Origin of the sequence: Streptomyces sp. NBC_00464 (assembly GCF_036013915.1) — a bacterium.
In the GTDB taxonomy this organism is placed as follows: Bacteria; Actinomycetota; Actinomycetes; order Streptomycetales; family Streptomycetaceae; genus Streptomyces.
Window position 1 is genome coordinate 6,226,285 of sequence record NZ_CP107899.1, and the last position, 54,826, is coordinate 6,281,110.

Consider the following 54,826-nt stretch of genomic DNA (forward strand, 5'->3'; position numbering starts at 1 on the left):
CGTCGTTCCTCGACATGGGGCGCGGCCCGGAGGCCGAGCTCGACGCGGTCATCGCCGAGTACCAGGAGGCGTTCACCTGGTGGCGTCGCAACGACATCGTGTCGATCGCGGCTGTCCAGGGACATGCCATCGGCGCCGGCTTCCAGCTCGCTCTCGCCTGCGATCTGCGGATCGTCGCCGAGGACGTGCAGTTCGCCATGCGCGAGACCAGCCTCGGGCTGGTCCCCGACCTCACCGGTACGCACCCCCTGGTGCACCTGGTGGGGTACGCACGCGCGCTCGAAATCTGCGCCACCGGCCGCTTCGTGCACGCCGACGAGGCCGAGCGCACCGGCCTGGCCAACCTCGTGGTGCCTGCCGCGGAGCTCGAAGGAGCCGCCCGCGATCTCGCCGGCGCCCTGATCGCCGCCCCGCGCGATGCCGTCATCGAGACCAAGGCCCTGCTGAGCGGCGCCGTCTCCCGTACGTACGAGGAACAGCGCGCCGCCGAGCGCGCCGCGCAGGGCCGTCGGCTGCGTGACCTCTCGGGCGCGTCCGACTGACAGTCCCCGGCACCGGGTCCCGGGGACGTCGCCCCGGGACCCGATGCCACGTCAGCCGGAGGGGGAGTCCCGCGGCCCCGGTCCCTCCGTCACCGCCGTGACCAGCACCGCGACCGGCGGATGCCCGTCCACCGCCTCCGTCACCGCCGCCCGCACCGCGCGGGCCACGTCCAGCGCCCGGTGGCCGCCGTCCGTCGCCAGCTCGACCCGTACGTGGTCCGCGCCCGAGTGCACGGATGCGCCCAGCACCCGCGTCAGCGTCGCGACCCCCGTCACTCCAGCGGCCGCACGGCCTGCCGCGTCCTCCGGCTCAGCCGGGCGCACCTCGACGGGCGGCGGCTGGGCCTGTTCCGGTTCGTCGTCGAGCAACTCCGTCACCTGGACATCCACCTCGTCGACCGCCAGCCCGAGCCGCCGCGCGGCAGCCGTCAGCAGTGCCGAGCGCAGCGCCGCGGCGGCGGCCGGAAGCGGCTGGTGCGCCGTCGCCGCCACGGTGGCCTCGATCCGCAGCGGCCCCGGCGGCAGCGCGCTCGGGGGCGGCGGCACCTGCGGGGCGGGAGCCGCCCCGGCATCGGCCACGGCGATCCGCAGCTCCAGCAGCACCGGTCCCGGACCGACCACCGCCCGGCGCAGCACGCCGGCCGCGGCCCGTTCCGAGATCCAGGCCCCGTCCGCCGGACCGCCCAGCGGGAGCAGCCGGCCCGGACCGAGCCGTTGCCGGACCGCGGCCGTCCATCCTTTGGCCCCGTGAGAGCCGTCAGCCGTCGTCATTGCTCCACCCTGCCGCATCCACGGCGCGAGACGGGGCAAGCGCACTTAATCTGGGCAAGGAAGTCCAATCTGCCCCGAAGGGAAGAACGGCGATGACCGACACCCCACAGCGGAACCGGCCCGAGGGCCTCGACAAGGACTCGGCCGGCAGCGACAGCAGGAGCAGCCAGCTGACCAAGCGCGGCGGGGGAGACCCCGCCACCCGCGGCCGTACGACGATCGCCGACGGAGTCGTCGAGAAGATCGCCGGAATGGCGGCCCGTGACGTGGTCGGCGTGCATGCGATGGGCAGCGGACTGTCGCGGACGTTCGGCGCGGTGCGTGACCGGGTCCCCGGCGGTTCCAAGTCCGTCACCCGCGGCGTGAAGGCCGAGGTCGGCGAGTCGCAGACGGCCCTCGACCTGGAGATCGTCGTCGACTACGGCGTGTCGATCTCCGATGTCGCCCGTGATGTACGGGAGAACGTTGTCGCGGCAGTCGAGCGGATGACGGGTCTCGAAGTCATCGAGGTCAACATCGCGGTGAGCGATGTGAAGCTGCCCGACGAGGACGACGACGAGGACCAGTCCGAGCCACGTGTCCAGTAGGACTCCCGCCAAAGGCAGTTGAGGAGCGCAGATGAGCATGGCTGTGGTCGGCATGGTGGCCGGCATGGCGCTCGGTTTCGCCGGGTATTTCGGCGGGTTCGGTGCCTTTCTGCTGGTGGCTGCCCTGGGGGCGATCGGCTTCATCGCCGGTCGCTTCCTCGACGGTGACCTGGAGCCCGGCGACTTCTTCCGGAGTCGCGATCGCGGCGACCGACGGCGGTGACGGCGTTGTCGGGGGCGGGCGGCCGGGTCGCCGCCGCAGAGCGCGGGGAGACCCGGATTGCCGACCGGGTCGTCGCGAAGATTGCCGCACAGGCGGCGAAGGAAGCGGTCGACGAGCCCGCGAAGGACGCCGCCTCGCCGCGGGCGACGGTCACGGTGCACCGTGACACCGCTCGCGTACGGGTGAGTCTGGAGCTCGGATATCCCAGCGACATCGGGCGCCAGTGCGGCGCGGTGCGTCGCAGGGTCGCGGAACGGGTAGAGGCGTTGGCGGGGATGGAAGTGCCCGAAGTGGCCGTACAGGTCGAGCGCCTGCACCCCTCAGGAGCGAGCCTCGCGGCGCAGGGGAGGATCCGATGACCGAGCCCCGGAACCCGGAGAACGGTGCGCAGCCCGTGGTGGAACACGGGGACGTGCTCGAACTGGACCAGTCGGCGTCGTCCGCGGCGTACGACCCGGTCCCGGCCAAGGAACGGAGCGAGGGCGGAGCGGGCCGCTTCTGGTCCGCCCGCCGCATTCCCGCGGGTATCACCGCCCTGGTGGTCCTCGGCGGCGCGGGACTGCTTCTCTACGACGTCGCGGCGGTCCGGGCCGACCACCCGGCGATGCGGTGGCGCCGCTCGCTGGCCGACGAACTGGCCGAGCGGCGGCTGGACGACGTCTGGGTGCTGACGGGCGCCGCGGTCGCGGTGGCGGTCGGACTGTGGCTGATCGTCCTCGCACTCACGCCAGGACTGCGTGATCTGCTGCCGATGCGCCGGGACCGCCCGGGCGTACGGGCCGCCCTCGACCGGACCGCGGCGGCCATGGTCCTGCGCGACCGGGCCGTGGAGGTGTCCGGTGTCCAGTCGGTCCGGGTCAGGATGGGCCGGAAGAAGGTGGGGGTGCGGGCCGTCTCGCACTTCCGTGAACTCGACGACGTACGGGCCGATCTGGACACCGTGCTCTCCACCGGCATCAAGGAACTCGGGCTGGCCAGGCAGCCGAGCCTGTCCGTCCATGTCCGCCGTCCGGCGAAGAAGGGGTGAGCGGCGTGATCGGGACCGTCAACCGGGTACTGCTCGGCCTGGCCGGACTGGTGCTGGTCTGTGTGGGCGGCGGGGTACTGGCCGCGGCGCTCGGGCTCTCCGTGCCGTCCTGGTGGCCCTGGTACGGCAAGCACGACGTACTGCTCAGTGAGGCGGACCGGGACCGCTGGCGCTCCGAGGGATGGTGGTGGCCGGTGGTGATCGCGGTCCTCGCGGTCCTGGTGGTGCTCGCGCTGTGGTGGCTGCTGGCCCAGTTCCGCCGTGCCCGCCTCTCCGAAGTGCTCGTGGACAGCGGCGACGGCGAGGGCGCGCTGCTGCGCGGCCGCGCGCTGGAGGGCGTGCTCGCGCAGGAGGCGGGCGCCCTGGACGGGGTGGCCCGCGCCCAGGTCGCGCTGACCGGCCGGCGCAGCACTCCGCAGGCCCGGATCCGGCTGCTGATGGAGCCGCACGCCGCACCCGACGAGGCGCTGGGCCGGCTCACCGACGAGGCGCTGGCCCATGCCAGGGACTCGGCGGGACTGGCGGAGCTGCCTGCAGAGGTGCGGCTGAGGGCGGTCAAGCACCGGGCGGAGCGGGTGAGCTGACGGGCGGTGCGCAGACGCGGACGGGGCCGGACGGCAGAAGTCGTCCGGCCCCGTCGTCGTTCCGCGACCGTGAGCGGGGTTCAGAAGCCGTGCCGGGACCCGCCGTCGACCGGCACCATGATGCCCGTCAGATACGAGGCGGCCGGCGAGAGCAGGAACGCCGCGGTCCGGCCGAACTCCTCCGGGGTGCCGTAGCGGCGCAGCGGGATGCGCGCCTCGTTGGCCGTGCGCGAGGCCTCCGCGTCGCCGGACAGCGCGTCCAGTTCACGTACCCGGTCCGTGTCGATCCGGGCCGGCAGCACGCCCACCACGCGGATGCCCCGCGGGCCGAGCTCGTCGGCCAGCGACTTGGCGAAGCCCGCCAGACCGGGGCGCAGCCCGTTGGAGATGGTCAGTCCGGCGATCGGCTCGTGGACGGAGCCGGAGAGCACGAAGCCGATGACCCCGCCCTCGCCGAGCGCCGTGGCCGCTGCCCGGGCCAGGCGCACCGCCCCGAGGAAGACGGATTCGAACGCCGACTGCCACTGCGCGTCGGTGTTGTCCGCGAGAAAGCCCGGCGCCGGACCGCCGACGCTGATGAGGATGCCGTCGAGCCGCCCGAACCCCTCCTGCGCGGCCTCCACAAGCCGCCGCGCCACGTCCGGGTCGGCGTTGTCGGCGGCGAGTCCGACAGCGTCCGGGCCCAGCTCGTCGGCGGCATCCCGGACGTTCTTCTCGTCGCGGCCGGTGATGATGACCTTCGCGCCGTCGGCGACCAGTGCGCGCGCAGTGGCGTTGCCCAGCCCCCGGGTCGCTCCGGTGACGATGTACACGCGGTCCTTCAGTCCAAGATCCATGGCCCTATCCTGCCGTTTCGCCCTCTGCCATGTCCTCATGGGCCTGCGCCTCGGCCAGCGCGACCGCTGTCCCCACCAGTCCGATGTGGCTGAAGGCCTGCGGGAAATTGCCCAGCTGCCGCCCGGCCGCGGTGTCGTACTCCTCGGCGAGCAGCCCCACGTCGTTGCGGAGCGCCAGCAGCCGCTCGAAGAGTTCGGTCGCCTCCTGGGTGCGCCCCGTCATGCGCAACGCGTCCGCCAGCCAGAACGAGCAGGCGAGGAAGGCGCCTTCGCCGCCCGGCAGTCCGTCGATCGAGGTGCCGTCGGTGCTGTAGCGCCGTACCAGCCCGTCGCTGCCCAGTTCGTCCCGGACGGCGTCCACCGTCCCGATGACGCGGGGGTCGTCCGGCGGCAGGAACCCGGTCCGGGCGATCAGCAGCGTCGCGGCGTCCAGGTCCCGTGACCCGTACGACTGGGTGAAGGTGTTGCGCACCGGGTCGTACCCCTTCTCGCACACCTCCCGGTGCACGGCGTCCCGCATCGCCCGCCAGCGGTCGGCGTCGCCTGTCAGCGACGGGTCCTCCTCCAGGCTGCGCACGGCACGGTCGGCCGCCACCCAGGCCATCACCTTGGAGTGCACGAAGTGGCGGCGCTGGCCGCGGATCTCCCACAGGCCCTCGTCCGGTTCGCGCCAGGTGGACTCCAGGAAGCCGAGCAGGCTCAGCTGCAGGCTCCAGGCGTGCGGCTTGTCGTCCAGACCGGCGTCCCGGGCCAGCCGGAGCGAGTCGATGACCTCGCCGTACACATCGAGCTGGCGCTGTCTGACCGCGGCGTTGCCGATCCGGACCGGGGCCGAGTGTTCGTAGCCGCGCAGCCACGGCAGCTCCGACTCGGGCAGTCTGCGTTCGCCCGCGAGCCCGTACATGATCTGCAGATCCGCCGGGTCGCCGGCGACCGCGCGCAGCAGCCAGTCCCGCCACGCGGCCGCCTCCTCCAGATATCCGGCCGAGATCAGTGCGCCGAGGGTGAGGGTGGAGTCGCGCAGCCAGCAGAAGCGGTAGTCCCAGTTCCGTACGCCGCCGATCTCCTCCGGCAGCGAGGTGGTGGGGGCGGCCACGATGCCGCCGGTCGGGCCGAAGGTGAGCGCCTTGAGGGTGATCAGCGACCGGATCACGGCTTCTCGGTAGGGGCCCTGGTACTTGCAGCGGGCGGACCATTCCGCCCAGTCGGCCAGGGTGTTCTCCAGCGCCTCGTACGGGTCGACGAGATCGGGCCGGGGCGAGTGCGAGGGGTGCCAGGTCAGGACGAAGGCGACCCGTTCGCCGGCGGAGACGCTGAACGAGGAACACGTGGAGAACTGCTGACCCCAGGTCTTGACCGGCGGTTCGCTGCGCAGCCACGCCGAATCCGGCCCCGCGACCGCCACCCGGTGGCCGTCCGAGCGGCGCATCCACGGCACGACGGAGCCGAAGTCGAAGCGCAGCCGGATCACCGAGGACATGTCGACGGTGCCGCTGACGCCCTCGATGATCCGCATCACATCGGGCTCGTGGTCGCGCTGCGGCATGAAGTCGATGACCTTGACCGTGCCGGTGCGGGTCTCCCAGAAGGTCTCCAGGACGAGGGAGTCGCCCGCGTAGGCGCGCCGGGTGCAGGTGTCCGCGCCCTTGGGCGCGATGGTCCAGTGGCCGTTGTCCTCGTCGCCGAGGAGCGCGGCGAAGCAGGCGCCCGAGTCGAAGCGGGGCAGACAGAGCCAGTCGACAGAACCGTTCCTGCCGACCAGGGCGGCTGTCTGGAGATCGCCGATGAGGGCGTAGTCCTCGATGCGTGGGGTCACGTTGTGGCGTGTTCCCGAACCTGGCCCCCGCTAAGCAGTCGCGGTGTGAGGAGAGGCGGGAGTCACCCCGGCGGACGCCGCTGCGGACGTGCCGTCAGGCCTTCGCCGGCTCGGGCTCCGCCGCATCGGCCTGCGCGGCGGCCTCGGCCGCCGCCGCCACCCGGTCGCGCTTCTCACGGCGGGCCAGCACCACATAGCCGACCGGGACACCGGCGGCGAACAGCCACCACTGCACGGCGTATGCCATGTGCGGGCCGATGGAGCTGTCGTCGGGAGCCTCGATGAGCTCGGGGGTGTCGCCCTTGGGCTCCGGCCCGGTCTGCTCGATGTAGCCGCCGAGCACCGGCCGGGACAGGAGCTTCGCCTGCTGGGCGCTGTTGATCAGCATCACCTGGCGGTCCGGCAGGTCCGAGATGTCCTTGATGCCGCTGGCGCTTGTCGTCTCGTCGGCCTTCAGCCGCCCGGTGACGGTCACCTCGCCCTTGGGTACGGCCGGTACGTCGGGGAAGGCGTGCTGGTCGGCGGCGGACGGGACCCAGCCGCGGTTGATCATGACCGTGCCGCCGCCCTTGAGGTCGAACGGGATCAGCACATGGACGCCGATGGAGCCGTCGGTGGCGGTGCGGCGCCGTACGACGACCTCGTGCTTCTCGTCGTACGTCCCGGTGGCGGTCACCGCGCGCCAGTAGTCGGAGCGCGGAACGACATGCCCCGGGGAGGTGAGCGCGGCGACCGGCTCGGGCCTCGCCTTGAGGTTGTGCGAGATCAGGGCGTTCTGCGCGACCTTGTGCTCATGCCGGTGCAGCTGCCAGAAACCCAGCTCGACCATCGTCGGAATCATGACGAGGGCGATGAGGGCGAGAATCAGCCACTGCCGGGTCAACAGGAAGCGGTACACCCCATGACGGTACAACTGCGTCATGGGGCGCATTGCGGAGGGGGTGGGGGCAGGGACGCGGCGCTGGGGCCTGTCGTCAAACTGCCGTCTGCCGCGCGACGCCATGCACGCACTCTCGCCGCACCGGCCCCAGGCCCCGGTACGTCCAGTACAGGGGCCTGGAGCCGGCACGCCGAGAGCTTGGGGAAGCACCTGACGCCGCGCGGCCGCCCTTCGGGCGACGACGGCAGTCTGACGACAGGCCCCCGCTGCTCAGACTTTGTCGATGATGCCCACCTTCCCCTCCGCGCGGGCGCAGTGGCCGCCGCAGAACCAGTGCCCGTCGACCTCCACGCCCTGGCCGATGACCTGGACCCGGCAGTGCTCACAGATCGGCGCCATGCGGTGAATGGCGCAGGAGAAGCAGTCGAAGACGTGAATCGCGCCCTGCGCGTGCACCTCGAAGGACATCCCGTAGTCGTTTCCGCAAACCTCACAACGTGCCATGCGCCACAGGGTGGGACGCGAGGGCGGCGGCGGGCGAGCGGTGGGCGGGCGAGTCGCCCCCGGTTCACTCCGATGACGGCGTCGGCGCCGGGACCTTCTTTGCCGCGGCCACATCCCGCAGGAGGTGGGTGAAGGCGCTCTCCTCCAGGATCGGGGTGCCGAACGACTTGGCCTTCGCCGTCTTCGACGTCGCCGCGTCCGGGTCGTTGGTCACGAGCAGACTCGTCAGCCGGGAGACGCTGGTCGCCACATGCAGCCCCGCCTCCACCGCCCGGTCCTCCAGTAGTTCACGGTCGATCGAGGTGTCCCCGGAGAACGCCACCCGCATGCCCTGCATGAGAGGTTTGTCCTTCTCGTACCGCCCCGGATTCGGATACGGGCAGGCCGGGCGCTTGCGCGAGGGGCGCCAGCTGTTCTGCGCGCTGTACGAGGACTGGTAGCCGATCCGCGGGGTGACGGGGGAGTCCGACCACTCGGTCAGCGGCCGGCACTCCAGCAGCGGCAGCCGCATCCCGCCCCGGGCCGCCGCGTGCAGGCTCGGGCGGAACGCCTCGGCCAGCACCCGCGCGTCGTCCAGCGCGTGGTGCGCGTGCTGCTGCACCACACCGAAGTGCGCGGCCAGCGATTCCAGCTTGTGGTTGGGCAGCGGCAGCCGCAGCTCCTTGGAGAGCGCGATGGTGCACAGCCGCTGCTGGACGGGGGCGATCACCGATGCTCGCGCGTACTCCCGGGCGAGCATCGACCAGTCGAAGGCGGCGTTGTGCGCGACGAGGACGCGGTCGGCGAGCCGCTCGGAGAGCTGGGCGGCCACCTCCGGGAAGAGCGGGGCGCCTTCGAGCACGTCACTGGTCAGCCCGTGGATCCAGACGGGGCCGGGATCGCGCTGCGGGTTGACGAGGGTGTACCAGTGGTCCTCGACATTGCCCTGTGCGTCCAGGCGGTAGACGGCGGCGGAGATTATCCGGTCGTCCCGTGCGAGTCCGGTGGTCTCCACGTCGACGACCGCGTACCCCTGCGGGTAGGCGGTCGGCCACGGTGCTGCGGTCTGGCGGTCGTCGAGCATGGTCACAGAGAATACGGGCCGCCACCGACAGTCCCCTATTCGGCCGTCACCCCCGGTCCGCCCAGGACCCGTCGGCCGGGCTTCCGCGGCCGGCCAGCAGTCCGTCCACCAGGGCCCGCACGGAGGCGGCGAACAAGCGGTCCGGGTCGGCGGGCCGGGTCAGTGCCCGGGCCAGTGCCGGATCGTCGTCCGCGGTGGAGGCGGACCACAGATCGCCCTCCGCCGGTGACTGGACGGGGGACCGCTCCCGGTTGCGTTCGACGAGCAGGAAGCCGACGGTGTGGAACTGCACCGCCCGTACCGCGTCCGCCGCCCGGGCGCCGCGCAGACCGGCGGAGTGGACCTCGTGGACGAGTGCCTGCTGGGCCGGCAGGAACATCTGTTCCGTCAGCCCCCGTTCGTGGACCATCGCGATCAGATGCGGGCGGGCGCGCAGTTCGCGGCGCAGCCCCCGGGCCACGGAGACGATCCGGGCGGCCGGGCCGCGACCGGCGGGGCGCAGGGTGCCCATCTCCTGGACGGTGCGCTCGACGAGAGCGTCCAGGAGCGACTCGCGGTTGCCGACGTGCCAGTAGATCGATGTGACGGCGGTGCCCAGCTCGGCGGCCAGCTTGCGCATGGTGAGGGCCTGCGGACCGTGCTGCCGTACGAGTCCCGCAGCGGCAGCGAGGACCTCCTCGCGGGTCAGCGACGATCGCGCCACAGCTCCTCCGGTCTCCAGAACTCCGTTACACGCACGGCTATTTACCCTTCGCGGGCACCGGTGTAACTGTGTTACAGAACCCGGCACGGACAACCGAGAAGGGTGGCACCGCATGGCACGTGTACGGTACGGCGCGCGCACCGAGGCCGAGATAGCGGCATCCCGTGAGGCCCGCTCCCGGCTCCCCGACATCTGGTCCACCGGCGTGACCGCGGTCTGGGAGAGCGACGCCGACGCGGTGGCGGCCGTCCTCCCCCCGCCCCTGAAACCCTCCGGGCGCCCGCTGGTGCGGGCGAGCATCAGCAAGGTCGACCTCCCCGGCTACCCCCTGGGTGCGGGCTCCGTCGCCGTCGCCGCCGTCCACGACGGGCACGAGGGCTGGTACCCGCTGGTCATGCCGATGACCCATGAGCGGGCCCTGACCGGCGGCCGTGAGGTGTTCGGCGAGCCGAAGAAGCTGGGCGAGGTGAGCGTGGAGCGCGAGGGACTCGTCGTGCAGGCCTCGCTCGCCCGCCACGGCATCGCCTTCGTCGAGATCCGCGGCGCGGTCGCCGAACCGCTTCCGCTGCCCGCACCGGCCACCAAGCTCGACTTCTACTTCAAGTTCCTGCCCGCCGTGGACGGTGAGGGCTTCGAAGCCGATCCCGTCCTGATCCACTGCACCCGCCACGAGAAGGTCCGCCGGCTGGAGCGGATCACCGGCGACGTGGTGCTGCGCGAGTCCATGTACGACCCGGTCGCCGACCTCCCCGTGCTCCGCGTCGTCGACCTCACCATCGGTGAGAAGACCAGCGACCAGCAGGGCCGGGCCGTCGAGCGGGTGAGCGCCGACGCGCTGCTGCCGTACATCCACCAGCGCTACGACGACCCGCAGCAGATCCACGACGGCCCGCCGCGAGGGAGTGTCCGATGAGGCTTCAGGAGGGACAGGTCGCCGTCGTCACGGGCGCCGCGAGCGGCATCGGCCTCGCGATGGCCCGGCGGTTCGCCGCCGAGGGGCTGAAGGTCGTGCTCGCCGACGTGGAGGAGGGCGCACTCGACGAGGCGGCCGGTGAACTGCGCGCGGAGGGCGCGAAGGTGCTGGCCCGGCCCGTCGACGTCAGCGAGCGCGACTCCGTGCGGGCGCTGGCCGAGGCCGCGTACGACACCTTCGGCGCCGTACATGTGCTGTGCAACAACGCCGGGGTCGGCTCCGGGGCCGAGGGCCGGATGTGGGAGCACGAACCCAACGACTGGAAGTGGGCCTTCGCCGTCAACGTGTGGGGCGTCTTCCACGGCATCCAGGCCTTCCTGCCGCGCATGCTGGCCGAAGGCACCCCCGGCCACGTCGTCAACACCTCGTCCGGTGACGGCGGGATCGCCCCGCTGCCCACCGCGTCCGTGTACGCGGTCACCAAGTCCGCCGTCGTCACGATGACCGAGTCGCTGTACGCCCATCTGAAGGCGGAGGGCGCGTCGGTCGGCGCCTCGGTCCTCTTCCCCGGCCCGCACATGCTGCGCACCGGACTGTGGGAGTCGCACCGCAACAGGCCCGAGCGGTACGCCAAGGAGCGCCCGCGCAGGACCCCGTACCGCAGCCTCGACCAGTGGGAGAAGGCCATGAAGGCGGGCGGCCACGAGGTGGAGTTCACGCCCGTCGAGGACGTCGCCGCGACCGTCGTGGACGGCATCCGCGCCGACCGCTTCTGGATGCTGCCGGACAGCGAGCACAGCGACCGGCAGATCCGCGCCAGGTCGCAGTCGATGCTGGACCGGGCCAACCCGTCGTATCTGGAAAGTTTCGTACTCGACTGAGGAGCCAGGTCCTAGCGATGACTGACGACCCGTATCTGATCATCTCCTCCGACTGCCACGCCGGACTGCCCACCGAGGAGTACCGGCCCTACCTCGACAGCCGCTACCTCCGCGAGTTCGACGAGTTCCTGGACGGCCGCGACCGCCGCCGCGAGGAGATGACCCGCCTCGGCGTACGCAACGAGGCCTTCGCCGACAAGTGGTTCCACGACAACGAGGAAGGGCTGAAGGGCGGCTGGGACGCCACCCAGAGGCTCAAGGAGCTCGACGGCGACGGCGTGGCCGCCGAGGTCGTCTTCCCCGACGCGGACGCCGTCGACAGCCGCACAGCCGCCCCCTTCGGGGTCGGCCTCGGCCTCTCCGGCGACCAGGACCCCGAGCTGGGCATGGCCGGCGCACAGGCCCACAACCGCTGGCTCGCCGACTTCGTCTCGCAGCACCCCGAACGCCACTGCGGCGTCGCGCTGCTGCCCGTCACCGGTGAGGTGGACCGGGTCGTCGCCGAGATCCACCGGGCGAAGGAGTCCGGCCTCGGCGCCCTGATGATCCCCTCCATGTGGGTGGACAAGGCTCCGTACCACGACCGCCGTTACGACCCCGTGTGGGCGGCCGCCGCCGAGGCCGCGATGCCGATCGTCACCCATTCCGGCGCCGCGCCCCGCCACGAGTACGGCGACCACCTCGGCATCTACGTCTCCGAGGTCACCTGGTGGCCGTCCCGCCCGCTCTGGTTCCTCCTCTGGTCGGGCGCCTTCGAGCGCCACCCCGGGCTGAAGTTCGGCGTCGCCGAGTCCGGCTGCTGGTGGCTGCCGAACCTCCTGTGGTTCATGGACCGGCTCTACCTCGGCGCCCACGGCGGCAAGAAGCTCTCCCCGTTCGCCGAACTGAAGCGCCCACCGCACGAGTACCTCGACCGCCAGGTGTTCATCTGCGCCACCAACACCAAGCGCCGCGAGCTCGCCCAGCGGTACGAGATCGGCGTCGGCAACATCCTGTGGGGAAGCGACTTCCCGCATCCCGAGGGCACCTGGCCCAACACCGCGAACTGGCTGCGCAACACCTTCCACGACATCCCCGTCGCCGAGACCCGGGTGATGCTGGGCCTCGCCGCCGCCGAGGTCTTCGGTTTCGACACGGACAAGCTCGCCCCGCTGGCGGCCCGCATCGGCCCCACCCCCGCCGACCTGGGCCAGAGCACCGACCAGGCGGCGGTCGAGGCCTCCTGGGCCCGCTCGCGGGACGTCGGCCGGCACTGGCTGACCGACCACGACTTCCCGGTTCTGGGGGCATCGTGACCGACCGCTACACCGTCATCTCCGCCGACTGCCACGCCGGCGCCGACCTCCTGGACTACAAGCCGTACCTGGAGGCGAAGCACCACGACGACTTCGACGCCTGGGCGGCGACCTACGTCAACCCGTACGAGGACCTGGTCGCCGACACCGCCGACCGCAACTGGAACTCGGACCGCCGCCTCGCCGACCTGGAGGCGGACGGCATCGTCGCGGAGGTCGTCTTCCCCAACACCATCCCGCCCTTCTTCCCCTCCGCCTCCCTGATGGCCCCGGCGCCCTCCCGCCAGGAGTACGAACAGCGCTGGGCCGGGCTGCGCGCCCACAACCGCTGGCTCGCCGACTTCTGCGCGGCCGCCCCCGGCAGGCGGGCGGGCGTCGCCCAGATCCTCCTCAACGACCCGGCCGAAGCGGTGCGCGAGGTCCGGCGCACCAAGGAGGCGGGCCTCACCGGCGGCATCCTGCTGCCCGGCGCCCCGCCGGGCTCCGGCATCCCGGAGCTGTACTCCCAGGTGTACGACCCGCTGTGGGCGGTCTGCGCGGAGCTGGACGTACCCGTCAACCACCACGGCGGCTCCGCCTCCCCGCCGCTCGGCGACGAACCGGCGGCCCGCGCGGTCTTCATGGTCGAGACGACGTGGTTCTCGCACCGAGCGCTGTGGCACCTGATCTTCGGCGGTGCGTTCCGCCGTCACCCCGATCTGAAGCTGGTCCTCACCGAACAGGGCTCCGGCTGGATCCCGGGCATCGTGGAGATGCTCGACTACTACCACGGCCGCCTGGTCGCGGCGGCGACCCGGGCGGCCACCGCCGAGTCCAAGTTCGGCGCGGGGCTGTCGGCTTCGATGGGTGCACGCCCCAGCGAGGTCTGGCGCGACAACTGCTTCGTCGGCGCCAGCTTCATGCGCCCGCACGAGGTGCCGCTGCGCGACCGGATCGGCCTCGACAAGATCATGTGGGGCAGCGACTACCCGCACGACGAGGGCACCGCCCCGTACTCACGGGAGGGCCTGCGGATCGCGTACGCGGGACTGCCGCCGGCCGAGATCGCGGCCATGACCGGCGGAAACGCCGCCCGCGTCTACGGATTCGACCTGCCGGCGCTGGACCGTATCGCCGCCACCGTCGGCCCGACGGTGGCGGAGATCGCCGAGCCTCTGAAGGAGGTCCCGCAGGACGCGACGAGCCCCGCCTTCGCGCCGGGTGGGTCGGTGCGGGTCTGGTGACGCCCTGAGGTGAGACCATCCCCGGATGACGGATACCCCGGCGCACGACGAACCCCATGGCGGCGGTCTGGGCGCGCGGCTCAACTGGCTGCGCGCCGCGGTCCTCGGGGCCAACGACGGTGTGGTCTCCACCGCCGGGCTCGTCGTCGGCGTCGCCGGGGCCACCGGGGACCGCGGCACGCTGCTGACGGCGGGCCTGGCCGGGCTGCTGGCCGGGTCCATGTCGATGGCGGCGGGCGAGTACGTGTCCGTCTCCACCCAGCGCGATTCGGAGAAGGCCGCGCTGGCGACGGAGAAGCGCGAGCTACAGGAGACCCCGGAGGCGGAACTCGCCGAGCTCACCGGTCTGTTGCAGGGCAAGGGCCTGAGTCGCGAGGTGGCCCGCGAGGCCGCCGTCCAGCTCACCGAACGCGACGCGCTGCGCGCCCACGCGGAGGTCGAGCTGGGCATCGACCCGGACGACCTGACGAACCCCTGGCACGCGGCGGGCGCCAGCTTCCTGGCGTTCACGGCAGGGGCGCTGCTGCCCCTGCTGGCGATCGTGCTGCCGCCGTCGTCGGTCCGCCTCCTGGTGACCGTGCTGTCGGTGCTCGCGGCGCTGGCCCTGACGGGCTGGTGGAGCGCCCGGCTGGGCGACGCGGCGGTGGGCCCGGCGGTGCTGCGCAACATGGGCGGGGGAGCGGTGGCGATGGCCGTGACGTATGCGGCGGGGCAGCTGCTGGGGGCGGCCGGGGTCTGAGGCTCTCCTGTGGGAAGGTGCCAAAGACTGCTGACAACATGTCTCGCATACTTGTTGGTAACAACGTCTAGTCGGGGGCCGACCTGCGGCTCTACGGTGCAGGCATGCCGACGAACCTGCCCGATGTAGTGCTCTGGTCCATACCGGCCTTCGTCCTGCTCACCGTCCTGGAAATGGCGCTCCACCACTTCCACCCCGACGAGGAGGCCGCCGGCTACGAGGCGAAGGACGCCACCACCAGCATCACCATGGGGCTGGGCAGCCTGGCCTTCGACCTGCTGTGGAAAGTGCCCATCGTCGCGATCTACACCGCGGTGTACGAGCTGACCCCGCTCAGCATCCCCGTCCTGTGGTGGACCGTCCCCCTGATGCTGCTGGGGCAGGACTTCTTCTACTACTGGTCCCACCGCGGCCACCACGTCATCCGGATCCTCTGGGCCTGCCACGTGGTCCACCACTCCAGCCGGAAGTTCAACCTCTCCACCGCGCTGCGCCAGCCCTGGACCTCGCTGACCGTCTGGCCGTTCTACCTCCCGCTCATCGCCCTCGGCGTCCACCCGGCGGCGCTGGCCTTCTGCTCGTCGGCCAACCTCGTCTACCAGTTCTGGGTGCACACCGAGCGGATCGACAAGCTGCCCCGGCCCTTCGAGTACGTACTGAACACGCCCTCCCACCACCGGGTGCACCACGCGTCCCAGGGCGGATACCTCGACCGGAACTTCGGCGGCATCCTGATCGTGTGGGACCGGTGGTTCGGGTCCTTCACCGCGGAGACGGAGCGGCCCGTGTTCGGGCTCACCAAGAACATCGACACGTTCAACCCGCTGCGGGTCGCCACCCACGAGTACGCGGCCATCGCCCGCGACGTGCGCGCGGCGGGCAGCTGGAGCGAGCGGGCCGGGCGGGTCTTCCGCGGGCCCGGCTGGCAGCCGGCCGGGGCCATGGCGGGCCGCGGCAAGGCGGCCACTGCCGCCCCCGCGCGGGAGCGCACCGGATGAGCGCCGCCCCGCTCCCCGACGACCGGCGGGAGCGTTGGGTACGTCCCCTGCTCATCGCCTTCGTCGTCGCGTGCGTCGCCGACCTCGCCGGGGTCCTCGCCGACAGCGACGTCCTCCACCTCGTCGCCAAGCCGCTGCTGATGCCGCTGCTCGCCGCGTACGCCTTCGCCCGGCGCGGGCCCCGGCTGCTGATCGCCGCCCTGCTCTGCGGCTGGATCGGCGACGTGTTCCTGCTGGCCGACGCCGACCTCGCCTTTCTCGTCGGGATGGGCGGATTCGCCGCAGGACACCTCTGCTACCTGCGGCTCTTCGGGCGGGCCCGGGGCGCCCTGCTGCCCGGCATCGGGTACGCGGTGGTCCTGACCGTCTTCGTCGTCCTGATCTGGGACGGGCTGCCGGCCGGGCTACGGGTCCCGATGGCCGGGTACAGCCTGCTGCTGACCGCCATGGCCTACCGCTCCGGCGTCCTCGGCCGGTACGCGGCCACCGGAGGCGCGCTCTTCCTGCTCTCCGACGCGCTGATCGCCACCGGCATCGCCGACTGGCCGCAGCTGCCCGCCCCCGACTTCTGGGTCATGCTCACCTACGTCGCGGCGCAGTTCCTGCTGACCCTGGGCGTGCTCGCGCCGGGGGCGAAAGGGGCCGGTGCGGTCCTCGGGGCGTACCGTGAGCGGAGTATCAGCATCTGAGATCAGCAAGGACCCCCACGCATGCGCGCCACCGTCATTCACGCCCCCCACGACATCCGCGTGGCCGAGGTCCCGGACCCGGTGATCCAGCAGCCCACCGACGTGGTGCTGCGGGTCCTGCGGGCCTGCATCTGCGGCAGCGACCTGTGGGCCTACCGCGGCGAGTCCGCCCGGCAGCCCGGCCAGCGCATCGGCCACGAGTTCCTGGGGATCGTCGAGGAGGCGGGCTCCGAGGTCAACGGCTTCTCCGCCGGCGACCTCGTCGTCGCCCCCTTCGTCTGGTCCGACGGCACCTGCGCCTACTGCGCCGAGGGCCTGACCACCTCCTGCCCGCAGGGCGGCTTCTGGGGCTCGGTCGGCTCCGACGGCGGGCAGGGTGAGGCCGTGCGCGTCCCGTTCGCCGACGGCACGCTGGTCAAGCTCCCGGCCGCCGCGGCATCGGACGACCACCTGCTCACCGCGCTCCTGGCCCTCTCCGACGTCCTCGGCACCGGCCACCACGCAGCCGTCGGCGCCGGTGTGAAGCCGGGCTCCACGGTCGCCGTCGTCGGTGACGGCGCCGTCGGGCTGTGCGGCGTCATGGCCGCCAAGCGGCTCGGCGCCGAGCGCATCATCGCGCTGGGCCGCCACCAGGTCCGCACCGACATCGCCCGCACCTTCGGTGCCACGGACGTCGTCGCCGAGCGCGGCGAGGCGGCCGTCGCGGCGGTACGGGAACTGCTCGGCGGCGAGGGCGCCCACGCGGTGATCGAGGCCGTCGGCACCGAGCAGTCGATGCGCACCGCTGTCGACATCACCCGTGACGGCGGCTCGATCGGCTACGTCGGCGTGCCGCACGGCAGCGGCACCGGACTGGACCTCGGCGTCATGTTCGACCGGAACATCGCCCTGCGCGGCGGGGTCGCCCCCGTCCGCACCTACATTCCGGAGCTGCTCCCCGACGTCCTGTCCGGCACGCTCGACCCGTCGCCCGTCTTCGACCTGGCCATCGGCCTCGACGAGGTTCCGGCCGGCTACAAGGCGATGGACGAGCGCACGGCGCTGAAGGTCCTCATCAAGCCGTGAGCCAGGCGGCCGCGTCCGCCCCCAGCGGTCCTGGCGGACGCGACCAGTCGGCGGGTGCGCCGTCGAAAGCGACCGGTGGCAGTGCGTGGCGCAGGCGTCCCACGGGGCTGTCGGTCTCGGTGAGCCACTTCTCCGGGGCGTACGTGCCGTCCTGCGCCGCAGGATCCGCCGGGGCCGGGATCTCGTCGGTCAGCCAGGCGGCGGTGCGGGCGAGCGAGAGCGTGGCCAGCCGCGAGCCGCCCTCGTCGTGCTGCTCGGTCAGCGCCCGCAGTACGGCGCCGGCCAGCAGATAGCCCGTGCCGTGGTCCAGCGCCTGGGCGGGCAGCGCCCCCGGCGGGCCGTCGGGCGCTCCTGGCCCGGCCTCGGCGACGGCGATGCCGGTGGCGACCTGCACCACGCTGTCGAAACCGCGCTGCCGGGCCCATGGGCCGTGCCCCCAGGCCGACAGCCGGGCGATCACCAGGCCCGGCCTGCGTGCGGCCAGGGAATCCGGGGCCAGCCCGAACCGATCCAGCGCACCGGGCCGGTATCCGGTGACGACCACGTCCGCCCCGGCCAGCAGTTCGTCGAAAGAGGCCCGTCCGGCGCGGCTCGCCAGGTCGATGCTCACCGACCGCTTCCCGAACCCCGTGTCGTTGTGCGCGTCCTGGCTCTCCGGGAGCTGAGGGGCGTCGATGCGCAGCACGTCGGCGCCGAGCAGCGCGAGTGTGCGGGTGGCGACCGGCCCCGCGGTGACCCGGGTGAGGTCCAGGACGCGAAGTCCCGCCGCGGGCCGCAGCGGTACGCCGGTGAGCGGGGCCGTCCGCCGCACCGGTGCGGCGTCGATCCGCTCCCGCCGCACCAGCGGCACACCGGAGAGCGCGATGCGGCGCGGGTCGGCGGCCCACTCCCCGGGTGTCCTGGCGGCCACGGCCAGCCCGCCCGCGGCGTACACCGTCCGCTCGATCTCGGCCGCCCGCCGCCCGGCGAAGGACGCGGCCACGGCATCGACGGCCGGCTCGTCGGCGGTGTCCGCGGACAGCCCCAGCGTGGCCAGCAACCGGGCCCGATGATGGGGGTAGTTGGCGTGCGTACGGACCCAGCCGTCGGCCGTGCGCCAGAACCGGGAGAGCGGGGCGAAATTGGCCGGGGCGCGGCCGTCGATCCGCAGATGGCGCTCGCTGACGAACGCGGTGGCCACCGCACCGTCGTCGATCCGGACGAGGGGCACGGGCCCGCCGGTGCGGCGGGCCGCCAGTTCGGCTGCGGCCAGGGAACAGACCGCGACCGTGGCGCGGGCCAGCTCGCTCACGGGCAGCCGGGCGGGGAGCAGCCCGGCCGGTCCTGCGGTCTCGATCCGGGCGAGAAGCGCGGGGTCACCGCCGAGAGCGGCCCAGGCCTGCTCCGTACCGGAGACGGGAGTATGCGTCATCCCCGCACTATGGCACTCAGTGCCAGGTGTGTGACAGGGGCCGGACGGCGGCCGGGCAGGGGCCGGCACGGATGGTGCCCGTGCCGGCCCCTCTCGCCGTCACCTACCAGCGCACCGCGTCCAGCGCGTCCACCACTCCGGCCCCGTAGAAGCCGTTGCGGTTCTTGCCGCCCTCGCAGACAGCGTCGATCTTGCCGTCGCCGTCGATGTCGTACGGGTCACCGCACGACGTGGCGTCGGCCTCGAGCGTCAGCAGGGCCTTGACCGCGGCGGCCGACGCGTACGGATGCGTCGACTTGATCAGGGCCACGACGCCCGCGACATGCGGAGAGGCCATCGACGTACCGGCCTTGTAGCCGTACTTCCCGCCGGGCAGCGTGGACAGGATCAGACCGCTCGTCGCCGGCGGCGCCGGCGTCTGATAGACCGTCGAGTCCCCGCCCGGCGCGGCCACGTCGATGACGCCGTTGCCGTAGTTCGAGTACGAGGCCTTCAGCCCCTTCGCACCCGTCGCCGAGACCGTCACGACACCCGGCAGCATCGTCGGGATGTCGAGGCACACCTTCGGGTCGATGGTCCGGGTGACCGGCTCGGTGTCGTTCGGGCTGCCCGTGTCCTCGATCGTGTCGGCCGCCAGGTCCTCGGCCGAGTTGCCCGCCGCGGCGACATTGACCGTGCCCTTGCCCTCGGCGTACCGCGTGGCCCGCGCGACGGCCTCGACCAGCGCGCCCTGGTCCGGGTCGTTCTTGCAGTTGTACATCCACGGGTCGGTGTAATAGCTGTTGTTCGTGACGTCGGCACCGTGGTCCGCCGCCCACATGAAGCCGCAGACGACGGCCTCGGTGTAGAAGAAGCCGTCCGGGTTGCCCACCTTGATGCCGGAGACCTTCACGCCCGGCGCGACACCCGTCACCCCGATGCCGTTCTTCGCGGCGGCGATGGTGCCCGCGACATGCGTGCCGTGATCGCTCTCTCCGGTCTTGGGACGCCAGGCGCCGTCCGTGGTTTCCGGTGCGCCGGAGACACAGTTCGCCGAGCCGCGGCGGTCGAAGTTCGGGGCGAGGTCCGGGTGGGTGTCGTCGACACCCGTGTCGATGACCGCGACCGTGACCTTCGAGCTCCCCAGCGTCTTCTCGTGCGCCTTGTCCGCCTTGATCGCGGGCAGGTCCCACTGCAACGGTTCCATCGGGTCCTGGCCCGCAGTCGCCTGCGCCGCCGCGGTCCGCTCCTGCTGAGCCGTCAGCGGCTGCTCGACCCCGATGTCCTTGGTGGCCTGCGGCACGATCGGGTTCGTACGGGTGGCGCCCGCCGAATCGACGCCCCTGACGCGGCGCATCGACTGCGCGAACTGCGGGTTCTGCGAGTGGGCGACGATGACCCCGATCCGGTCGTAGGCGATCACCACCGTGCCGCCGGCCCGCTCGACCGCCTTGCTCACCTGCTTGACGGTGCCGAGACCGCCCCGGGTGTTGACCACGTACGAGAGCTTCGGACCGTCCGTCGACACCGCCGCCGAAGGCGCGTCGTCCCCCGCGGCAGCGGAGGCGGTGCCCGTCGGCAGGAAGCCGAGCGAGGCGGTGAGGGCCAACCCGACGGGCAGCGTCAGTGCGCGCGTCCGTCTGGATCCCAGATGAGCCATGGGGTCTCCACATCATCCGTGTCAGTCGACCGGACACGGGGCGTGTCCAGTCGCGTACATGACGAGTGAAGCTATCGCTGATCATCCCCGCTCATCAATGAGTTCGAGAGAACCGATGTCCGCGGAGACGTCCGAAGGGGTGACGCGGAGAAGGCGGAAACCGCGGTGAACCGCTTCGCCGCGCGCCGCGTGCCGTTGTCAGGGGAAGCGCACCACCACTCCCCGATATCGAGGTCCCCAGTGAAATCCACCGTCCCCACCACCACCGCACCCGCGTCGCGAGGAGATTCCGTGGCTACCGATGCACCGCCGCCCGAGGGCAGTACGGAGACCGGCCCCGCCCAGCCCACGACCGAGGCGTTCGTCGCGGAGCAGGCGAGCCAGGAATTCGGCGAACTCCGCCGCTCGTACCGCTCGTTCGCCTTTCCGCTGACCATCGCCTTCGTCCTCTGGTACCTGCTGTACGTGCTGCTCTCCAACTACGCCGGCGGCTTCATGGGCACCAAGGTGTACAGCAACTTCAACGTGGCCTTCGTCTTCGGCCTCGCCCAGTTCCTCACCACCTTCCTCATCGCCTGGTTCTACTCGCGGTACGCCAACGCGAAGCTCGACCCGAAGGGCGAGGCCATCAAGTCCCGTATGGAGGCCGACGCATGAGCGCCGCGTACCACTCCCACACCGTCGTGACGCTCGCCGCCTCGTCCACCAGCGAGCACCGGCCGCTGATCATCTCGCTCTTCGCGGTCTTCGTCGCCGCGACCCTCGGCATCACCGTCTGGGCCGGCCGCCAGACCAAGAGCGCCTCCGACTTCTACGCGGGCGGCCGCCAGTTCACCGCCTTCCAGAACGGCCTCGCGGTCTCCGGCGACTACATGTCCGCCGCGTCGTTCCTCGGCATCGCCGGAGCCATCGCCCTCTTCGGCTACGACGGCTTCCTCTACTCGATCGGCTTCCTCGTCGCCTGGCTGGTGGCCCTGCTGCTGGTCGCCGAACCGCTGCGCAACTCCGGCCGTTACACCATGGGCGACGTCCTCGCCTACCGGATGCGCCAGCGCCCGGTCCGTACCGCCGCGGGTGTCTCCACCATCGTCGTCTCGATCTTCTACCTGCTGGCGCAGATGGCAGGAGCGGGAGTTCTGGTCTCGCTGCTCCTCGGCATCACCAGTGACGCCGGAAAGATCCTCATCGTTGCGCTGGTCGGCGTACTGATGATCGTGTACGTCACCATCGGCGGCATGAAGGGCACCACCTGGGTGCAGATGGTCAAGGCCGTGCTCCTCATCGCGGGCGCCATCCTGATGACCTTCATGGTGCTGTGGAAGTTCGACTTCAACGTCTCCGACCTGCTGGGCACCGCCGCCGAGAAGAGCGGCCACGGCGCCTCGTTCCTGGAGCCGGGGCTCAAGTACGGCGCCACCGGCACCTCGAAGCTGGACTTCCTCTCCCTCGGCATCGCCCTGGTGCTGGGCACCGCAGGGCTGCCGCACATCCTGATCCGCTTCTACACGGTGCCGACCGCCAAAGCGGCCCGGAAGTCGGTCAACTGGGCCATCGGCATCATCGGTGCCTTCTACCTGATGACGATCGCGCTCGGATTCGGTGCCGCGGCCCTCATCGGTCCCGACGAGATCAAGGCGAAGAACCCGGCAGGCAACGCGGCGGCCCCGCAGCTGGCCGAGTATCTCGGCGGTGTCGGCACCACCGGCGGCGCCGTCATGCTCGCCGTGATCTCCGCCGTCGCCTTCGCCACGATCCTCGCCGTCGTCGCGGGACTCACCCTCGCCTCCTCCTCGTCCTTCGCCCACGACATCTACGCCAATGTCATCCGCAAGGGGAAGGCCACCGAGAAGGAGGAGATGCGGGCAGCGCGCTGGGCGACCGTCTTCATCGGCGCCGCCGCGATCGTGCTGGGCGCCTTCGCCCGCGACATGAACGTCGCCGGTCTGGTCGCGCTCGCCTTCGCCGTCGCCGCGTCGGCCAACCTGCCGACACTCCTCTACAGCCTCTTCTGGAAGCGGTTCACCACCCAGGGCGCGCTGTGGTCGATCTACGGCGGACTCGCCAGCTCGGTGATCCTGGTGCTGTTCTCGCCGGTCGTCTCCGGAAACGCGAAGACCTCGATGTTCAAGGGCGTCGACTTCGCCTGGTTCCCGCTGGAGAACCCGGGCCTGATCTCCATTCCGCTGGGCTTCCTGCTCGGCTGGATCGGCTCCCTCCTGTCGAAGGAGGAGCCGGACAAGGGCAAGTACGCCGAGCTGGAGGTCAAGTCCCTCACCGGCATCGGAGCCCACTGAGAGCAGAAGTTCACACAGGAGTCGGGTGCTCGCACCACTCCGTCGCCGCGGCCGCGTCGTAGAGTCCTACGACGCGGCCGCGCCGCACCTCGTGTCAAACGGGCCCCTCCGTTGTCACAGGTCTCGCGTAGTCTCGAAAGAGTCAGATACCGCAACCGGGAAGTCGCCGGGGGAGGGGGCCCACCATGCTCATCGACACCTACGACCGGGTCGCCACCGACCTGCGTGTCTCGCTGACCGACCGCTGCAATCTTCGCTGCACGTACTGCATGCCCGAAGAGGGCCTGCAGTGGCTGGCCAAGCCCGACCTGCTGAGTGACGAGGAGATCGTCCGGCTCGTCCGCATCGCCGTCACACAGCTCGGCATCACCGAAGTCCGCTTCACCGGCGGGGAGCCGCTGCTGCGCCCCGGACTCGTCTCCATCGTCCAGCAGTGTGCGGCCCTGGAGCCCCGCCCGAAGATGTCGCTCACGACCAACGGCATCGGACTCAAGCGGACCGCCGCCGCGCTCAAGGCCGCGGGCCTGGACCGGGTCAACGTCTCGCTGGACACCCTGCGCCCCGATGTGTTCAAGACCCTCACCCGCCGCGACCGCCACCACGACGTCCTGGCCGGACTGGAGGCCGCCCGCGAGGCCGGGCTCACCCCCGTCAAGGTCAACACCGTCCTGATGCCGGGGCTCAACGACGACGAGGCGCCCGACCTGCTCGCCTGGGCCGTGGACAACGCCTACGAGCTCCGCTTCATCGAGCAGATGCCGCTCGACGCCCAGCACGGCTGGAAGCGCGACGGAATGATCACGGCAGGCGACATACTCCAGTCGCTGCGCACCCGCTTCGACCTCACCGCCGAGGAGGACGGCGAGCGCGGCTCCGCCCCCGCCGAGCGCTGGCTCGTGGACGGCGGACCCCACCGGGTCGGCGTCATCGCCTCGGTCACCCGCCCGTTCTGCCGGGCCTGCGACCGCACCAGGCTCACCGCCGACGGGCAGGTGCGCACCTGCCTGTTCGCCCGCGAGGAGACCGACCTGCGCGGCGCCCTGCGCTCCCAGGCACCGGACGAGGAGATTGTCCGGCTCTGGAAGCTCGCCATGTGGGGCAAGAAGGCCGGATCCGGCCTCGACGACCCGACGTTCCTCCAGCCGGACCGCCCGATGTCGGCCATCGGCGGATAGCGCCCGCATTCCTTACACGGTCGGCGCCTCCGGCGACTCCCACTCGGTCAGGGGCACCACGTCCTTGAGGAAGCCCCGCACCCCCAGGAACGAGGAGAGATGCTCCCGGTGCTCGTCACAGGCCAGCCAGGTCTTGCGGCGCTCGGGGGTGTGCAGCTTCGGGTTGTTCCAGGCCAGCACCCACACGGCATCGGTGCGGCAGCCCTTGGCCGAGCAGACGGGGGCGGTGGCAGCACGCTCGGCCGCGGAGTCGGATTCGGAATCGGATTCGGGGGAGTTCACGGACTCAACCCTATGGCAGGCCCCGCGGCATCCCCGCCGGAGAAATGGCGACGCCGAGCAGCCACGGGGGGAGCTGCCCGGCGTCGGTCCGTCGCTCCGACGGGGGATGCGGAGCGCTCACGAAGTATGTCACGCAGACCGGGGTGCGGTGCACTGGAACTTCATGATTGATCTGAGCTTTTCTTGAGCTTGGGACGCCCCCGGGCTCAGTCGTGCTCCCGCGGATCCGGACTTCGGAAGACGTGTCCGTTCTCCGGACCGGGCTCCGCCGGGCCGGCCACCGGAGCGGTGTCCAGGGCGAGCCGCGTCGGCGCCGGCACGAAGGTCGAGGGGAGGGAAGGGCTGTTCTCCCGGCCCGCGTTGGCGATGACGACCGCGACGTACGGGAGCAGAACCCCCAGCGCGAGCGCCACGATCGCCACATGGCGCTCCACGTTCCACAGGACCGCGGCGGCGACCACCGAAACCGTGCGCACGGACATCGAGATCACATAGCGCCGCTGCCTGCCGCGCACATCATCCGCGAGCCCCTGCCGCGCCCCCGTGATCCGGAAGACCTCCGCACCGCTCTGCTTTCCCCGCACGTCCCCACCAACCTTCCCCGAGCTCATGACGAACTGGGGGAGACTCCGTTCCTGCGCCGGACGCTCCCCGGACCGGACCGGATCCCACGGTACGCCCGGCCTCCCCCCGGTTCGAGACCGGGGCGCGCCGCATGCGTACAGTCCGCCGCTCCGTCGCACGTACGGACCTGTCCGACATGCGGCGTACCGGACCAGGCCAGAGACTGGGCGGACATGCGCGACACCGCGTCGCACGAGGAGGCGACATGAGCTGGTTGTGGGCAATCATCGTGGGCTTCGTGCTCGGTCTGATCGCGAAGGCGATCCTGCCGGGCAAGCAGGAGATCCCACTCTGGCTGACGACCATTTTCGGCATCATCGGCAGCATCCTCGGCAATGCTGTCGCCACCTGGATCGGCGTCAACGACACCAAGGGCATCGACTGGACACGTCATGTGCTCCAGCTGATCGGAGCCGTGGTGGTGGTCGGTGTCGGCGACATGCTGTGGGCCTCGCTCCGAGGCACCAAGCAGAAGACCTGAACGCACCGGACAGTACGACGGCGGGGCACGCATCATGCGTGCCCCGCCGTCGCGCTGTCCGGTATGCGGTTTCAGCCGGCCGCGACCTCGATCGCCGCCAGGTTCTTCTTGCCCCGGCGCAGCACCAGCCAGCGCCCGTGCAGCAGCTCCTCGCGGGCCGGTGCCGCCTCACCGTCGACGGCCTTCACGTTGTTCACGTAGGCGCCGCCCTCCTTGACCGTGCGCCGGGCACCCGACTTGCTCGGCGCCAGACCGACCTCGACCAGCAGGTCGACCAGCGGAACGAGCTCGGTGACCTGCGCGTGCGGGACCTCGGACAGGGCGGCACCCAGCGTCGCCTCGTCCAGCTCGCCGAGCTCTCCCTGACCGAACAGCGCCTTCGACGCGGCGATGACCGCGGCACACTGGTCCGCGCCGTGCACCAGCGTCGTCAGCTCCTCGGCCAGCGCGCGCTGCGCCGCCCTCGCCTGCGGCCGCTCCTCGGTGACCTTCTCCAGCTCCGTCAGCTCGTCGATGCTCTGGAAGCTGAGGATGCGCATGTAGCGGGAGATGTCCCGGTCGTCCACGTTCAGCCAGAACTGGTAGAACGCGTACGGCGTCGTCATCTCCGGGTCGAGCCAGACGGCGCCGCTCTCGGACTTGCCGAACTTGGTGCCGTCCGCCTTCGTCATCAGCGGGGTCGCCAGCGCATGCACCTCGGCGCCCGGCTCCAGGCGGTGGATCAGGTCGAGGCCCGCGGTGAGGTTGCCCCACTGGTCGCTGCCGCCCTGCTGGAGGGTGCAGCCGTGGCGCCGGTACAGCTCCAGGAAGTCCATGCTCTGGAGCAGCTGGTAGCTGAACTCGGTGTAGCTGATGCCCTCGTCGGACTCCAGCCGCCGGGCGATGGACTCCTTGGTGAGCATCTTGTTGACCCGGAAGTGCTTGCCGATGTCCCGCAGGAACTCGATCGCGGACATGCCCGCGGTCCAGTCCAGGTTGTTCACCATGACCGCCGCGTTCTCGCCCTCGAAGGACAGGAACGGCTCGATCTGGGAGCGCAGCCGCGCCACCCAGGCGGCGATCGTCTCCGGGTCGTTCAGCGTGCGCTCGGCGGTCGGCCGCGGGTCACCGATCTGGCCGGTGGCCCCGCCCACCAGGGCGAGCGGCCGCAGACCGGCCTGCTGGAGCCTGCGCATGGTGAGCACCTGCACCAGATGGCCGACGTGCAGACTTGCCGCGGTGGGGTCGTAGCCGCAATAGAACGTGACCGGACCGTCCGCGAGAGCCTTGCGCAGTGCGTCCTCGTCAGTGGACTGGGCGAACAGCCCGCGCCACTTCAGCTCGTCGACGATGTCCGTCACGGTTCCGTGTCTCCTCAGCAGCTATGTGTGTCGATACGTGGTGTGTGTCGATACGTGGATCGAAAGGCAACAGTCAGTCTAGGCGGGTCACACGCCCGGGCTCACCGAGCTCATGTTGAAGTCCGGGATGCGCAGCGCGGGCATCGCGGCCCGGGTGAACCAGTCGCCCCACTCACGCGGCAGGGTCTTCTCCGTCCGGCCGGCCTCGGTGGCCCGCGACAGCAGGTCCACGGGTGACTCGTTGAAGCGGAAGTTGTTCACCTCGCCGACCACCTCGCCGTCCTCCACGAGATAGACCCCGTCGCGGGTCAGCCCGGTCAGCAGCAGCGTCGCCGGGTCGACCTCCCGGATGTACCACATGCAGGTCAGCAGCAGTGCGCGGCCGGTCGTCGCGGCGACCATCTCCTCCAGGGACCGCTCACCGCCGCCCTCCAGCAGCAGGTTGTCGATCGCCGGGGCGATCGGGAGCCCGGTCTGACCGGCCGTGTGCCGGGTCGTCGTCAGCCGGTCGAGCCGGCCGTCCTTGATCCAGTCGGTCCGGCCCAGCGGCAGTCCGTTGTCGAAGACGGACCCGCCGTCCCCGGAGGAGTGCGCGATGACGAACGGCGCGGATTCGAGCCCCGGCGCGTTCGGGTCGCTGAGCAGGGTCAGCGGCAACGGGGACAGGGTCTCCCCGAGCCGCGTCCCGCCGCCGGGCTTGGAGAACACCGTCCGGCCCTCGACGGCGTCCCGCGCGGTCGCCGACCACAGCTGGTAGATCAGCAGGTCGGCGACGGCGGTCGGCGGCAGCAGCGTCTCGTACCGCCCGGCGGGCAGGTCGATCCGGCGCTCCGCCCAGACCAGCCGCTGCGCAAGCTCGGCATCCATCCCGGCCGGGTCGACGTCCTTGAAGTCACGGGTCGAGCGCCCCGCCCACGCCGACCGCGACCGGTCGGGCGACTTGGCGTTCAGCTCCAGCGTGCCGTTCGGCTGGTCGTGGCGCAGCCGCAGCCCCGTCGACGTACCCAGGTAGGTCGAGGTCATCTCGTGGTTGGCGAAGCCGTACAGCTCACGGCCGCCGGAACGGGCCCGGGCGAAGGCGTCGCCCAGCGCGGGTGCGAACGCCGCGAAGACGTCCGAGCTCGTCTCCGCGGGCGCGTCCGTGAAGTCGGGGGAGGCGGCCACCCCGGTGACCAGCGGCTGGGCGTCCTCGGCCGGCCCGGCCCCGCGTGCGGCGGCCTCGGCGGCCCGTACCAGCGGCTCCAGATCGGCTGCGGTGACGGCGGACCGGGACACGACACCGGAGGCGGCGCCCTCGGACCCGTCGACCGTGGCGATGACGGTCAGGGTGCGGCCCCGGGTCACCCCGTTCGTGGTGAGCGCGTTGCCGGCCCAGCGCAGATTGGCCGACGACTCCTCGTCGGCGATGACCACGCAGCCGTCGGCGGTGGACAGTTCGAGCGCGCGCTCGACGATCTCGTGCGGCTTGCTGACGCGGCTCATCGCCCGGCCTCCTGCGTCGTGTTGAGACTGTGCCTGCCCGGGGGGCGCCCCCCGGACCCCCGGCCGGTTCCGTGGTTGCCGCTCATCGTCCGGCCTCCTGCGTCGTGTTGAGGATGTTCACGCCTCGGAAGAGGGCGGAGGGGCAGCCGTGCGAGACGGCAGCGACCTGGCCCGGCTGGGCCTTGCCGCAGTTGAAGGCGCCGCCCAGCACGTATGTCTGCGGGCCGCCGACCTTCTCCATCGAGCCCCAGAAGTCCGTCGTCGTCGCCTGGTAGGCGACATCGCGCAGCTGCCCGGCCAGCCTGCCGTTCTCGATCCGGAAGAACCGCTGCCCGGTGAACTGGAAGTTGTACCGCTGCATGTCGATCGACCAGGACCGGTCGCCGACCACGTAGATCCCGCGCTCCACCCCGCCGATCAGATCATCGGTGGACAGTCCGCCGGGATCCGGCGCCAGCGACACGTTCGCCATCCGCTGTACGGGGACATGGCCCGGCGAGTCCGCGTACGCACACCCGTTGGACCGGCCCAGGCCCGTCAGCTTCGCGATCCGGCGGTCCAGCTGGTAGCCGACCAGCGTCCCGTCCTTGACCAGGTCCCAGGACTGCGCCTCGACGCCCTCGTCGTCGTACCCGATCGTCGCGAGCCCGTGTTCGGCGGTGCGGTCGCCCGTCACGTTCATCACCGGGGAGCCGTACGCAAGCTTCCCCAGCCGGTCGAACGTGGCGAACGAGGTCCCGGCGTACGCCGCCTCGTACCCCAGCGCCCGGTCCAGCTCGGTGGCGTGGCCGATCGACTCGTGGATGGTCAGCCAGAGATTGGACGGGTCGACGACCAGGTCGTACGTCCCCGCCTCGACGCTCGGGGCACGCATCTTCTCCGCCAGCAGCCCGGGGATGCCCTCCAGCTCCGCGTCCCAGTCCCAGCCGGTCCCCGTCAGGTACTCCCAGCCGCGTCCCGCAGGCGGTGCGATCGTGCGCATCGAGTCGAACTCACCGGTCGTCGCGTCCACTGCGACCGCGGTGAACTGCGGATGCAGCCGTACCCGCTGCTGCGTGGTGACCGTGCCCGCCGTGTCGGCGTAGAACTTGTTCTCGTGGACGGTCATCAGCGAGGCGTCCACATGCGCCACGCCCTGTGCCCCCAGCAGCCGGCCGCTCCACTCGGCGAGCAGCCCCGCCTTCTCCTCGGCCGGTACGTCGAAGGGGTCGACGTCGTACGCCGAGACCCAGCTCCGCTCCCCGTGCACCGGCTCGTCGGCCAGCTCCACGCGCTCGTCGGACCCCGCCGCCGCGATCACCTTCGCCGACAGCTTCGCCATGGCGACGGCCTGTGAGGCCACCTTCGCCGCCGCGTCCATCGTCAGATCCACCCCGGAGGCGAACCCCCAGGCCCCGCCGTGCACGACCCGTACCGCGTATCCGAGGTCGGTGGTGTCCGACGATCCGGCGGGCCGGGCGTCCCGCAGCCGCCATGTGGCGCTGCGCACCCGCTCGAAGCGGAAGTCGGCGTGCGCGGCCCCGAGCGCCCGCGCGCGGGCGAGCGCCGCGTCGGCGAGCGGCCGTAGCGGGAGGGCCAGGAACGACTGATCTACCTCATGGGGCACGGGCGGCCTCTCCTCTGCGTCACATACCCTCGGATCGTTTACGAGGCAGTGAAGCACGGCCGCAGCGGCGTCGCGGCCGAATATCGGGCCCCGCGCGGGGGCGGGTCGCCCGGTGGCCCGCGGCCTTGTCATGGCCTGCCGGGCCGGGTGCGTCTCTGTAGGAACCCCACAGTGACCGGGGGAAGGCGCTGTCAGGGGCCGATTCCTCGCGGAGGGCACGGTACCGATAGGTTTTCGATGTACCAGACCGCTAAGGAAAGGGTGATCCGTTGAGCCGCTCGGTTCTCGTCACCGGAGGAAACCGGGGCATCGGCCTCGCCATCGCCCGTGCTTTCGCCGACAACGGCGACAAGGTCGCCATCACCTACCGTTCCGGCGAGCCGCCCGCGGCGCTCACCGAGGCCGGCGTTCTCGCGGTCCGTTGCGACATCACCGACGCCGAACAGGTGGAGCAGGCCTACAAGGAGATCGAGGAGAAGCACGGCAACGTGGAGGTGCTGGTCGCCAACGCCGGTATCACCAAAGACCAGTTGCTGATGCGGATGTCCGAGGACGACTTCACGTCCGTACTCGACACCAACCTCACCGGCACCTTCCGGGTCGTCAAGCGCGCCAACCGCGGCATGCTGCGCGCCAAGAAGGGCCGCGTCGTCCTCATCTCCTCCGTCGTCGGCCTCCTCGGCTCGGCGGGGCAGGCCAACTACGCCGCGTCGAAGGCCGGTCTGGTCGGCTTCGCCAGGTCGCTGGCCCGCGAGCTCGGCTCGCGGAACATCACGTTCAACGTCGTCGCGCCCGGCTTCGTCGACACCGACATGACGCAGGCGCTCACCGAGGAGCAGCGCAAGGGCATCGTCGCCCAGGTGCCGCTCGCGCGCTACGCGCAGCCTGAGGAGATCGCCGCCGCGGTGCGCTTCCTCGCCTCCGACGACGCGTCGTACATCACTGGAGCCGTCATCCCCGTTGACGGCGGATTGGGCATGGGTCACTGATCACCATGAGCGGAATTCTCGACGGCAAGCGCATCCTCATCACCGGGGTGCTGATGGAGTCGTCCATCGCGTTCCACGCTGCCAAGGTGGCCCAGGAGCAGGGCGCTGAAGTCATCCTGACCGCCTTCCCGCGGCCCACGCTGACGGAGCGCATCGCCAAGAAGCTGCCCAAGCCGGCCAAGGTCATCGAGCTGGACGTGACCAACACCGAACACCTCGACCGGCTCGCCGGCCTGGTGCGGGACGAGCTCGGTTCGCTCGACGGCGTCGTCCACTCCATCGGCTTCGCGCCGCAGGACGCGCTCGGCGGCAACTTCCTCAACACCCCTTTCGAGTCGGTCGCCACGGCGATGCACGTCTCGGCGTTCTCGCTGAAGTCGCTCGCCATGGCGTGCAAGCCGCTGATGAGCGAGGGCGGTTCGATCGTCGGCCTCACCTTCGACGCGCAGTTCGCCTGGCCGCAGTACGACTGGATGGGCCCGGCGAAGGCGGCGCTGGAGGCCACCTCCCGTTATCTCGCCCGTGACCTGGGGCCGGACGGCATCCGCTGCAACCTGATCTCGGCCGGACCGCTCGCCTCCATGGCCGCCAAGTCCATCCCGGGCTTCGGCGAGCTCGCCGACGTGTGGAACACCCGCGCGCCGCTGGCGTGGGACATGAAGGACCCGGAGCCGGCCGGCCGCGGCATCGTCGCGCTGCTCTCGGACTTCTTCCCGCGGACGACGGGCGAGATCATCCACGTCGACAGTGGCGTGCACATGATGGGTGCCTGACCCCTCCCGCACCCCGGCCGCGCACCGCCTCCCCGGAGGCGGTGCGCGGCCGTTTTCCTTGTCCCGCCCGGCCTCCCGGCGCTCAGGTCGAAAAGCTGGTCGATTCACCGCAGAATGTGGAGGAACCGGACTTCTGGTCAGGCTGAGGGGAGGAGATCGCTGTGCGCGGCACACGTCACCGAACCCGATCCCTGCTGGTCGCCTCCGCCGTCGTCGCCGGGCTGCTCGTGCCCGCCGGTCTGTACGCGGCGGGACACGTCGGCGCCGCAGGCTCGGCAGGGTCTCCCGCGGCGGACCCCGAACCCTCCGGCGCCGAATGCCGTACGTCGGTGAAGGGCTCCCGGGTCGTCGCCTACTGCCACAATCCGTACCCCTCCACCGACCGCGTCCAGCTGCACACCGAGTGCGCCCGCTGGTGGGACATCGACGCCGACTCCAAGCCGGTCGACATCGGCCCGGGGCGGACCGTTCGGCTGGACGACCGCTGCTGGAAAGAGGTCGGCTCCGCGTGGGTCACCCACGCCGCCGAGACGCACAAAGCCAAGGCGTCCTAGACGCGCAAGGCCCAGGAGTCCGGGACGGGCAAGCGGGCCAGGGCACGCTGGGCCAAGGCGCGCTGGGCCAAGGCACGCTGGGTCAAGGCCCCAGGGCCAAGGCCTCGTGCCGGTGCGGCGCGCCAGTCCTCTTGTCGCGCGATGATCGGGCAGGCTGGCCACGGTCGGGGCTCATCCCGACTGCCCTGCCGAGGAGCGGACATGTACGAGTTGCGGGCACCGAGCCCGCCCCGGATGCGCGAGTCGGCCAAGCCGGTCCCGAGGTCTTCGCCGCGGTTGCTGCCCTGCCTGGCAGTGATCGCGGTGGTCTGCATCGCCGTCCAACTGGCCTTCGTCATCCCGGAATCGGGCCTCGGCTGGGACGAGACCGTCTACGTCAGCCAGGCCGGCGGTGACATCCCGGCCGCATTCTTCAGTGCTCCCCGGGCCCGCGGCATCTCCTACCTGGTCGCTCCGGTCGCCGCCCTCACCCCGTCCGTGACCGTCCTGCGGATCTACCTCGCCCTGCTCTCGGCCGGCGCGCTCGTCGGCGCCTTCCGGGTCTGGCGCACCCTGTTGCCCGGCCGTGTCCTGGTCTGTGCGGGAGCCCTGTTCGCCACGCTCTGGCCGACCCTGTTCTACGGCCCCATGGCCATGCCGAACCTCTGGTGCGCGCTGGGTGCCCTGGCGGCCACCGGATGGGTCGCACGCGCCGTGCTGCGCGGGGCGGGGCGGGCCGAGCTCGTCGGTGCGGGGGCGGCGGTGGCCGTCGTGGTCCTGATGAGGCCGGCCGACGGGGCGTGGCTCGCGCTGCCGTTGCTGCTCGTCACGTTGGTGCGGCCCCGGATGTTCGCCGCGCTGGCCGCCGGGCTGCTCGCGGGCGCCGCACCCTGGATCGTGGAGGCGTTCGCGCACTACGGGGGGCCGCTCACCCGGCTGCACCGGGCCAGCGAGATCCAGGGCGGTCTGGGCTGGAACCTGGCGGTGGACGACCAGGCCAAGGCGCTGGAGGGGCGCACCCTCTGCCGCCCCTGCACCATCCAGTGGAAGCGGCCCGGGGCGACGGTCTGGTGGGCCCTGCTGCCGTTCCTGGCCACCGGCGGCGCGGTCGTCGCGCGCCGGGCCGGCCGGGGCACGGCCATCCTGCTGGCGACCGGGACGGCGGTGTCGCTGGCGGTGCCGTACCTCTTCCTGATCGAGTACGCCGCACCCCGCTTCCTGCTGCCCGCCTACGCACTGCTGTCCCTGCCGGTGGGGGAGTGCCTGGTGCGCCTGTACGCCTGGGCCCGCCGTCCCGCCGGACGGTCGGGGCGTACCGTCGCGGCGCAGTGGCGCGTCGTCGCGCTCGCTGCCGTCCTCGCCGCCCACCTGGCCGTGCAGCTCCAGGTGACGAGCCGGGTGTCAGCCAGCAGTCATTCGACCAGCGCGGACTTCGAGGCCGTGGCCGCCGCGCTCCACCGCAACGGAATCCGCCCGCCCTGCGTGATCAGCGGCGCGCAGGCGGTCCCGATCGCCTACTACGCGGGCTGCGCCTCACGGCAGACCGCCGGGCACGACAAAAGCATTACCCCCGCAGGTCTCAGGGAGGCCGCCCGACGGGTCCCGACGGCTGTTCTCGTCGCCGGCGGCGGCCCCCGGCCGGCGTACGCCCCCTCGGGCCCGCCCGTCTTCCTGGCGGAGACCCGGGACGCGGGACCGTACATCGGCTATCTGTTCCCACCGCCGGACCGCTCCGGTCCGGGGCGGCCGGATTCCTGAGACGGCCCGGGGCCGGACTGTCAGTCGGGGAGGGGGACGCGGATCACCGGGTCGAACGGGCGTTTGTTGAAGCCGGTGCGCAGATTGCGGCATCCAGGCGCGCCGCACATGAAGAACTCCTCGACACTCCGGCGGCCCGTGAGGGCTCCGAGCCACACCTTCTCGTCGGCGGTGAGGGCACGGTGTTGTTCGTCGGAATCGCAGGTGAAGCAGTACATCCGACGGGGCTGCACAGGACCTCCCGAAGCGGGCGGACGGACCGGACAGGGCGGAACGAGCCGAGCGAACCTGAGCTTAAGGGGGCTTGACGCGCGAAGGCAGGACGTGCGGGGAGGTTTTCCGCGGCGCCTCCCCGCCCGGGGGTGTTTCCCCGCCCGGGGGAGCGGAGCGGGAACCCGGCCCGGCGCGCGTACGCCGGGCCGCTCGCCGACCACTGGCGGAAGGATGCCCTAGGGCGTGTTTTGAAAGTCCCGCCTGCCCGGCGGCGTCTGGCACGCACGCTCGCGGCGTTGCGGAAATGCCCTAGTAGCTCCGCTACGAGACCACTTCCGCGCCTTGCGATCGCACGCACCAGACGCCGCCGGGCCCGCCCTTCGGGCGGACGGCGCTACTTTCAAAACGCGCCCTAGGCCCGCTCCACCAGGCAGCTCAGTGCGTGGCTCGCGGCCTCGGCCGCCGCCGTCTCCGCGTCGCCGGCCCTGATCGCCTCGACCAGCCGGCCGTGGTCCATGTGGTTCTCCGGCCGCAGCTCATGGCCGATGTCGTCCCGCAGGTAGTCCTTCAGCAGATCGCCCAGGTCGGCGTAGAGGCCGGTCAGCACCTCGTTGTGCGAGGCGGCGACCACGGCGAGATGCAGCGTCGCGTCCGCCGCCACGAACGCCTCGGCGTCTCCCGCCGCCCACGTCTCCTCGCGCCGCCGCATGAGGGCGTCCAGCTGCTTGAGGTCCCGGTCGGTGCGCCGGGCGGCGGCCAGACGCGCCGCCGACGACTCCAGGGTCGAGCGCAGCTCGGCCACATGGCGCGGATCGGCGGACGCGAACCGTCGGTGCATCACTCCGGCCAGCTCGCTGACGGCCACCACGTAGGTGCCCGAACCCTGGCGGATGTCGAGCAGTCCGTTGTGTGCGAGCGCGCGCACCGCCTCGCGGACGGTGTTGCGGGCCACCCCCAGCTGCTCGACCAGCTCGGGCTCGGTGGGGATGCGCGACCCCACGGGCCACTCGCCCGACGTGATCTGGTTCCTCAGCTGGGCAATCACCTGGTCGGCGAGTGCCGAACGCCGCGGGGACGTCAGCGCCATGGTGCTCCTTGCTCGGGTGTGCGGCGGGGCGGTGCGGCGGTGGGGTGTCCCACCGTCTCGCGGAGGTATCCGAATCTTCTCAGAGGATTGGACAAGTAATCATCCCATGATTCTATGATGGCCCCATGCGTGACGACGAAACCACTCCCCGGACCAGGACTCTGGACCCCGCCGCACCAGCGGCCCCCCTGATCGAGGTGCCCGCCCGGGAGGGCGGCCCCGCCCCCTGGGTGTTCCGCCTGGTCGCTGTCGGGCTCGTCCTCGCCGCGCTCAACCTCCGCCCCGCCATCACCAGCCTCGGCGCCCTCCTCGAAGAGGTACGCGACGGGCTGCACATGAGCGGCAGCGTCGCCGGGGTGCTCACCTCCGTACCCCCGCTCTGCTTCGCGGTCTTCGGCGTCATGGCGCCGCGCCTGGCCCGCCGCTTCGGGCCGGGCGCGGTCGTCTGCGCGGGCATGGTCGCCATCACGGCGGGTCTGGTCATCAGGCCCCTCGTCGGCGGCACGGCCGGCTTCCTCGCCGCGAGCGCGCTCGCCCTGATGGGCATCGCCGTCAGCAACGTCCTGATGCCGGTGATCGTCAAGCGCTGGTTCCCCGACCGCGTCGGCTCCATGACCGGTCTCTACTCCATGGCCCTCGCCCTCGGCACCTCACTCGCCGCGGCCGTGACCGTGCCCATGACCGACGCGATGGACGGCAGTTGGAAGGCCGGGCTGGGCATCTGGGCCGCCCTCGCCGCCGTCGCGATCCTGCCCTGGATCCCGCTGGTACGGGACCGCGGCGGGTCCGCCGGACACCCCGCGGCCCACCGGCCGGAGGCCCCCGCACTCCGGATCACCCGCAGCCGCACCGCCTGGGCCCTCGCCTGCTTCTTCGGCCTCCAGGCCACCGCCGCCTACATCACCATGGGGTGGATGCCGCAGATCTTCCGGGACGCCGGGGTCTCGGCCGGCACGGCGGGCGTCCTGCTCGCCCTCATCATGGCCATGGGGGTGCCGCTCGCCTTCGTCATCCCGAGGGTCGCCGCCCGGATGAAGAACCAGGGACCGATCGTCGTCGTCCTCGGCGCCTGCGGCCTCATCGGCTACGCGGGCCTCTACTTCGCCCCGTCCGGCGGGGCCTGGGTCTGGGCACTGCTCCTCGGCATCTCGAACTGCGCCTTCCCGCTCGCCCTCACCATGATCGGCATGCGCTCCCGCAGCGGCGCCGGAGTGGTCCGGCTGTCCGCGTTCGCCCAGTCCACCGGCTATCTCATCTCGATCCCCGGCCCGCTCCTGGTGGGCGTGCTCTACCAGCACAGTGGCGGCTGGGGACTGCCGATCGCGCTGATGGCGGCCCTGATGGTGCCCCAGATGGTGGCGGGAATCCTGGCAGGACGGGACCGGACGATCGAGGACGAATGCTGAGATGCGAGACTGGGGCCATGTCTCCTGTGCTCGATCCGAATCCCCAGAACGGTCAGAAGAAGCTGCTCCTCGTCTTCGGGACGATGCTGCTGATCACGGTCGTCGTCGGCATCATCGCCTCCATCGCCTCCCCGTGACGCACGGCTCCCGGCGCGATGGTGGGGCCAGCCCCACCATCCCCTAGGGGGCCAGTGTCAGGGTGAAGTGGGTGGGTCACCGGATGGGAGCGGCGTCCGGGGGTCCGTAGGTTCTGGGTATCGGAATCCAGCACCCACGGAGGCGGACATGCCGGCCCGTACGCACACCAGCTCCACTCGCCCGGACGCCGCCGGCATCGAGGTCCGGCTGCCGTGGTGGGCCGTCGCGCTGCCCGCCGTGGCCTTCGGCGCGCTCCTCCTGCTGATGGCCGGACCGGGCCAGGCGCAAGCCGCCGCGGGCGATCCCGCGGTCGGCCGGTTGCTTGAGCGAATCATGGAGCTGCTGACCCGCTGACGTCCGGTGACCCGTGCGGGGGAGCCCTCCAACACCCTGCGCCAGGTGGCACATTTCATGCGAAGCTGAGGTGTATGAGCGTCGATACACCTCGCAGGATCGTCCTTCTCAGGCATGCAAAGGCGGAATGGTCGCAGGACTCCGACCATGAGCGGCCGCTCGCGGAGCGCGGCCGCAAGGACGCCCCCGTGGCAGGCCGCAAACTCGTCGATTCCGGGATCGTCTTCGATCTGGCCCTCTGCTCGACCGCGGCCAGGACGCGCGAGACGTGGAAGCTGGCCGTGCACGAGATGCCGGAGCGCCCCAGGACCGTGTACGAGGAGCGGCTCTACGAGGCCTCGCTCGGCGAGCTGATCGCGCTGGTCAACGAGACCCCCGACGACGTCCGCGATCTGCTGGTGATCGGCCACAACCCCGGCATGCACGCCATCGCCGACGCCCTGGCGGGCACGGCCGATGGCGACGCCCTGGCGCGGATGACCCGCGGCGGCTTCCCGACCGCCGCGTTCGCCGTGGTCGAGATCCCCGGCACCTGGAAGGGTGTGGAGCACGGCGTCGGCAAGCTCGTCGAGTACTGGACTCCGAACGACTGACCGCCCCGGCTCACGACAGGGCCCGGGTGCGCACGCCACGGCGTGCGCACCCGGGCCCTGTGTACGTGCCGGACGCGCTTTCCTATTCGACGAGGCCGTCGGCGGCCTCGACCTCCTCGCGGGTGATGCCGAGCAGATAGAGCACGGTGTCCAGGAACGGCACGTTCACCGCGGTGTGCGCGGCCTCGCGGACCACCGGCTTGGCGTTGAAGGCGACCCCGAGCCCGGCGGCGTTCAGCATGTCCAGGTCGTTCGCCCCGTCACCGATCGCCACCGTCTGCGCCAGCGGCACCCCGGCCTCCGCGGCGAAGCGGCGCAGCAGCCGGGCCTTGCCCGCCCGGTCGACGATGTCGCCTGTCACCCGGCCGGTGAGCTTCCCGTCGACGACCTCCAGGGTGTTGGCAGAGGCGAAGTCGAGCCCGAGCCGCTCCTTGAGGTCGTCCGTCACCTGTGTGAACCCGCCCGAGACGACGCCCACTTGGTAGCCGAGCCGCTTCAGCGTACGGATCAGGGTGCGCGCACCCGGTGTCAGCCGTACGTCGGCGCGCACCTTCTCCACCACCGACACGTCCAGTCCCGCCAGCAGCGCCACCCGCGCATGCAGCGACTGCTCGAAGTCGAGCTCACCGCGCATGGCCTGCTCGGTCACCGCGGCGACCTCGGCCTCGCAGCCGGCATGGGCCGCGAACAGCTCGATGACCTCGTCCTGGATGAGCGTCGAGTCGACGTCCATCACGACGAGTCGCTGCGCCCGGCGGCTCAGCCCGGCCGAGACGACCGCCACGTCGACGCCGATCCCGGCGGCCTCGACGGCCAGCGCGGTGCGCAGCGTCTCGGTCCCGGTGCCGGACACCGCGAACTCGACGGCGGTGACGGGATACTTCGCCAGCCGGAAGATCCGGTCGATGTTCCCGCCGGTCGAGGTGATCCTGGCCGCTATGGCGGCGGTCGACTCCGCGGTGAGCGGGTGCCCGAGCACCGTCACATGCGAACGGCCGTCGCCGCGCGGGCGGTTGTCGCCCGTGCCGGAGATGATCTCGGCCTGCAGCTTCAGGGACTCCGCCCAGCTGTGCACGGTGGCCCGCAGGTCGCCCTCGGTGGTCCCGCCCGCGGTCGGGGCGGTGACCAGCGCGCACAGGACGATGCGGCCACGGGTGACGACCTGCTCGATGTCGACGACCTCGACCGAGTAGGCGGCGAGAGTGTCGAACAGCCCGGCGGTGATTCCGGGCCGGTCCTTCCCGAAGATCTTCACGAGAAGGGTGGGCGTGTCTGCGTCCCGACGTGACTCAGGAGGCTCAGGAGACAGGGAGGACTGAGGGGGCTGAGATGCGCTCATGGTGCTCCCACCGTATCGGTCCGCGGTAGGCCCCCGACGGCCCGTCCCGAGGGCCGGACAACGACCTGGCGACCGTAATATCCATGATTGTCACCACTTGCCGTACGGCATGGCCATGTGTGCCAGTAGGTAACTGTTCGGACCGGGTCGTTCGCAACGGTGCGGTCTCGGTTCGGTCAACCTCCCGCCCGGCTTTCGTATCGGGGACTGCTCCTGGAATAGTTCCCCACGATGTTCAGCATCCCTAGACTCCCTGCAACGGGGGTAATTCGGGGGACAACTAGTGGGGCGCGGAGTGCCGGAACTCGTACTGGAATTGAATGGCAGGACCTGGACGCTCGATCCGTCCAGGTCATACACCCTCGGACGTGATCCGCAGGGCGACATGACGATCGACGACGCCAGGGTGTCGTGGCGGCACGCCACGATCAGCTGGAGCGGGCGCAGTTGGTTCATCGAGGACCACGGCAGCACCAACGGCACGTACGTGCACGGTCAGCGGATCCACCAGATGGAGATCGGGCCCGGTTCCACCGTGAACCTGGGCAACGCCACCGACGGGCCCCGGCTGAGCCTCAGCGGCGCCGATGTGTACAGCGGGCAGGCCGCCGCGGGTGCCCAGGCCCCCGCCCAGCCGCCGCACCAGGCCCCGCAGCAGCCGTACCAGGCCCCGCAGCAGGGAGGACCGGGCGGTCAGCAGCCGCCCGCCCAGCAGCAGGCCTGGCAGCAGACGCCTCAGGCCCAGCCGCAGCAGCCGCATGTGCCGCAGCAGGGCATGGCGCCGGCGCCCCACAGCGGCGGCCCCGGCGGCGCGGCGGGGGCGCCGCCGATGTACGGCGACCGGAGCCCGACCACGTTCCACCAGCTGGCCCTCGGCCGGGTGATGCGGATCGGCCGTGCGCTGGAGAACGAGCTGGTCGTCTCCGACCTGCAGGTCTCACGCCACCACGCCGAGTTCCACGCGACACCCGACGGCCGTTTCGAGATCCGCGACCTCGGGTCCCACAACGGCACGTACGTCAACGGTCAGCCGCTCTCGAAGTCCGGCTCCGCGCTCATCGGCCCGAACGACATCGTCGGCGTCGGTCACTCGACCTTCCGGCTCGTCGGCGACCGGCTCGAGGAGTTCGTCGACACCGGTGAGGTCTCCTTCGCCGCCCGCCACCTCACCGTGACGGTCGACGGCGGCAAGCAGATCCTCAAGGACGTCTCGTTCGGCGTCCCGGAGAAGTCGCTGATCGGCGTCATCGGCCCGTCCGGCTCCGGAAAGTCCACCCTGCTCAAGGCGCTCACCGGCTACCGGCCCGCCAACCAGGGTGACGTCCTCTACGACAACCGGAACCTGTACAAGCAGTTCGCCGAGCTGCGCCAGCGTATCGGTCTGGTCCCGCAGGACGACATCCTGCACAAGGAACTCACCGTCACCCGGGCCCTCAAGTACGCCGCCAAGCTCCGCTTCCCCGCGGACACCACGGAGGCGGAGCGCCAGGCCCGGATCCACGAGGTCCTCGCCGAGCTCAAGCTCGACATCCACAAGGACAAGAAGGTCACCTCGCTCTCCGGCGGTCAGCGCAAGCGCGTCTCCGTGGCCCTGGAGCTGCTGACCAAGCCCTCGCTGATCTTCCTGGACGAGCCGACCTCCGGCCTCGACCCGGGCATGGACCGCGATGTCATGCAGCTGCTGCGCGGCCTGGCCGACGACGGCCGTACCGTCCTGGTCGTCACGCACTCGGTCGCCGAGCTGGCCATCTGCGACAAGCTCCTGGTGATGGCCCCGGGCGGTTCCGTCGCCTACTTCGGTCCGCCGGAGGAAGCGCTCAACTTCTTCGGCTACAGCACCTGGGCCGACGTCTTCTCGGCGTTCGAGAACTACCGCGACTACGACTGGGCGGGCCGCTGGCGCGGTTCGCAGCACTACCAGATGTACGCAGCCGACATCGACGCCGTCGCCGCGCAGCCCGTGCACATGCCGCCGCACCAGCAGATGCGCCCGCCGAAGCCGCAGGGCTGGATGACGCAGCTGTGGACGCTGATGCGCCGCTACGTCTCGGTGATCGCGTCCGACAAGGGCTTCATGGGTCTGATGGTGATCCTGCCCGCGGTGCTCGGCATCGTCAGCGTGGTCATCCCGGCGGACTTCGGCCTTGCCCCGCCGAAGCCGCCGTCCCGGTTCAACGGCGACGCCGGAACGATCATGCTGATCCTGGTGATCGGAATGACCTTCTCCGCCGCGGCCAACTCCGTACGAGAACTGATCAAGGAACGCGTCATCTACGAACGGGAACGGGCCACCGGCCTCTCCCGCTCGGCCTACCTGATGTCCAAGGTGATCGTGCTCGGCGTGATCACGGCCATCCAGGGCGTCATCATCTGCGGCATCGGCTTCGCCACCCGCGATCTGCCCGCGGAGGGCCTGATCATGCCGCCGGCCATCGAGCTCTGCGTGACGATCATCGCGCTCGGCTTCACCTCGATGATGTTCGGCCTGGTGATCTCCTCGCTGGTGAAGACCTCCGAGAAGACCATGCCGCTGCTGGTCATGTTCGCGATCGTCCAGGTCGTCTTCACCGGCATCCTCTTCCAGGTGTACGGATCGCCGGGCCTGGAGCAGTTCGCCTGGCTGATGCCGTCGCGCTGGGCCATCGCCGGCGCGGGGTCCACACTCGACCTCGCGCACCTGATGCCGCCGTGGGACCAGAAGAACCCCACGGACCTGGACCCGCTGTGGGAGCACACGGCCGGCCAGTGGGGCATGAACATCTCGGTGCTGCTGATCCTCGGGATCATCTGCGGATTCGCGGTCGCACGGCTGCTGCGCCGCCACGAGCCCGAGGTCATGCGCAAGTAGCAGGACGGCCCCTGCGCACCGCACGACTGCGCACAGCACGCACGCCGAAGGGCGGCACCCCGCGGGGTGCCGCCCTTCGGCGTGGTCCGGAACCGCTCAGTACGCGCTGTTGACGTTGTCGATCGAGCCGTACTTGTCGGCGGCGTAGTTGGCCGCGGCGGTGAGGTTGGCGACCGGGTCGTACTGCGTGTGGGGAGTACCGCTGACGTGGTAGGCGTCGAACGTCGGCTTGATGATCTGGAGCAGACCGATCGACGGGACACCGTTGACCGCGTTGACATCCCAGTCGTTGATGGCGTTCGGGTTGCCACTGGACTCACGGATGATGTTGCGGTGCAGCCCGTCGTAGGTGCCCGGGATGCCCTTGTCCTTCATGATGGCCAGGGATTCCTTGATCCAGCCGTCGAGGTTGTTCGCGTACACGTGGGTACGGGACTCGGAGCGGCTGGCGGCGTGCGAGCTGCGCTTCTCGGCGGCCTTCTTGGCCTTCCACTTCGCGGCGGCCTTCGCCTTCGCCTTCTTGGCGTCGGCCTTGGCGACGGCGTCGACCTTCGCCTGCACGGCGGCGGCCTTCTTGGCCCGCGCGGTGTCGGCGGCCTTGACCAGCTGCTCGGCGGTGGAGTGCTGCTCGATGATGCTGGCCTGGATGGTCTTGGCCTGCGGGGCCGATGCGGCGGATCCGAAGACGACGGGGGCGGCGGAGAGTGCCTGAGGCTCGGTCTTGGCCTCGGCGTTACCGGGTACCAGGGACAAGGAGAGGGCAGCGGCGGCGACGGCGGAGATGCCGACGACGGAGAGCTTCTGGGTCTTGTTCAGGTTACGGAGACGGCCGGGAATGCTGGACGCGGACATACAGGCGTACCTCTTCGAATCGCGGAAGGTCCTCACGGAGGACGAAGACGGGAGACGTTTTCGCATCTCCGTCGGGGACGATTGCAATTGTTAGCGGTGGAAAAACGCCGTGGCAAAGGTGTGACGTACGAAGCCAGGTAGTGGAACAGGACGGCGTTGGCCGTTACCGATCCCTGCCCATGACCACCCAAATCGCCCTTTTCGTTCCACTAGGTGGCTTCGTAAGTGACGTGGGTCCTATGCATGGCCTCACATCGGGCGGGTAACAAACTCACCGTCCGTTGCTTCAGCAATGCGGAATGTGAAGCTCCAGTACGGTGCGGTGCCGCGGAGGGCCCTGCGGGGGCGCCCCCAGGACCCGCGGAGGAGCGGCTCGGCGCCTGGTCCTAGTCCCTCCGCCCTGGTCAGGGGCCGTCCACAGGCGGATACGGGGCGGGCGGGCCGCCGGTACCGTGAGGCCATGAGCCATCGCCCACCGTCGGGCCTCGCAGCGGTGAGTGCCGCGCTGCTCGCCATGAGCCGGCACCTCGAAATGCGGGACGTCCTGAAGACGATCGTCGCGTCGGCCCGCGAACTGCTGGACGCCGAGTACGCGGCCCTCGGGGTCCCCGACGACCACGGCGGCTTCGCCCAGTTCGTCGTCGACGGCGTCAGCGACGAGCAGTGGAAGGCCATCGGCCCGCTTCCGCGGCAGCACGGCATCCTCGCCGCGATGCTCCATGAGGCGAAGCCCGAGCGCCTGGCCGACGTGCGCAAGGACCCCCGCTTCGAGGGCTGGCCCGACGCACACCCCGACATGTCCGACTTCCTCGGGCTGCCGATCAGGGACGGCGACGACATCATCGGCGCCCTCTTCCTCGCCAACAAGCGCTGCCCGAAGCCCGCGGGCGGCTGCGGATTCACCGCGGAGGACGAGGAACTGCTGGCGATCCTCGCCCAGCACGCGGCGATCGCCCTCACCAACGCCCGGCTCTACGAGCGCAGCCGCGAACTCACCATCGCCGAGGAACGCTCCCGGCTCGCCCACGAGCTGCACGACGCGGTCAGCCAGAAACTCTTCTCCCTGCGGCTCACCGCCCAGGCGGCCGCCGCCCTGGTCGACCGCGACCCGGCCCGCGCCAAGGGCGAGCTCCAGCAGGTCGCCGCCCTGGCGGCTGAGGCCGTCGACGAGCTGCGCGCCGCCGTCGTCGAACTGCGCCCCGCCGCGCTCGACGAGGACGGCCTCATCGCCACGCTCCGTACCCAGATCCAGGTCCTGGACCGTGCCCACACGGCCCGGGTCACCTTCGCGAGCGCGGGTGTACGGGCCCTGCCCGCCGCCCAGGAGGAAGCGCTGCTCCGGGTCTCCCAGGAGGCCCTGCACAACGCCCTGCGCCACTCGGGGGCCGGCCACGTCGACGTCACCCTCACCCGCCGTGACGGCGACACGGTGCTGCGGGTCACGGACGACGGCTGCGGCTTCGAACCGGCGGCCACCCGTCAGGCGGGGCGGCATCTGGGCCTGGTCTCGATGCGGGACCGGGCGAGCGGTGTCGGCGGCAGGCTCACCGTTGAATCGGCGCCCGGCAAGGGCACCACGATCGAGATGGAGGTGCCCGGTGGCTGACAAGCTCATCAGGGTGCTGCTGGTCGACGACCACCAGGTGGTCCGCCGCGGTCTGCGTACGTTCCTGGAGATCCAGGACGACATAGAGGTCGTCGGCGAGGCCTCCGACGGCGCCGAAGGCGTGGCCAGGACGGAGGAGCTGCGTCCCGACGTGGTGCTGATGGACATCAAGATGCCGGGCACCGACGGCATCGAGGCCCTGCGCAGGCTTCGCGAGCTGGAGAACCCGGCCAAGGTACTGATCGTCACCAGTTTCACCGAGCAGCGCACCGTCGTCCCCGCCCTGCGCGCCGGTGCCTCCGGCTACGTGTACAAGGACGTCGACCCCGACGCACTGGCCGGTGCCATCCGCTCGGTGCACGCGGGCCATGTCCTGCTCCAGCCGGAAGTGGCCGGTGCGCTGCTCGCCCAGGACGACCCCGGTACGGGGACGGGCCGGGGGAGCACCCTCACCGAACGGGAGCGGGAGGTCCTGGGCCTGATCGCCGACGGCCGGTCGAACCGGGAGATCGCACGGGCGCTGGTGCTCTCCGAGAAGACCGTCAAGACGCACGTCTCGAACATCCTGATGAAGCTGGACCTATCGGACCGTACCCAGGCGGCCCTCTGGGCCGTCCGGCACGGGGCGGCGGGCTGAACAGGAGACCGAAACAGAGCGTCATCCTTCGGGCACGGATTTCACACTCCCGTGTGTACGTCACCCGAACGGCGCATCCTCTTTCGGTCCGGGGCGTTCTTCATGGCGTGCTGCGGCGGCTGGCCGCAGCGACGCTAGGAGGATCCTGAAGTGAAGAACCTGAAGAAGGCTGCTGCCGTCACCATGATCGCCGGTGGCATCATCGCCGCCGGTGCCGGCGCGGCCTCCGCCACCGGTCACAGCGGTGCCGGCGCCCACGGTGTCGCGGCCCACTCCCCGGGTGTGGCCAGCGGCAACCTCGTCCAGGTCCCGGTCCACGTCCCGGTGAACGTGGTCGGCAACACCGTCAACGTGATCGGCCTGCTCAACCCGGCGTTCGGCAACTTCGGCCTGAACGGCTGACGCCCCGCACCCACGGCGATGCCGCCGGCCGGGCCTCCAGGGAACCGGCCCGGCGGCATCCTGCCGTCCGGCCCTCGCGCGCGCCCCGAACCGCCCGGACCTCAAGGGCAACGGGTGGCCCGCTCCGGAACCGACCGCTGCGCTATCGCGCCCGCTCCGGTACCGCACCGCCCGCGCTACCGCGCCCGCTCCTCCACATACGCGTTGTACGCGGCCACCTGCGCCCGCCGGGCCACCCGCTCCACCGGCCGCAGCGCCTCCCCCCGCGCCGCCATCTCCGACGCGCTCACCGCACCGCCGTGTCCGTTCTCCTGCGCCACCGAGACCAGCAGCCCGACCCGCTGCGCCAGCTCCAGCACCCGGACCGCCCGCGGCGGATACCCCGGGGCGAGCACCTCGCGCCCCCGCTCCGCCCGCGCCCGGTACGCGTCCACCGCCGCCTCGGCCACCGGCCCCGACCCCGCCACGTCGAGCCGTGACAGCAGCGCCGTCGCATCCCGCAACGCCTCGGCGAGCTCCCGCTCCGCCTCGCCCAGCGAAGGCACATCCGCGGGCGGCGCCTCGCGCACCGCCAGGCACTGCCACACCACATCGACGTGGAGATCCCCGGCGGGCCCCGCCTCCCGCACCTCGGGCACCAGCCCGTACGGCGCCCCGTAGGTGACCACGGCCTCCTCCGCCTCCAGCGCCCGGGCGTTGAACTCCGCCGGGCCGCTGAGGCCCAGCGGGTGCCCGGGAACCGGCAGCGCGACCCGGAAGCCCGTCACCCCCAGCCCCCGCAGCCGCCCCAGCGCGAGCGTGAGACCGACCGGTCCCGCCTCACCCGGCAGCCCCTCGACGCGGTGCACCGCGTCCTCTCCGACAATGGCGAGCGCCGCGTCGTCCGGCGAAACGAGTCCGGCCAGCAACGCGTTGCCCCAAGCGGCCAGCAGCCCTGAGCGTGGTTCCGAAAGCATGGCAACAGCCTAGGGAACGGACCCGGGCCCTGTCCCCACCCCCACGGGACCCGCCCCACGGCCCCACGGGGACGGTGCCACAACCGCTCGACGACGGGCCCAGCGCCTGAAGCGCTCACGCAGTGGCGTAGGTTTTCCCTGGGAGCTGTGCCCACAGGCACGCGACGATCTCGAGACTGCATGGGGAGACAACGCGCTCATGAGCGATGTACTGGAGCTGGTGGACGTATCCGTGGTCCGCGACGGACGCGCTCTGGTGGACGACGTCTCCTGGTCGGTCAAGGAGGGGGAGCGCTGGGTCATCCTCGGCCCGAACGGCGCCGGCAAGACCACCCTCCTCAACATCGCGTCCAGCTACCTCTTCCCGACCAAGGGCACCGCCACGGTCCTCGGCGAGCAGCTCGGCGGTGTCGGCACCGACGTCTTCGACCTGCGCCCCCGCATCGGCATCGCGGGCGTCGCCATGGCCGAGAAGCTGCCCAGGCGCCAGACGGTCCTGCAGACGGTGCTCACCGCCGCCTACGGCATGACCGCCACCTGGAACGAGAACTACGACAAGGTCGACGAGGACCGTGCCCGCGCCTTCCTCGACCGGCTCGGCATGACCGAGTACCTCGACCGGAAGTTCGGCACCCTCTCCGAGGGCGAGCGCAAGCGCACCCTGATCGCCCGCGCCATGATGACCGACCCCGAACTGCTGCTCCTCGACGAGCCGGCCGCCGGTCTCGACCTCGGCGGCCGTGAGGACCTCGTCCGCCGGCTCGGCCGGCTGGCCCGCGACCCGTACGCGCCCTCCATGATCATGGTGACCCACCACGTCGAGGAGATCGCCCCCGGCTTCACCCACGTCCTGATGATCCGCCAGGGCAAGGTGCTCGCCGCCGGCCCCATGGAGACCGAGCTCAGCTCCCGCAATCTCTCCCTCTGCTTCGGTCTGCCGCTCGTCGTCGAGCACCAGGGCGACCGCTACACCGCCCGCGGACTGCCGCTCGGCTGAGGGGCGTTGCCCGGATCGCAGCCCTACCCGACCGGTCGCGCACTGTCCGCGGAGGTACTCACGGTCATACGATGACCACGTGGACATCGACGCGTGGGTGTGGTGGCTGATCGGCGCGGTGGGACTGGGCATCCCCCTGGTCCTGACCGCGATGCCCGAGTTCGGCATGTTCGCCGTCGGGGCGATCGCCGCGGCGGTCGTCGCGGCGCTGGGCGGCGGAATCGTGGCCCAGGTCCTGGTCTTCGTCATCGTCTCGGTGGCACTGATCGCCGTGGTCCGCCCGATCGCCAACAGGCATCGCGCGGACCGGCCCCGGCTCGCCACCGGCATCGACGCGCTGAAAGGCCGTCAGGCCGTCGTCCTGGAACGGGTCGACGGCAGTGGTGGCCGCATCAAGCTGGCCGGGGAGATCTGGTCCGCCCGCGCCCTCGACGCCGAGCTCAGCTTCGAACCGGGCCAACAGGTCGATGTCGTCGACATCGACGGGGCGACCGCCGTCGTCATGTGACCGAACAGCCCCCACAGCAGCGCCCGTTCTGCGAGACTCGATGTCGATCATCATGGAAGCCGGACCGGCAGGACAACCGACCTGACCCACGGCCCATACGATCTCGACCTCGCTCATCGCGATCCGTCGGCAACCGAAGGGCACGAGGAAACGATGCAACCGATCATCATCGTCCTGATCATTCTGGTGGTGCTCGTCTTCATCGCTCTGATCAAGACGATCCAGGTCATCCCCCAGGCCAGCGCCGCCATCGTGGAACGTTTCGGCCGGTACACCCGCACCCTCAACGCAGGCCTGAACATCGTCGTCCCGTTCATCGACTCGATCCGCAACCGGATCGACCTCCGCGAACAGGTCGTGCCCTTCCCGCCGCAGCCGGTGATCACCCAGGACAACCTGGTGGTCAACATCGACACCGTCATCTACTACCAGGTGACCGACGCCAGGGCCGCGACGTACGAGGTCGCCAGCTACATCCAGGCCATCGAGCAGCTCACCGTCACCACGCTCCGCAACATCATCGGCGGCATGGACCTGGAGCGGACTCTGACCTCCCGCGAGGAGATCAACGCCGCGCTGCGCGGAGTCCTCGACGAGGCCACCGGCAAGTGGGGCATCCGCGTCAACCGCGTCGAGCTGAAGGCGATCGAGCCGCCCACCTCCATCCAGGACTCGATGGAGAAGCAGATGCGCGCCGACCGCGACAAGCGCGCCGCGATCCTCCAGGCCGAAGGCACGCGCCAGTCGGCGATCCTCACCGCGGAGGGTGAGAAGCAGTCCGCGATCCTGCGCGCCGAGGGTGAGGCCAAGGCGGCCGCCCTGCGCGCGGAGGGCGAGGCCCAGGCCGTCCGTACGGTCTTCGAGGCGATCCACGCCGGGGACCCGGACCAGAAGCTCCTCTCGTACCAGTACCTCCAGATGCTCCCGAAGATCGCCGAGGGCGACGCCAACAAGCTCTGGATCGTGCCCAGCGAGATCGGCGACGCCCTCAAGGGCCTCAGCGGCGCCTTCGGGAACCTCGGCACCGGCATGCCCGGCTTCAACACGGGCAACACCGGCAAGGAGCGCCGCGAGGAACCCCCGGTCGACTGACGTGTACACCCCCTCGGGCATGATCGGTGCACCAAACACTGATCATGCACGGGGGATTCGGAATGACCATCTGGGAGATGCTCGCTGTTTTCGGCGCGGGCATCAGCGCGGGCACGATCAACACGATCGTCGGATCGGGAACGCTGATCACCTTCCCGGTCCTGCTCGCCACGGGCCTGCCCCCGGTCACCGCGACGGTCTCCAACGCACTCGGTCTGATCCCCGGCTCCATCAGCGGCGCGATCGGCTACCGCAAGGAACTCGAAGGACAGCGCCGACGCGTCCTGAAGCTCTCCGCAGGCGCCCTGATCGGCGGCCTCACCGGCGCCACCCTGCTGCTGGCGCTGCCCTCCACGGCCTTCGAGACCATCGTCCCGGTCCTCGTCGCCCTGGCCCTCGTCCTGGTCATCCTGCAACCACGCATCAGCAAAGCGGTCCAGCGCCGGCGCGAACACACCGGCACCACCGCCCGCCCCGACGGCGGCCCACTGCTCTTCATCGGCCTGATGCTGGCCAGCGTCTACGGCGGCTACTTCACCGCCGCCCAGGGGATCATCTACCTCTCCCTGATGGGCATGCTGCTCGACGACACCATGCAGCGCCTCAACGCCGTGAAGAACGTCCTGGCCGCCGTCGTCAACAGCATCGCCGCGCTCTTCTTCCTCTTCGTCGCGGACTTCGACTGGACGGCCGTCGCGCTGATCGCCGTCGGCTCCGCGCTCGGCGGCCAGATCGGCGCCAAGATCGGCCGCCGGCTCAGCCCCACGTTCCTGCGCGGCCTCATCGTCACGGTCGGTACGGTCGCCATCGTCCAGCTGGTGCTCCGCTGACACGCGGAGCCCACCCCCTCCAGGAAGCGGGCTCCGCTACATCACCGGGCGTACGGCGGCTACGCCGCGGACTGCGCCAGCCACTCGGGCAGCGCCGACCTGTCACCGGCCCCCAGCGCCAGCAGCATCGCGTCCGCGGGCGACGGCACGAACGGCTGCCTCAGCAGCGGCATCCCCGCCTCCTGAGGCGTACGCGCGGCCTTGCGGTGGTTGTCCTCGGCGCACGAGGCCACCGTGTTGAGCCAGGTGTCCTGGCCTCCCTGCGCCCGCGGCACCACGTGGTCGACGGTGCTCGCCCGCCGCCCGCAGTACGCGCACCGGTGCTGGTCCCGGATCAGCACACCCCTTCTGGACCACGGTGCCTGTCTTCGGAACGGCACCCGTACGTACCGGCAGAGCCTGATCACGCGGGGCACCGGAATGTCCACGGCGGCACCACGCATACGGAGATCGGGGTGCGACTGCTCGACGACGGCCTTGTCCTGAAGGATCAGCACCACCGCACGGTTCAGCGTCACCGTCGACAGCGGCTCGAAGCTCGCGTTCAGCACCAGTGTGTCCCGCATTTCGCCCACCTCCCGTGTGCCGCCCGCCCCCTGGCAGGCCCGGATCAACTCTGGCCGGGCCGGCCGTGATGGACAACGCAATAAAAAATGCCCTGCCCTGATCTCTCCAAGACCAGGGCAGGGCAAACAGGGGTGGAACCTTTGGCTTCACTCGCTCGCGGCGGGCTCCGCGTACTCACCGATCAGCTGGGCACGGCCCAGCGTGTGGAACCGCAGGTTGAAACCGACCGCCGCGGGAGAGGTGTCGCTGTCGGGGCCGAGCTTCTCGCTGTCCACCGCATACACGGTGAAGACATAGCGGTGGTTCTCACCGGCCGGCGGGGCGGCGCCGCCGAACTCCTTCGACCCGTAGTCGTTGCGGGCCTGCACGGCACCTGCGGGCAGCCCTTCGAACTTCCCGCTGCCCGCACCCGCGGGCAACTCCGTGACCGACGCCGGGATGTCGAAGACCACCCAGTGCCAGAACCCGCTGCCCGTCGGGGCGTCCGGGTCGAAGCACGTCACGGCGAAACTCTTCGTCCCCGCCGGGAACCCCTCCCACCGCAGCTGCGGCGAGGTGTTCCCCTTCGCGTGGACCTGTGCGTCCGCAAGCACGGCCCCCGGGGCGAGGTCCTCGCTCACCACGGTGAACGAGGGGACCTCGGGATGGAAGTCATGCGGAAGCGGGGCCCTCTTCGGCTCGGTCACGTCAGCACCTCTCCTGATCGGTTCTGCTCTCGGAAGGCTCGGAAGATCTCCTTCCCTCCGACCCTAGAGCCAGTTGCGCTGCCCGCCGACCTGCGCCAGCCACTGGTTCAGGTACGCCGTCCAGTCGGTCCCCTGGAAGTCGTTGAGACCCACCTTGAACGCACGGTAGGAGTCGCTGCCCTCACTGAAGAGCCCAGGCTTCTTGTCCATCTCCAGAACGACGTCCATCTCGCGGTCGTCCGCGACGAACGTCAGCTCGACCTGGTTCAGTCCCCGGTACTGCGACGGCGGGAAGAACTCGATCTCCTGGTAGAACGGCAGCCGCTGACGGGTGCCCCGGATGTGCCCGCGCTCCATGTCAGCACTGCGGAAGCCGAAGCCCAGCTGCCCGAAGGCGTCCAGGATGGCCTGCTGCGCAGGCAGCGGATGCACATTGATCGGGTCCAGGTCGCCGGAGTCCAGCGCCCGCGCGATCTCCAGCTCGGTGGTCACCCCGATGTTCATGCCGCGCAGGTGCTGGCCCGCGAACATCGTGATCGGCGTCTCCCACGGGATCTCGAGTCCGAACGGCACGACGTGCACCGCACCGGCCCGCACCTCGAACGCGCCGCCGAGGCGCAGCTTGGTGAACTCGATGTCCTGCTTGGTCTCCTGGTCCTGGCCCTCGACCTCGACGCGGGCCTGCAGACCGACGGAGAGCCCCTCGACCTGCTGGTCCACGGACCCGCCCTGGATCCGCACCTCGCCCTGAACAACCCCACCCGGTACGACGTTGAGCTCGGTCAGCTCCGTCTCCACCGAGGCACCGCCGGCACCCATGCTTGCGAGCAGCCGCTTGAAGCCCATGTTTTCTCCTCCTTGGTCCTGACCCCTACATACGCGCCATGACCGTAGTCGGTTCCCGGTAACCTCGAACGTCATGATCGATGGCCAGGACCGTACGCCGCTGACGCGGGACTTCTTCGACCGCCCCGTACTGGAGGTGGCGCCGGATCTTCTGGGCCGCACCCTGGTCCGCAGCACGCCGGACGGCCCGATCGAGGTGCGCCTCACCGAGGTGGAGGCGTACGCGGGAGAGATCGACCCCGGTTCCCACGCCTTCCGCGGCCGGACGCGCCGCAACGGCGTCATGTACGGACCGCCCGGCCACGCGTACGTCTACTTCACCTACGGCATGTCAAGGCAGTCAGCATGAATGTCGATCTCCTCGCCCACCCTGCCGAAGAAGTCGCCCCCAAGCTGCTCGGGAGTGTACTCACCTGCAAGACCCCAGAGGGCACCGTGAGCATCGCCATCACTGAGACCGAGGCGTACTCCGGCGCGGCCGACCCGGCTTCCCACGCCTACCGCGGCCGGACACCCCGTAACGCGGTCATGTTCGGACCCGCAGGCCACCTGTACGTCTACCGGTCCCACGGTCTCCACTGGTGCGCCAACGTCGTCACAGGGACGGATGGCATCGCCTCGGGTGTCCTCATCCGCGCAGGCAGGGTCATCGAGGGGGAAGACCTGGCACGCCAGCGGCGAGGCGAGAGGGTCGAGAGCTCACGTCTGGCCCGAGGCCCGGGGAACTTCTGCCAGGCACTCGGCATCACGGCAGAGCACAACGGCGCAGACCTCCTGACAGGTACCTCGGTCGTGTTGTCCGAGGGTGAGCCAGTACCTGGCGCGCTCATCCAGGTTGGTCCTCGGGTAGGCGTGAGCAAGGCCCACGACTGGCAACACCGGTTCTACCTCGCCGGTGATCCAACGGTCTCGGCGTACCGACTGAGCCCGCGAGCCAAACCGACCACAGGAGCCTGACTCGCTGTGCGCCTTGCTGACGGCCCGCCGGTGAGTCGGTGCGGAGTCGGGTCAGGCGATGCGTGATCGTCCGCGAGCGCGGCCCGTGACGCATACCTGGCCGGTCGAGTGACTGCTGGCGGGGGCCCGCCGGGTCTGATGTCGTACTCCGCTTCTATGCTCCTGCGATGACGTCTTACGAAGGAACGCATCCCACCGTTCTCGTCCGGGTCGGCAACCTCCAGGCCCAGATCGACGAGCAGCTCGCACCAGCTATCCAGGCGATCTGGGAGTGTGGCATCGACACGTTCACCTGTTGCCAGGACCTGGCCGAGAGCAACGCGGACTGGCCGGTGAAGTTGCCGCACATGGCGGAGTGGGTGGAGTCCCGCCGCGGTTGGATGCTTATCGACTTCCCGGTGGACAGCGGACTCGCCTTCCTTTCAGCCGTCGCAAATGCCGGACCGCGAGACGCGTTCTACGTGCGGATGACCCACTGGGCCGCCCCCGACGCCTGGGACGTGAAGATCAAGCCGATGGACGCGGCGATGTTTCAGGGGGACCAGCCGTCGGACTTCGGCCTGCGCCTCCTACAGGTCAGCTTCCCTGCCTACGATCTGCCGGAACTGACCCGGCGCCTCGGCGAACACGCCGCAGGCCGTACGGTGCCGCCTGCCCCCGCCGACTGGAGCACAGTGGGTCGCTAGCTACTGACCGGGGCGCTCTGGAAGCAGGCTCCGGCTGAACAGAGCAGCACCCAACGGGAGGCTCCCTGAACGGGTCCTCCCTATCTCGTATAAAATCCCTCGGCCAGGTCGCCGCCGTCGCTCCCGACCGCACGAGACCGAGTTCAGACCCGAAGGGCTTGAGCGTCCACCTGTGAAGAGATCGCGCCATCCGTGCACGGTCCACCCCCGCAACGAAAGGGAGGTACATGTCCCGCCATCCGGCGGGGGTCACCGGCGCACTCGTGTGCGCCGCACAGGAAGGAGCCACCCCCAGGGGCTATCAGCTTCGGCCATGACCGCCCGTGGGGCGGAGTCTCCCAGCACGAGTACCGGCGCATGGCACAGCACCCGGGACACCCACTCGCCTACCGCGTCCACTTCGCTGCCATCGGGTGGGCAGACCGGCAAGGACACGCAGGCTTCCAGCCCGGCCGGCTGGCCGCCCTATTGGGCAAGGACGGCAAGTCGCTGTCCGACCAGAGCACCCGCAACGCGGTGGCCCGCGCCAAGGAACTCGACCTTGTCTCGCCCCGTTCCGGGGCCGCCTGCCTAGTCCTGCCTTCACATCTGTTCCAGAAGGGCAAGGGTGCGCCAGTCCCCTGCCGCCTCCATCAGGACCGGTGACTACATCTCGGGCGTGTAGTCAGAGCACGTCTGGCGTGTAGCGGCACAGGCTCTGACCTGCGGAAACGTTCGCGTGCTCTCTTATCTATTTGGCTCAGTGCAGTCCGGCCCCTTCGAGCCGACTGAGGAAAGCGGTCAGGCTCAAGGGCAAGGGCAAGGGCAAGGGCAAGGGCAAGGGCAAGGGGAAGCGGCAGGGGGCGGCCTACCGGCCGCCACAGTCTCAAGTGGCCTACGACAGTGCGGCCCCGAGAGGGGCCGACAGGGGCAAGCCAGCAAGACCGCGGGGGCGCTGCCGCGCCCCACTGTCACAGCCGTAAGGCCCTGTTCCTTACATGCTTCCGCCGTCGCTGTCGGCGAAGGGCAAGCCTGTGACCAGGTGATATCCACTCGCCGCCACTATCGGGGATCGTCAGACGGACTTGAAACCGTGGCGGAATCTTGGCTGCTAAGACGTGGCGGTCAGTCAAGACCCCTTCAGGGGGTCAGACCCCCACCCCTCCCGATGCCTCACTCCCGCGCCGCTGACCGTCGACTGTGGCGCAGTGTGACCGAGTAGAGCCGTCTCGAAAACGAAGGTTTGTGAGACGAGATGAGAGCGACCCCGGGAGAGGGCGCAGCCCTGTTCAAAACCCGTCTCGAAACATCCGCCTTGGGCTTGATGTTTTGAGATGAGTTCTGAGACAGTCCGTGTCATGACGACGACCACTGCCACCGGCCAGCTCATCGGATACGCCCGCGTCTCCACCGACGACCAGGAAGGGCAGCTGCAGCACGACGCGCTGACGGGCGCAGGGTGCGCCCGCATCTTCGAGGACAAGGCCAGTGGCAAGAACACCGACCGGCCGCAGCTCACGG

Annotated in this window: 60 protein-coding genes and 1 pseudogene (2 of these 61 running past the window's edge); 39 read left to right on the forward strand and 22 right to left on the reverse strand. The window is 70.6% G+C overall.

Annotated elements, in window-relative coordinates:
• Positions 1–542: the 3' portion of an enoyl-CoA hydratase/isomerase family protein gene (locus tag OG912_RS27995; RefSeq protein WP_327711765.1), read on the forward strand. 250 nt of this gene lie to the left of the window's left edge; the window shows 542 of its 792 coding nt (coding positions 251–792); the start codon falls outside the window, past its left edge; the stop codon is at positions 540–542.
• Between the two features lie 51 nt (positions 543–593).
• On the opposite strand, the gene OG912_RS28000 is transcribed toward OG912_RS27995, so the two are convergent.
• On the reverse strand, positions 594–1,313 hold the full coding sequence (locus tag OG912_RS28000; protein ID WP_327711766.1) for a hypothetical protein: 720 nt from the start codon (positions 1,311–1,313) through the stop codon (positions 594–596).
• Positions 1,314–1,405: 92 nt separating this feature from the next.
• Here OG912_RS28000 and OG912_RS28005 point away from each other — a divergent pair, with 92 nt between their 5' ends.
• From OG912_RS28005 to amaP, 5 genes are read left to right on the forward strand one after another with little or no spacing between them, the layout of a single operon-like run.
• A complete protein-coding gene (locus OG912_RS28005; protein ID WP_326735456.1) occupies positions 1,406–1,900 on the forward strand; it encodes an Asp23/Gls24 family envelope stress response protein in 495 nt (164 codons plus the stop codon).
• Between the two features lie 31 nt (positions 1,901–1,931).
• On the forward strand, positions 1,932–2,123 hold the full coding sequence (locus OG912_RS28010) for a hypothetical protein (RefSeq protein ID WP_136330255.1): 192 nt from the start codon (positions 1,932–1,934) through the stop codon (positions 2,121–2,123).
• Complete coding sequence (locus tag OG912_RS28015; RefSeq protein ID WP_148015978.1) at positions 2,120–2,482, forward strand: Asp23/Gls24 family envelope stress response protein; 363 nt, start codon at positions 2,120–2,122, stop codon at positions 2,480–2,482. Before OG912_RS28010 ends, OG912_RS28015 begins: the two co-directional genes overlap by 4 nt.
• Positions 2,479–3,150 (forward strand): DUF6286 domain-containing protein, encoded by a 672-nt coding sequence (locus OG912_RS28020; RefSeq protein ID WP_327711767.1) that lies wholly within the window; start codon positions 2,479–2,481, stop codon positions 3,148–3,150. The genes OG912_RS28015 and OG912_RS28020 overlap by 4 nt, the downstream gene beginning before the upstream one ends.
• Positions 3,147–3,734 (forward strand): alkaline shock response membrane anchor protein AmaP, encoded by a 588-nt coding sequence (gene amaP, locus OG912_RS28025; protein WP_326735454.1) that lies wholly within the window; start codon positions 3,147–3,149, stop codon positions 3,732–3,734. Before OG912_RS28020 ends, amaP begins: the two co-directional genes overlap by 4 nt.
• Before the next feature lie 80 nt (positions 3,735–3,814).
• On the opposite strand, the gene OG912_RS28030 is transcribed toward amaP, so the two are convergent.
• The 6 genes from OG912_RS28030 to OG912_RS28055 form a co-directional block, all read right to left on the reverse strand.
• On the reverse strand, positions 3,815–4,570 hold the full coding sequence (locus tag OG912_RS28030) for an SDR family oxidoreductase (protein WP_327711768.1): 756 nt from the start codon (positions 4,568–4,570) through the stop codon (positions 3,815–3,817).
• 4 nt (positions 4,571–4,574) lie between these two features.
• Entirely contained in the window at positions 4,575–6,386 is a 1,812-nt protein-coding gene (locus OG912_RS28035; protein WP_327711769.1) for a glycoside hydrolase family 15 protein, read from the reverse strand.
• 94 nt (positions 6,387–6,480) lie between these two features.
• A complete protein-coding gene (locus OG912_RS28040; protein WP_326740549.1) occupies positions 6,481–7,284 on the reverse strand; it encodes an SURF1 family cytochrome oxidase biogenesis protein in 804 nt (267 codons plus the stop codon).
• A gap of 252 nt (positions 7,285–7,536) precedes the next feature.
• A complete protein-coding gene (locus OG912_RS28045) occupies positions 7,537–7,770 on the reverse strand; it encodes a hypothetical protein (RefSeq protein ID WP_073735263.1) in 234 nt (77 codons plus the stop codon).
• 64 nt (positions 7,771–7,834) lie between these two features.
• Positions 7,835–8,839: a DEDDh family exonuclease gene (locus OG912_RS28050; RefSeq protein WP_326735451.1), complete on the reverse strand. Its 1,005-nt coding sequence runs from the start codon at positions 8,837–8,839 to the stop codon at positions 7,835–7,837.
• 40 nt (positions 8,840–8,879) lie between these two features.
• Positions 8,880–9,536 carry a TetR/AcrR family transcriptional regulator gene (locus tag OG912_RS28055; RefSeq protein WP_327711770.1) on the reverse strand — a complete coding sequence of 219 codons (657 nt, stop codon included), beginning with the start codon at positions 9,534–9,536 and terminating at the stop codon, positions 8,880–8,882.
• Between the two features lie 112 nt (positions 9,537–9,648).
• Between OG912_RS28055 and OG912_RS28060 the strand changes: the two genes are divergently transcribed.
• The 8 genes from OG912_RS28060 (at position 9,649) to OG912_RS28095 (ending at position 17,339) form a co-directional block, all read left to right on the forward strand.
• Positions 9,649–10,449, forward strand: a complete 801-nt coding sequence (locus tag OG912_RS28060; protein WP_327711771.1) for an acetoacetate decarboxylase family protein — start codon at positions 9,649–9,651, stop codon at positions 10,447–10,449.
• A complete protein-coding gene (locus OG912_RS28065) occupies positions 10,446–11,330 on the forward strand; it encodes an SDR family NAD(P)-dependent oxidoreductase (protein ID WP_327711772.1) in 885 nt (294 codons plus the stop codon). Before OG912_RS28060 ends, OG912_RS28065 begins: the two co-directional genes overlap by 4 nt.
• Positions 11,331–11,347: 17 nt before the next feature.
• On the forward strand, positions 11,348–12,625 hold the full coding sequence (locus OG912_RS28070; protein WP_327711773.1) for an amidohydrolase family protein: 1,278 nt from the start codon (positions 11,348–11,350) through the stop codon (positions 12,623–12,625).
• Complete coding sequence (locus tag OG912_RS28075; RefSeq protein ID WP_327713568.1) at positions 12,619–13,848, forward strand: amidohydrolase family protein; 1,230 nt, start codon at positions 12,619–12,621, stop codon at positions 13,846–13,848. Before OG912_RS28070 ends, OG912_RS28075 begins: the two co-directional genes overlap by 7 nt.
• A gap of 25 nt (positions 13,849–13,873) precedes the next feature.
• On the forward strand, positions 13,874–14,587 hold the full coding sequence (locus OG912_RS28080; RefSeq protein WP_327711774.1) for a VIT1/CCC1 transporter family protein: 714 nt from the start codon (positions 13,874–13,876) through the stop codon (positions 14,585–14,587).
• Positions 14,588–14,691: 104 nt separating this feature from the next.
• The gene (locus tag OG912_RS28085; protein WP_326735445.1) at positions 14,692–15,585 is read left to right on the forward strand and encodes a sterol desaturase family protein; all 894 of its coding nucleotides are present in this window, start codon (positions 14,692–14,694) and stop codon (positions 15,583–15,585) included.
• A complete protein-coding gene (locus tag OG912_RS28090) occupies positions 15,582–16,274 on the forward strand; it encodes a lysoplasmalogenase (protein WP_327711775.1) in 693 nt (230 codons plus the stop codon). Before OG912_RS28085 ends, OG912_RS28090 begins: the two co-directional genes overlap by 4 nt.
• 21 nt (positions 16,275–16,295) lie before the next feature.
• Positions 16,296–17,339 carry a zinc-dependent alcohol dehydrogenase family protein gene (locus OG912_RS28095; RefSeq protein ID WP_327711776.1) on the forward strand — a complete coding sequence of 348 codons (1,044 nt, stop codon included), beginning with the start codon at positions 16,296–16,298 and terminating at the stop codon, positions 17,337–17,339.
• Here the strand turns inward: OG912_RS28095 and OG912_RS28100 are convergent.
• Both OG912_RS28100 and OG912_RS28105 read right to left on the reverse strand, forming a co-directional pair.
• Entirely contained in the window at positions 17,329–18,750 is a 1,422-nt protein-coding gene (locus OG912_RS28100) for a CoA transferase (RefSeq protein ID WP_327711777.1), read from the reverse strand. The two genes, OG912_RS28095 and OG912_RS28100, sit on opposite strands and share 11 nt — an antisense overlap.
• Positions 18,751–18,853: 103 nt before the next feature.
• Positions 18,854–20,389, reverse strand: coding sequence for a S8 family peptidase (locus OG912_RS28105; RefSeq protein WP_327711778.1), 1,536 nt, complete (start codon positions 20,387–20,389; stop codon positions 18,854–18,856).
• A gap of 291 nt (positions 20,390–20,680) precedes the next feature.
• Between OG912_RS28105 and OG912_RS28110 the strand changes: the two genes are divergently transcribed.
• The 3 genes from OG912_RS28110 to moaA all read left to right on the forward strand — a co-directional run bounded on the left by OG912_RS28110 (position 20,681) and on the right by moaA (position 23,858).
• Positions 20,681–21,046, forward strand: coding sequence for a DUF485 domain-containing protein (locus tag OG912_RS28110; protein ID WP_326735440.1), 366 nt, complete (start codon positions 20,681–20,683; stop codon positions 21,044–21,046).
• Positions 21,043–22,683, forward strand: coding sequence for a solute symporter family protein (locus OG912_RS28115; protein WP_327711779.1), 1,641 nt, complete (start codon positions 21,043–21,045; stop codon positions 22,681–22,683). The genes OG912_RS28110 and OG912_RS28115 overlap by 4 nt, the downstream gene beginning before the upstream one ends.
• A 185-nt stretch (positions 22,684–22,868) precedes the next feature.
• Entirely contained in the window at positions 22,869–23,858 is a 990-nt protein-coding gene (moaA, locus tag OG912_RS28120) for a GTP 3',8-cyclase MoaA (protein ID WP_327711780.1), read from the forward strand.
• Between the two features lie 12 nt (positions 23,859–23,870).
• Here moaA and OG912_RS28125 read toward each other — a convergent pair whose 3' ends face one another.
• Positions 23,871–24,140 carry a hypothetical protein gene (locus tag OG912_RS28125; protein WP_327711781.1) on the reverse strand — a complete coding sequence of 90 codons (270 nt, stop codon included), beginning with the start codon at positions 24,138–24,140 and terminating at the stop codon, positions 23,871–23,873.
• Positions 24,141–24,346: 206 nt separating this feature from the next.
• Positions 24,347–24,751, reverse strand: a complete 405-nt coding sequence (locus OG912_RS28130; RefSeq protein WP_443061029.1) for a DUF3099 domain-containing protein — start codon at positions 24,749–24,751, stop codon at positions 24,347–24,349.
• Positions 24,752–24,969: 218 nt separating this feature from the next.
• On the opposite strand from OG912_RS28130, the gene OG912_RS28135 reads away from it, so the two are divergent.
• The gene (locus tag OG912_RS28135) at positions 24,970–25,245 is read left to right on the forward strand and encodes a GlsB/YeaQ/YmgE family stress response membrane protein (RefSeq protein WP_326735434.1); all 276 of its coding nucleotides are present in this window, start codon (positions 24,970–24,972) and stop codon (positions 25,243–25,245) included.
• A gap of 71 nt (positions 25,246–25,316) precedes the next feature.
• Here OG912_RS28135 and tyrS read toward each other — a convergent pair whose 3' ends face one another.
• From tyrS to OG912_RS28150, 3 genes are all read right to left on the reverse strand, one after another.
• A complete protein-coding gene (gene tyrS, locus OG912_RS28140; protein ID WP_327711783.1) occupies positions 25,317–26,585 on the reverse strand; it encodes a tyrosine--tRNA ligase in 1,269 nt (422 codons plus the stop codon).
• 87 nt (positions 26,586–26,672) lie between these two features.
• Positions 26,673–28,067 (reverse strand): metallopeptidase TldD-related protein, encoded by a 1,395-nt coding sequence (locus OG912_RS28145; RefSeq protein WP_327711784.1) that lies wholly within the window; start codon positions 28,065–28,067, stop codon positions 26,673–26,675.
• Between the two features lie 82 nt (positions 28,068–28,149).
• Positions 28,150–29,673, reverse strand: a complete 1,524-nt coding sequence (locus tag OG912_RS28150; protein ID WP_327711785.1) for a TldD/PmbA family protein — start codon at positions 29,671–29,673, stop codon at positions 28,150–28,152.
• 269 nt (positions 29,674–29,942) lie between these two features.
• Between OG912_RS28150 and fabG the strand changes: the two genes are divergently transcribed.
• From fabG to OG912_RS28170, 4 genes are all read left to right on the forward strand, one after another.
• Positions 29,943–30,662: a 3-oxoacyl-[acyl-carrier-protein] reductase gene (gene fabG, locus OG912_RS28155; protein ID WP_327711786.1), complete on the forward strand. Its 720-nt coding sequence runs from the start codon at positions 29,943–29,945 to the stop codon at positions 30,660–30,662.
• A gap of 5 nt (positions 30,663–30,667) precedes the next feature.
• Positions 30,668–31,435 carry an enoyl-ACP reductase FabI gene (gene fabI / locus OG912_RS28160; protein WP_326735429.1) on the forward strand — a complete coding sequence of 256 codons (768 nt, stop codon included), beginning with the start codon at positions 30,668–30,670 and terminating at the stop codon, positions 31,433–31,435.
• A gap of 161 nt (positions 31,436–31,596) precedes the next feature.
• A complete protein-coding gene (locus tag OG912_RS28165; protein WP_327711787.1) occupies positions 31,597–31,989 on the forward strand; it encodes a hypothetical protein in 393 nt (130 codons plus the stop codon).
• Positions 31,990–32,190: 201 nt separating this feature from the next.
• A complete protein-coding gene (locus OG912_RS28170; protein WP_327711788.1) occupies positions 32,191–33,726 on the forward strand; it encodes a hypothetical protein in 1,536 nt (511 codons plus the stop codon).
• Between the two features lie 20 nt (positions 33,727–33,746).
• Here OG912_RS28170 and OG912_RS28175 read toward each other — a convergent pair whose 3' ends face one another.
• Complete coding sequence (locus OG912_RS28175; RefSeq protein ID WP_327711789.1) at positions 33,747–33,959, reverse strand: hypothetical protein; 213 nt, start codon at positions 33,957–33,959, stop codon at positions 33,747–33,749.
• A 392-nt stretch (positions 33,960–34,351) separates the two neighbouring features.
• Positions 34,352–35,026 (reverse strand): FadR/GntR family transcriptional regulator, encoded by a 675-nt coding sequence (locus OG912_RS28180; protein WP_327711790.1) that lies wholly within the window; start codon positions 35,024–35,026, stop codon positions 34,352–34,354.
• Between the two features lie 125 nt (positions 35,027–35,151).
• Here OG912_RS28180 and OG912_RS28185 point away from each other — a divergent pair, with 125 nt between their 5' ends.
• The 4 genes from OG912_RS28185 to OG912_RS28200 all read left to right on the forward strand — a co-directional run bounded on the left by OG912_RS28185 (position 35,152) and on the right by OG912_RS28200 (position 37,517).
• Positions 35,152–36,432 carry a CynX/NimT family MFS transporter gene (locus OG912_RS28185; protein WP_327711791.1) on the forward strand — a complete coding sequence of 427 codons (1,281 nt, stop codon included), beginning with the start codon at positions 35,152–35,154 and terminating at the stop codon, positions 36,430–36,432.
• Between the two features lie 26 nt (positions 36,433–36,458).
• Positions 36,459–36,569 (forward strand): SGM_5486 family transporter-associated protein, encoded by a 111-nt coding sequence (locus OG912_RS28190; RefSeq protein ID WP_326740547.1) that lies wholly within the window; start codon positions 36,459–36,461, stop codon positions 36,567–36,569.
• 148 nt (positions 36,570–36,717) lie between these two features.
• Positions 36,718–36,924: a hypothetical protein gene (locus OG912_RS28195; protein WP_327711792.1), complete on the forward strand. Its 207-nt coding sequence runs from the start codon at positions 36,718–36,720 to the stop codon at positions 36,922–36,924.
• A gap of 74 nt (positions 36,925–36,998) precedes the next feature.
• Positions 36,999–37,517 carry a SixA phosphatase family protein gene (locus OG912_RS28200; protein ID WP_327711793.1) on the forward strand — a complete coding sequence of 173 codons (519 nt, stop codon included), beginning with the start codon at positions 36,999–37,001 and terminating at the stop codon, positions 37,515–37,517.
• An 82-nt stretch (positions 37,518–37,599) separates the two neighbouring features.
• Here OG912_RS28200 and serB read toward each other — a convergent pair whose 3' ends face one another.
• Entirely contained in the window at positions 37,600–38,856 is a 1,257-nt protein-coding gene (gene serB / locus OG912_RS28205) for a phosphoserine phosphatase SerB (protein WP_326735423.1), read from the reverse strand.
• Between the two features lie 283 nt (positions 38,857–39,139).
• On the opposite strand from serB, the gene OG912_RS28210 reads away from it, so the two are divergent.
• Positions 39,140–41,704: an ABC transporter ATP-binding protein/permease gene (locus OG912_RS28210; RefSeq protein ID WP_327711794.1), complete on the forward strand. Its 2,565-nt coding sequence runs from the start codon at positions 39,140–39,142 to the stop codon at positions 41,702–41,704.
• Between the two features lie 96 nt (positions 41,705–41,800).
• Here the strand turns inward: OG912_RS28210 and OG912_RS28215 are convergent, their stop codons facing one another.
• The gene (locus tag OG912_RS28215; RefSeq protein WP_327711795.1) at positions 41,801–42,556 is read right to left on the reverse strand and encodes a transglycosylase SLT domain-containing protein; all 756 of its coding nucleotides are present in this window, start codon (positions 42,554–42,556) and stop codon (positions 41,801–41,803) included.
• Positions 42,557–43,016: 460 nt separating this feature from the next.
• Between OG912_RS28215 and OG912_RS28220 the strand changes: the two genes are divergently transcribed.
• From OG912_RS28220 to OG912_RS28230, 3 genes are all read left to right on the forward strand, one after another.
• Positions 43,017–44,162, forward strand: a complete 1,146-nt coding sequence (locus tag OG912_RS28220; RefSeq protein ID WP_327711796.1) for a GAF domain-containing sensor histidine kinase — start codon at positions 43,017–43,019, stop codon at positions 44,160–44,162.
• The gene (locus OG912_RS28225) at positions 44,155–44,799 is read left to right on the forward strand and encodes a response regulator transcription factor (protein ID WP_326735419.1); all 645 of its coding nucleotides are present in this window, start codon (positions 44,155–44,157) and stop codon (positions 44,797–44,799) included. Before OG912_RS28220 ends, OG912_RS28225 begins: the two co-directional genes overlap by 8 nt.
• A 150-nt stretch (positions 44,800–44,949) precedes the next feature.
• The gene (locus OG912_RS28230) at positions 44,950–45,201 is read left to right on the forward strand and encodes a chaplin family protein (RefSeq protein WP_219572718.1); all 252 of its coding nucleotides are present in this window, start codon (positions 44,950–44,952) and stop codon (positions 45,199–45,201) included.
• A 176-nt stretch (positions 45,202–45,377) separates the two neighbouring features.
• Here OG912_RS28230 and OG912_RS28235 read toward each other — a convergent pair whose 3' ends face one another.
• Complete coding sequence (locus OG912_RS28235) at positions 45,378–46,157, reverse strand: hypothetical protein (protein WP_326735418.1); 780 nt, start codon at positions 46,155–46,157, stop codon at positions 45,378–45,380.
• A gap of 199 nt (positions 46,158–46,356) precedes the next feature.
• On the opposite strand from OG912_RS28235, the gene OG912_RS28240 reads away from it, so the two are divergent.
• The 4 genes from OG912_RS28240 (at position 46,357) to OG912_RS28255 (ending at position 49,584) form a co-directional block, all read left to right on the forward strand.
• Positions 46,357–47,154, forward strand: coding sequence for an ABC transporter ATP-binding protein (locus tag OG912_RS28240; protein WP_148016018.1), 798 nt, complete (start codon positions 46,357–46,359; stop codon positions 47,152–47,154).
• A 79-nt stretch (positions 47,155–47,233) separates the two neighbouring features.
• Positions 47,234–47,662 carry an NfeD family protein gene (locus OG912_RS28245; protein ID WP_326735417.1) on the forward strand — a complete coding sequence of 143 codons (429 nt, stop codon included), beginning with the start codon at positions 47,234–47,236 and terminating at the stop codon, positions 47,660–47,662.
• Positions 47,663–47,815: 153 nt separating this feature from the next.
• A complete protein-coding gene (locus tag OG912_RS28250) occupies positions 47,816–48,754 on the forward strand; it encodes an SPFH domain-containing protein (protein WP_327711797.1) in 939 nt (312 codons plus the stop codon).
• Positions 48,755–48,816: 62 nt separating this feature from the next.
• The gene (locus OG912_RS28255) at positions 48,817–49,584 is read left to right on the forward strand and encodes a sulfite exporter TauE/SafE family protein (RefSeq protein ID WP_327711798.1); all 768 of its coding nucleotides are present in this window, start codon (positions 48,817–48,819) and stop codon (positions 49,582–49,584) included.
• A gap of 59 nt (positions 49,585–49,643) precedes the next feature.
• Here the strand turns inward: OG912_RS28255 and OG912_RS28260 are convergent, their stop codons facing one another.
• From OG912_RS28260 to OG912_RS28270, 3 genes are all read right to left on the reverse strand, one after another.
• Positions 49,644–50,150: an HNH endonuclease gene (locus OG912_RS28260; protein ID WP_327711799.1), complete on the reverse strand. Its 507-nt coding sequence runs from the start codon at positions 50,148–50,150 to the stop codon at positions 49,644–49,646.
• 147 nt (positions 50,151–50,297) lie between these two features.
• The gene (locus OG912_RS28265; RefSeq protein ID WP_327711800.1) at positions 50,298–50,837 is read right to left on the reverse strand and encodes a YbhB/YbcL family Raf kinase inhibitor-like protein; all 540 of its coding nucleotides are present in this window, start codon (positions 50,835–50,837) and stop codon (positions 50,298–50,300) included.
• 63 nt (positions 50,838–50,900) lie between these two features.
• Positions 50,901–51,683 carry a sporulation protein gene (locus OG912_RS28270; RefSeq protein WP_326735412.1) on the reverse strand — a complete coding sequence of 261 codons (783 nt, stop codon included), beginning with the start codon at positions 51,681–51,683 and terminating at the stop codon, positions 50,901–50,903.
• 73 nt (positions 51,684–51,756) lie between these two features.
• Here OG912_RS28270 and OG912_RS28275 point away from each other — a divergent pair.
• The 5 genes and pseudogenes from OG912_RS28275 to OG912_RS28295 form a co-directional block, all read left to right on the forward strand.
• Positions 51,757–52,014, forward strand: a pseudogene (locus tag OG912_RS28275) (DNA-3-methyladenine glycosylase); the annotation flags it as partial.
• 14 nt (positions 52,015–52,028) lie between these two features.
• Positions 52,029–52,640 (forward strand): DNA-3-methyladenine glycosylase, encoded by a 612-nt coding sequence (locus OG912_RS28280; RefSeq protein ID WP_327711801.1) that lies wholly within the window; start codon positions 52,029–52,031, stop codon positions 52,638–52,640.
• Between the two features lie 167 nt (positions 52,641–52,807).
• The gene (locus tag OG912_RS28285) at positions 52,808–53,326 is read left to right on the forward strand and encodes a hypothetical protein (RefSeq protein ID WP_121711534.1); all 519 of its coding nucleotides are present in this window, start codon (positions 52,808–52,810) and stop codon (positions 53,324–53,326) included.
• A 357-nt stretch (positions 53,327–53,683) separates the two neighbouring features.
• The gene (locus tag OG912_RS28290; RefSeq protein WP_327711802.1) at positions 53,684–53,971 is read left to right on the forward strand and encodes a hypothetical protein; all 288 of its coding nucleotides are present in this window, start codon (positions 53,684–53,686) and stop codon (positions 53,969–53,971) included.
• A 692-nt stretch (positions 53,972–54,663) separates the two neighbouring features.
• Positions 54,664–54,826: the 5' portion of a recombinase family protein gene (locus tag OG912_RS28295; RefSeq protein WP_327711803.1), read on the forward strand. 422 nt of this gene lie beyond the right edge of the window; 163 of the gene's 585 nt are visible here — the first part of the coding sequence; it begins with the start codon at positions 54,664–54,666; the stop codon falls past the right edge of the window.

What these genes read in the sequence shown, in the direction of transcription:
- OG912_RS28000 (WP_327711766.1), bottom strand. Translation starts at nt 1,313, where the DNA reads ATGACGACGGCTGACGGCTCTCACGGGGCCAAAGGATGGACGGCCGCG.
- OG912_RS28005 (WP_326735456.1), top strand. Translation starts at nt 1,406, where the DNA reads ATGACCGACACCCCACAGCGGAACCGGCCCGAGGGCCTCGACAAGGAC.
- OG912_RS28010 (WP_136330255.1), top strand. Translation starts at nt 1,932, where the DNA reads ATGAGCATGGCTGTGGTCGGCATGGTGGCCGGCATGGCGCTCGGTTTC.
- OG912_RS28020 (WP_327711767.1), top strand. Translation starts at nt 2,479, where the DNA reads ATGACCGAGCCCCGGAACCCGGAGAACGGTGCGCAGCCCGTGGTGGAA.
- OG912_RS28030 (WP_327711768.1), bottom strand. Translation starts at nt 4,570, where the DNA reads ATGGATCTTGGACTGAAGGACCGCGTGTACATCGTCACCGGAGCGACC.
- OG912_RS28045 (WP_073735263.1), bottom strand. Translation starts at nt 7,770, where the DNA reads ATGGCACGTTGTGAGGTTTGCGGAAACGACTACGGGATGTCCTTCGAG.
- OG912_RS28060 (WP_327711771.1), top strand. Translation starts at nt 9,649, where the DNA reads ATGGCACGTGTACGGTACGGCGCGCGCACCGAGGCCGAGATAGCGGCA.
- OG912_RS28065 (WP_327711772.1), top strand. Translation starts at nt 10,446, where the DNA reads ATGAGGCTTCAGGAGGGACAGGTCGCCGTCGTCACGGGCGCCGCGAGC.
- OG912_RS28070 (WP_327711773.1), top strand. Translation starts at nt 11,348, where the DNA reads ATGACTGACGACCCGTATCTGATCATCTCCTCCGACTGCCACGCCGGA.
- OG912_RS28080 (WP_327711774.1), top strand. Translation starts at nt 13,874, where the DNA reads ATGACGGATACCCCGGCGCACGACGAACCCCATGGCGGCGGTCTGGGC.
- OG912_RS28085 (WP_326735445.1), top strand. Translation starts at nt 14,692, where the DNA reads ATGCCGACGAACCTGCCCGATGTAGTGCTCTGGTCCATACCGGCCTTC.
- OG912_RS28090 (WP_327711775.1), top strand. Translation starts at nt 15,582, where the DNA reads ATGAGCGCCGCCCCGCTCCCCGACGACCGGCGGGAGCGTTGGGTACGT.
- OG912_RS28095 (WP_327711776.1), top strand. Translation starts at nt 16,296, where the DNA reads ATGCGCGCCACCGTCATTCACGCCCCCCACGACATCCGCGTGGCCGAG.
- OG912_RS28100 (WP_327711777.1), bottom strand. Translation starts at nt 18,750, where the DNA reads ATGACGCATACTCCCGTCTCCGGTACGGAGCAGGCCTGGGCCGCTCTC.
- OG912_RS28105 (WP_327711778.1), bottom strand. Translation starts at nt 20,389, where the DNA reads ATGGCTCATCTGGGATCCAGACGGACGCGCGCACTGACGCTGCCCGTC.
- OG912_RS28115 (WP_327711779.1), top strand. Translation starts at nt 21,043, where the DNA reads ATGAGCGCCGCGTACCACTCCCACACCGTCGTGACGCTCGCCGCCTCG.
- moaA (WP_327711780.1), top strand. Translation starts at nt 22,869, where the DNA reads ATGCTCATCGACACCTACGACCGGGTCGCCACCGACCTGCGTGTCTCG.
- OG912_RS28130 (WP_443061029.1), bottom strand. Translation starts at nt 24,751, where the DNA reads ATGAGCTCGGGGAAGGTTGGTGGGGACGTGCGGGGAAAGCAGAGCGGT.
- OG912_RS28135 (WP_326735434.1), top strand. Translation starts at nt 24,970, where the DNA reads ATGAGCTGGTTGTGGGCAATCATCGTGGGCTTCGTGCTCGGTCTGATC.
- OG912_RS28145 (WP_327711784.1), bottom strand. Translation starts at nt 28,067, where the DNA reads ATGAGCCGCGTCAGCAAGCCGCACGAGATCGTCGAGCGCGCGCTCGAA.
- fabI (WP_326735429.1), top strand. Translation starts at nt 30,668, where the DNA reads ATGAGCGGAATTCTCGACGGCAAGCGCATCCTCATCACCGGGGTGCTG.
- OG912_RS28170 (WP_327711788.1), top strand. Translation starts at nt 32,191, where the DNA reads ATGTACGAGTTGCGGGCACCGAGCCCGCCCCGGATGCGCGAGTCGGCC.
- OG912_RS28180 (WP_327711790.1), bottom strand. Translation starts at nt 35,026, where the DNA reads ATGGCGCTGACGTCCCCGCGGCGTTCGGCACTCGCCGACCAGGTGATT.
- OG912_RS28185 (WP_327711791.1), top strand. Translation starts at nt 35,152, where the DNA reads ATGCGTGACGACGAAACCACTCCCCGGACCAGGACTCTGGACCCCGCC.
- OG912_RS28195 (WP_327711792.1), top strand. Translation starts at nt 36,718, where the DNA reads ATGCCGGCCCGTACGCACACCAGCTCCACTCGCCCGGACGCCGCCGGC.
- OG912_RS28200 (WP_327711793.1), top strand. Translation starts at nt 36,999, where the DNA reads ATGAGCGTCGATACACCTCGCAGGATCGTCCTTCTCAGGCATGCAAAG.
- serB (WP_326735423.1), bottom strand. Translation starts at nt 38,856, where the DNA reads ATGAGCGCATCTCAGCCCCCTCAGTCCTCCCTGTCTCCTGAGCCTCCT.
- OG912_RS28215 (WP_327711795.1), bottom strand. Translation starts at nt 42,556, where the DNA reads ATGTCCGCGTCCAGCATTCCCGGCCGTCTCCGTAACCTGAACAAGACC.
- OG912_RS28220 (WP_327711796.1), top strand. Translation starts at nt 43,017, where the DNA reads ATGAGCCATCGCCCACCGTCGGGCCTCGCAGCGGTGAGTGCCGCGCTG.
- OG912_RS28235 (WP_326735418.1), bottom strand. Translation starts at nt 46,157, where the DNA reads ATGCTTTCGGAACCACGCTCAGGGCTGCTGGCCGCTTGGGGCAACGCG.
- OG912_RS28240 (WP_148016018.1), top strand. Translation starts at nt 46,357, where the DNA reads ATGAGCGATGTACTGGAGCTGGTGGACGTATCCGTGGTCCGCGACGGA.
- OG912_RS28250 (WP_327711797.1), top strand. Translation starts at nt 47,816, where the DNA reads ATGCAACCGATCATCATCGTCCTGATCATTCTGGTGGTGCTCGTCTTC.
- OG912_RS28255 (WP_327711798.1), top strand. Translation starts at nt 48,817, where the DNA reads ATGACCATCTGGGAGATGCTCGCTGTTTTCGGCGCGGGCATCAGCGCG.
- OG912_RS28260 (WP_327711799.1), bottom strand. Translation starts at nt 50,150, where the DNA reads ATGCGGGACACACTGGTGCTGAACGCGAGCTTCGAGCCGCTGTCGACG.
- OG912_RS28270 (WP_326735412.1), bottom strand. Translation starts at nt 51,683, where the DNA reads ATGGGCTTCAAGCGGCTGCTCGCAAGCATGGGTGCCGGCGGTGCCTCG.
- OG912_RS28280 (WP_327711801.1), top strand. Translation starts at nt 52,029, where the DNA reads ATGAATGTCGATCTCCTCGCCCACCCTGCCGAAGAAGTCGCCCCCAAG.
- OG912_RS28285 (WP_121711534.1), top strand. Translation starts at nt 52,808, where the DNA reads ATGACGTCTTACGAAGGAACGCATCCCACCGTTCTCGTCCGGGTCGGC.
- OG912_RS28290 (WP_327711802.1), top strand. Translation starts at nt 53,684, where the DNA reads ATGGCACAGCACCCGGGACACCCACTCGCCTACCGCGTCCACTTCGCT.